Here is a 45,299-nt window from a genome sequence, read left to right on the forward strand (position 1 = left end):
CAGCGGCGGCAGCGCATGATAGGCGCGGAAGATAAAGGCGGACCCGTCGATCAGGTGCAGATGGCATCCCTTGCCGAATTGCGTCTTGGTCACGTTGGCCCCCTTTGGTCGGTCATTGGCCGAGTTATCCCGTATCCGCGCGCGAGGGGCAATCGCTGATCTTGCGCATTTCGACGGCTTGCCGGGGGTGTTCGCGACACACGCTAGCTGGACCCTTGCCTTGGGGGCTTGCGCCGGGCCGCGGGACGCGGTCACTTGGCAGGGTAAGACAACGCGCGGGATGCAAAGATGGAAGCGGTGGACAAGACCCGGATCATGAAGGCGGTGGATGCGCTTTTCGACGAGGAGGTCGCGTTTCTGGCGGAGCTGACCTCGCACCCGTCGACGCGGGGCAATGAGCAGAGCGCACAGGATTTCATCGCGGGAGAGTTGGAAACGCGCGGCTACGAGGTCGACCGCTGGCAGGTGAAGGTCGAGGATATCCGCGACATGCCGGGGTTTTCGCCGGTGATCGGGAATTACGAGGATGCGGTGAACGTCGTGGGCACACGGCGGGCCAGTTCGGGCGGTGCCTCGCTGATTCTGAACGGGCATGTGGATGTGGTGCCCGAGGGGCCTCTCGACATGTGGGATACGCCGCCTTTCGAGCCACGCATCGACGACGGATGGATGTATGGGCGCGGCGCCGGGGACATGAAGGCGGGGATCGCGTCGAACCTTTTCGCGCTTGATGCGCTGCGTGATTGCGGAATGGGCCCGGCGGGGGACGTTTTCTTTCAATCGGTGGTCGAAGAGGAATGTACCGGAAACGGGGCGCTGGCCTGCCTGCAACGGGGCTATCGGGCGGATGCGGCGCTTATCCCGGAACCATTCGATGAAATGCTGGCCTGTGCGCAGCTTGGGGTGATCTGGTTTCAGGTGCATCTGAGGGGCATGCCGACCCATGCGGCTTATGCGGGCGAGGGGGCCAATGCCATCGAAGCGGCGATTCCGATCATCGCCGCCCTGCGCGAGATGGAGGAACGCTGGAACGGGGCCGAGCACCGGCATGGCGCCTACGAACATGTCCACCATCCGCTGAACCTGAATATCGGCAAGATCCAAGGCGGCGACTGGGCGAGTTCGGTGCCCGCTTGGTGCGTGCTGGACCTGCGGATGGGAATCTTTCCCGGTCAGGATATCGAGAGTTGCAAGGCCGAGATCGAGACGGTCATTCGTGAGGCCGCGCAGAAAAACGCATTTCTTCGCAACAGCTTGCCGGATGTGATTTATCACGGCTTCCATGCCGAGGGCTATGCGCTGGGCGACGATGGCAGCGAGAGGGCGAAACGCGCGATCAGCGCGCTTGAGGCCGCGCATGACGGGGTGAATGGGACGGCATTGAAACAGGTGCCGCTGACCGCAACGACCGATGCCCGGTTCTTTGGTCTTTACGCGGATACGCCTGCGTTGGTCTACGGTCCGGCTTCCGAGGCGATCCACGGTTTCAACGAGCGCGTCGACCTGGAAAGTCTGCGGCGTGTGACCCAGGCCACCGCGCTCTTCATCGCGAACTGGTGCGGGCTGGAGCGCCTTTAAAAAGCCTTTAGCGTGCGATGGGAATGTCACACTGATGGGGGAAAGGATTTTGCGTCTTCACCCTAGGAGTGGGGTTTATATAACGAAGATTAAGTCCTTTTCCCGGCGTTATTTTCCCGGATTTCGAGGTTGTTCAGTTTGAGATTCGATACACGAACGGCGAATGTCGGCATCCTGATCGTCTGTGTTCTGACGACGCTTGGGGTTTATCGCTTTGTGTCGGATCAGCGTACCTTTGGAGCGAGGGAAGATTTCGCCGCGATTACGGCCTATCATCGGGATGCATTGCAGAACCGGATGAATTCGTGTCGCTCGGCTCTTGCCGGGCTTGCAGGGTTGTTTTCCGGCTCACAAACGGTCGAACGGGATGACCTGCGACGCTTTATGTCCGAGATGGCGATCCGGAACTACCTGCCGGGTATTCTTGGCCTTGGGTATATCGAACAGGTAGCGCGCGAAGATCTCGATGCATTCATCGCCGAGGCGGCAGCGCATGGGCAGCCGAACCTGCAGGTCCATCCGGACACGGGGGCCGATCCGCTTTTCATCGTCAAGTATATCGAACCGCAGGACGAGAATTCGGATGCCATCGGACTTGATCTGAATTTCGACGAAACCCGCAGCAAAACGGCGGTGATCGCCCGCGATACAGGGACGCCCCTGCTGACGCCGAGCCTGCAACTGGTGCAGGATGGGATCGGCAAGCCGGGTTTCCTGTTGCTGATGCCGTTATACTGGCCGGATCTGGAGACGAACACGCAGGACCAGCGGCGTGCCGCGTTTCGTGGCTGGGTTTATATGCCGTTCATCGGGGAGAATTTTCTTTCCGGTTTGACGAGCCTTGAACATCACGAGTTCGAGTTCCGCGTTTTCGAGAGTTCTGTCGTGGCGCCGGAGCATCTGATCTATGACTCGGCCCCCGAGGGGTTCGACCGGGAGGCGGCAAGGTTCCGGGAGGTCGAGCTGATCGAGGCCTTTGGCCGGACATGGACGATCGAATGGTCGAGCAGCCAGAACTACGAGGCGACCCAGACCGACCATTTCGATCTGATCATCCTGTTGGCGGGGCTGGTGCTTACTTCGCTTATCGGCTTCCTCCTGTGGACGATCTCGCGGCGGGAACAGGTGATTACGCAGCAAGTCATCGAGAAGACCCATGCGCTGAAGACCCGCGAAGAGGAAAACCGGGCGATCATCGAGAACGCTGTTGTCGGCTTTGTTACCATCGATGGCGACCATCGGGTGATCCGCTGCAACGAGATCGCTTGCAAGATCATGAGTAAATCCCGGACCGAAGTGTCCGGTGCCAAGATTGTGGATGTCGTCCCCGAACTCGAAACCGTGCCGGAAGCGGACGAGATCCAGAATGTTCCGGTCGAAAACGGCGCGCGGATACTGGGCGTTGGCAAGAGTCATTGGAAAACCGCCGAAGGCGCAGATCGCACGACATTCATCCTGCGCGACATCACCGCGCTTGAACGCGCGCATGAACAGGTGGCGGAAACCGAACGGCGCTGGGATCTGGCGCTGCGTGGGGCTGAAATCGGGGTTTTCGACATTAATCTCGAAACCGGTAAATCCGCTGTCTCGGCAAGCTGGCGACGGCTGATGCAGATTGATGATGGAATCCCAAACGAATCCCTGCAGGAGCATTTCATGTCCAGGGTTCATCCCGACGATCTGCCCGCGCTGCTCGCCTCTGATCAAGCCTGTATCAAGGGTGAGACTGACCGGTCGCTGTCACTTTACCGGCTGAAGCCCCCTGAGGGGAGCTGGCGTTGGATGCGGTCGGACGCGGCCGTGGTTGATCGCGATGTCAAAGGACGGGCGATGCGGCTTGTCGGGGCGCAGACCGATGTGACCGAGGAGCTTCTTGCGCAGGCATCGCTACGCAGCAGCGAGGAAAGGTTCCGGCTGATCTTTTCCAGCGCGCCTATCGGCAACGCGGTGATCGACGTGAATGGCCATTTCACGATGGTGAACGAAGCGCTCTGTCAGATGGTCGGCTACAAGAAGGACGAGATGGAGGGCGGGCGCAATTTCGTCCACCTGATCTCGCGCGAGGATTCCGAGCGGATCATTCCGGAGGTCGCGCGTCTGAAGGCCAGCGGGGCGCATTCCTTTGAAACGGAATGCCAGATCATCCGTAAGGACGGGTCGAGGTTCTGGGGGATGGTCGATGTTGGCTGGACCCATGACGACCAGATCGACGAGGACATCTATATCATGCAGATTGGTGACATCACCGAGAAGAAGCATGTGGAAAAGATCAAGAGCGAGTTCGTTGCGACGGTGAGCCACGAGCTGCGCACACCGCTGACGGCAATCCGCGGGGCCTTGGGATTGCTTGAGGCATCGACCGCGGACTACATCGCCCCGCCAGCCAAACGACTTTTGGACATGGCGCAGTCCAACGCGGAACGGCTGATCGGGCTCGTCAGCGATATTCTTGACATGGAGCAGATTGAATCCGGTCGGATGACTTTCAATTTTTCCGAAGAAATGGTTTCGGAGGTCATGAAGGATGCCGAAAGCCAGATGCTTTGCTACGCGGACAATCTGGGCGTTACCCTGCAATTCGACCCGCCGGAAGAGGACTGCACCATCTGGACCGATACCGCGCGGATCGCGCAGGTCTTTGATAACCTCATTTCAAATGCGTGCAAGTTTTCGGAGAGCAAAGGCACGGTTTACGTCAAGGGCGAGGTCCGGGGCGAAGACGTGCTGTTTTCAGTGCGCAACCGGGGCCGCGGCGTGCCGGATTCCTTCCGTACCAAGATCTTCCAGCCGTTTTCGCAGGTCGATAGCACAGACACCCGTGAAAAGGGGGGGACGGGTCTTGGGTTGAGTATCTGCAAGCGGATGATCAACCACATGGGCGGCGAGATCGGCTATGACAGCGAGCTTGGCGAAGAGACGGTTTTCTGGTTCACAATGCCACGCTATCTGAGAGATTCTCAAAATGATAACGGTGCGCTTGCCTCTACGGCAGCGAATGGTTAGGAAATATTTGAGTAAGGGAGCGCAACTTTTGTAATCTCCGGCCGTCAGGTTTTATTGGATTGTTTTTGAACATTTCCAATTTTTGACATTATCTGGACCCCAAATTGCGCTCTTGGTCGGGTAGTCCGGCTCAAAGACAATTGATCGGTTATATTTGGTTTGTTGGTCTCCGAGCATAAGAAAGTGACGGTGAAGAAATCACCGGCCGCCGCAGAGGACAGGGGCAGGAATCACATGAACTTTTCCAAGTTCGTCCCCGGACAAGGCGCCGCCATTCTGGCTGCTGCCCTGTCTATCCTTGCAGGCAGCGGCGCATTTGCACCGGAGGCTAAATTTTGGAGCAAACAAACGGGTAGCGTGTTTACGGCTATCTTTTTAGTGAGCATATGAAGCGCATGCATGCGAATCACGAAAACTCATCGTACACATCAAAAATGTTGATGGATATTGCGGCTTTGGACCAGCATGCGATGATCCAGATCACCGATTTGCAAGCGAAGATCATCGAAGTAAATGACTGCCTCCTATCGGCTACCGGGTTTTCGAGTTCAGACCTGATCGGCCAATCGGCAAGCTCGCTTTATCATGAGCGTGACAGGCCGAAGGCCTTTGAGATTCGCGACAAGATCAATGACGGTCAGGCCTGGACGGGCGAGATGCGTCTGTTGCGCAAGGACGGATCGGTGATGTGGACGCAGGCTACTATCGTGCCGCGCCGCGACTCCGAGGGCGCGCTGGTTGGCGCGATTTCGATCCGGAGCGATATCTCGGAAAGCAAGTTCGCGGATCATCATAACGATCTGACGACAACGCTGCACAAGCTGTCTGATGAAGTCTACATGATCGATTCAGATACGTTTTCGTTCACCTATATGAACGAAGCAGCAATGCGGCGTGCCAAGACGAACGAGTCGGGCTATGAAAACTGGAACCTGCGCAAGGTGTTCAGTGAGAAGGATTTCGATGGTTTTGTGCAACGCATTGCGCCGCTGCTCGACGGCAAGACGGACCAGGTCCATTACGATGCCGTCCTGTTTAAAGTTCCCTATGAGCTGAGGCTACAATTATACAAGGCGCCCGCCGGGAAACGCATTATCGTCGCCATTCTTCGGGACAAGACCGAACAGGCCGAGATTGAGCGCGTGCGTGCAGAATTGCTCGCCACGATCAGCCACGAGCTGCGCACGCCGATGACGTCGATCAAGGGCGCCATGGGGCTTTTGCTGTCGAACGCGGCTGGTGAGTTGCCGGAGAAAGCGCGCGGCATGCTGAGCATCGCCTATCGCAACGCGGACCGGCTGGTGATGATCATCAACGACATCCTCGATATCGAGAAGATCGCCGCTGGCCAGATGGATTTCGACATGCAGGTCATGCCGCTGGTCGTGGTGGTCGAGGAAGCGATCGCCGCGAATGAACAATTTGCCAACCGTTTCGATGTATCGGTTTCCTTGATGGAAGCGGACCGCGATGCGACGGCCAGTTTTGATTTCGGGCGGACGCTGCAGGTTCTGACGAACCTCTTGTCCAACGCGGCCAAGTTCTCGCCTCCGGGCGGCCGTGTCGAAGTGGCGATGAAGCGGGTCAATGACCGGATGCGGATCAGCGTACGCGATTTTGGCGAAGGGATCGACGAGGCCGCGCAGGCCAGTATTTTCGAGCGGTTCACGCAGGCGGCCTCGGGGTCACGCCGCGGAGTTGCGAGCACGGGGCTTGGGCTAAACATTGCCCGTGCGATCATGGACGAGCAAAACGGGTCGATCGATTTCGTCAGCCGACTGGGCGAAGGCTCGACGTTTTTTGTTGAGTTCCCGCTGGTCGAAGTCGGGTCGATTTACGACGCCGATGAACGGGACGGGGATAAGCAGGTGGAAGGCGCTTAACGATGCTTAGATTAATGCATGTCGAAGACGACGAGGATATCCGGGAAGTTGCCAAGATGGCGCTGGAGTTTTCGGGACAATTCGAGATCATTCAATGCCCGTCGGGGGAGGAAGCCATCGAACGGGCACCCGAGTTCAAACCCGAAGTGCTTCTTCTGGACGTGATGATGCCGGGCATGAGTGGTCCGACGACCTTGCAGCATCTGCGTAAGATCGAGGGCTTGCAGGACACGCCTGCCATCTTCATGACCGCGCGGGCGCAACCTTCGGAGATCGAGGAATTGAAGGCGCAGTCGGCTTTGACGGTCGTGGTGAAACCCTTTGATCCGATCACCCTTGGCGATCAGATCATGGCGGCGCTTCGCGGCTGACGGGATTTCAGTCCAACGAAAAAGGCGCGCCGTTTAACTGGCGCGCCTTTTTCGTTTGGGGGCGGGATCAGGCGTATTTCGCCTGCGCCACCGGCCAATCTTCGAGCGCTTCTTCGGCTATAGCGAAAAAGCGGCCCAGGTCGATGAACACCTGCTCAAGATCGGGTGTCCCTTTTTTCATCAGTCCGACGATATTGTTTTCACAGGTGCGGGCCATGTCGCCCAATTCCTGAAGGCCGAGCGTTCCGGCCGTACCCGCGATCTTGTGCAGGATGCCCTGGCTCTGGTCGAGCGCTTCCATGTCGAGCGAGTCTTCGTCCATCTCGGCAAAGAATTCCTCAAGCTCGTTGAGGCGGTCGGGAAGCATGTCGAGGAAACGTGCGCGGATGCGGCCGATTCCCGGGATCATCTGTTCATCCATCATTTCAGCCTGCCCGTTCAGCCAGCCAGTAGCTTTCTTGTGCTTTCTCGCGGCGCAGCGCTTCTTCCTCGGCGCTGGCATGGGCATCGATAACCGCGTCGATCGCATTGCGACCGGCACGCCAGATCAGGCGGTGCGCCTCACCCGGGCAGACACGGAAATCAAGCTTTCGGCCATCGCAGAAATGCAAATCCATCTGGTGGATCTGAAGGTTGATCGCATCGGTCAGATTGTTCAGATCCGGGCGGTAACCGTTTTCGACAACGCAGACAAAAGTGCCATTCCCGGCATAAGCGATCAGGAATTGCTGCGGCTTGAGGCAATCCGAGATCGCCTCGGACGTATCAGTGATCAGGCATTCAAACCCGAAAGGTGTGCTTTCGCGATAGAGTTGCTCGATCCGGCGGATAGAGAAGGCAAAGACGGTCGAGCCGAAAAGCGAGCCACGCGAGAGCTGCGTGATGTAGTTTTCAAATGCGAAATAGTCGATGACCCCGTCCACATCCATGATCGTGACAGGTTCGTTCAGGGAGACCTTGACCGGTTCCTGCGGGATGTCGTTGCGGCTGACGGCAAAGATCTTCTTAGCCGCGCCGTCGGTGGTGATCAGCCTGTCTTCGGCGCTTTTGATGCGGAATTTCAGTTCCGTGATGTCGAAAGGCTTGGTGACATAGTCGGTGGCGCCGGCGGTGAAGGCATTGTCAATATAGGCCTTGTCCGACATGGCGGTGATCATGAGGATCGGCGTGGCGACGTAGCGATCCATAAGACGAAGCCGCGAACAGAGCTGGATACCGTCCATTTCGGGCATCTGGATGTCGAGCAGGAAACAGTCGAAAGGTTCGCAAGCAGGATCTTTGACGATTTCCAGCGCCGCCAGAGCAGAGTCTGCGGTCGTTATGTCGTGATCGCCAAAAGTAGCGAGAAGCTCGGCGAGCAGTTCGAGGATGATCGGATCGTCATCTACTGCCAGTACACGCATTTTTAGCCTCGTTCCCTTGCCTTGAAAGCAAATTCTGATTTCTGGACAGTAGCTTCTGCCCGTTTGTCACCCGCGATTCTCTTTTCTGAATACAGGCCGTTGCTTTATTTCTACAAAACATTGAGGCGCGAATGTGGCGGGCGATTGGGCTTTTAAAGAAGCAATTCAGCTAAAAGTGACGAATCACTTCACCTGCTTTGATTCGCGTCGGATTCGATGAACCAGAATTTCAAAGTAAATTGACTGGAGAAACTGGCGCGCCTTAAAATTTAGGGTTTTCAGCTAGTTACAAAAAGAGACGAGGCGCCGGATAATCCATCCGATCGCAATGCCCGCAATACAACCAAGGCAATCAATTGCGAAGTCGCCGAATTCGCGATCGCGTCCGACAAAGGGCTGGATCAATTCAATTGCCCCGCCAAAAGCAACGATCATCGGGACTATCCACACCATCCGTCGTGGTGCAAGAATCGCTGTTGGCAGGGTCAGAACCAGGAAGGCCTGAAAGTGGTTGGCCTTGTCGTTGCCGGGCAAGCTCGGGATTTCGGGTGCGGGGCTGAGGGTGCCATAGGCGATCCCCAGCGCCAGGATCAACGTCATGGCCATCGCCGCAGGTTCGATAAGGCTGGAAACACCCGTTCTGGCAATATTTTTGGGCGGCACAGCAGGCGTTGTCCTTTGGTCTTGAATTCGTTGCGATAACAACGCGGCCTTTATCGGAAATGCAAGGTGCGGAAAATGCGCGACGCGAATTTTCAGGAGTGGCGGCCTGCGCTGACGGGTTTTGCGGCAGAACCCCGCCACGCGTGGTAGATCCGCGAAAGATGTGTCCGGACGTGGGTGGCCAAGGCGAGGACCAGCAATGTGCCTGAGCCGGCTCCCATATAGAAAAGAAGTGCTGTAACCAGTCCATATCCGCTGAGCAGGGCCCAGCCTGCTGACAGAAATGCGGCTGCCATGGCGGCTATGATCATACCTAAGACCACTCGAACGTCTCCCGACGCGAAGCTGATTTCAACGACGCGAAGCTGATTTCAACACGGCCCGTTTCGCGTTGGACAAGTGAGCCCCAAGTTCGTTACCGACGCGTTAACGATAAATTTTTAGTATTTGGTTTGGCGGAAAATGGCTGATTCGCTGCGAGTGGATTGACATGCATGCATATAGTAAGTATGCACCTTAATTAAGATTCGAGGAGGGGATCATGTCCGAACAATTGGGAACGCTCGAAGAGCTGCCGGAGGATTACCGCAACGATATGGCAAGCGCGGGCGTCGCGCCGCTGTGGCCGATGATGCGGAACGTGCTGCCGCATGGCGCACCGAAACCAGTAACGCGCCCGGGTCACTGGACGTATGACTCGTTACGTCCTCTTCTGCTGCGCGCCGGTGAATTGACCCCGGTCGAAAAGGCCGAGCGCCGCGTGCTGGTCCTGTCGGACCCCGGTCGCGGAACAGGCGCGATGCAGGCGACGTCTTCGATCTACCTTGGCATGCAGCTCTTGCTGCCCGGAGAGACCGCCCCAGCGCACCGCCACACTCCGTCGGCTGCGCGCATAATTGTCGAGGGCGAGGGTGGCTTTACCGTGGTCGATGGCGAAAAGCTTCCCATGGAAAACGGTGATCTGGTGCTGACACCCGGTGGTGACTGGCACGATCATGGTCATGAAGGCAGCGAGCCGGTGGTCTGGCTCGACGCGCTTGATCTGCCGCTTTTCGTATATCTCGAAGGGTCTTACGCCGAGGAAGCCCCCTTGCAGGCGCAGCGCAACCGGCCCGATGCCAGCGAGGTTGAATATCGCGCCGCAGGTCTGGCTCCATCGCGGCGGCTGGACAGCACGGTGCGACGCTATCCGATGATGCGTTACCCCTGGGCGCGGACAGAAGCGGCGCTTCGCGAAATGGCACGGTGGGGTGACGATGGCATTGCCGAGGTCGATTACATCAATCCCGAAACCGGGCAGGACGTTTTGCCGACGATGGGGTTCACCGCGATGATGCTGGAGGCCGGGCAGAGTGATGCGCCGCCGCTGCGGTCCACCTCGGCTGCCTTCCACGTGATCAAGGGGTCGGGGAAAACGGTGGTAAACGGTGAAGAAATCAGCTGGGGTCCCAAGGACACCTTTACGGCGCCAGTCTTTGCGGACATCACCCATCATGCCGACAGCGAGGCGTTTCTGGTTCGTATCCACGACCGTCCGCTGCAGGAGAAACTTGGATACTATGAGGAGCGCGCCAAATGAGTGAGCTTTTGTTCGACCTGCCAAAACCCGTGACCATTCCGGTCAAAGGCGAAACGGCAGAATACCCTATTGGCCGGATTTTTTGCGTCGGGCGTAACTATGCCGCCCATGCTGCGGAAATGGGGTTCGAGGTCGACCGCGAGGCGCCGTTCTATTTCACCAAGTCGCCGGCCAACGCGGTGCTGACCGGGGCGACCATGCCTTACCCGCCGGGCACGAAGAACTTTCATTATGAAATGGAACTGGTGATGGCAATCGGCGCGCCGGTGTTCCGGGCCAGCAAGGAAGAGGCCGAGGCGGCGATCTATGCCTTTGGCTGCGGGCTCGACATGACGCGGCGGGATCTTCAGATTGCATCGCGCGAAAAGCAGCGGCCTTGGGATCTGGGCAAGGATGTCGAGGACAGTGCCGTTTTCTCGCCGCTGACCAAGGCCGGTGACCTGTCCGAAATGGACAGCAAGCGTATCCATCTTGAGGTGAACGGCGAGGTCAAGCAGGACGCGACGCTGGCCGAGCTGATCTGGAAGCTGGACGAGATCATCATGGATCTTTCCAAATTCTATCACCTGCGCCCCGGCGACGTGATCATGACGGGCACGCCTGCGGGTGTTGGTCCGGTTGTGGCGGGCGACAAGATCACCGGCGGTATCGACGGTCTGGACACGATCAGCCTGACGCTGAGCGACGCGGAATAACGGCGACCCGCCGCTGGGCGGGTCATTTCAACGTGAGTTACTGACCCCGATGCCCGGGGAAAGCGTTCGTCCGTGAAAAAGGGCGAGGGAGGAAGTCATGTCCAACGATCAGATCCTTGTGGCCGGTGGTGGTATTGGCGGTTTGGCGACGGCGATTGGCCTTGCCCAGAAAGGCTTTTCGGTGCTGGTGCTGGAAAAGGCCGCGCAGCTTGGCGAGATCGGTGCGGGCATCCAGCTTGGGCCGAACGCCTTTCATGCTTTCGACTACCTTGGTGTCGGGGAAACCGCCCGCGAGATGGCGGTTTATATCGACAATCTTCGCCTTATGGATGCGCTGAGTGGTGAGGAGATCACCCGCATTCCGCTGGATGAGGCGTTTCGCAAACGGATGGGCAACCCATATGCAGTTGTGCATCGGGGCGACCTGCACGGGGTGTTCCTGCGGGCCTGTGAAAATCATCCCAAGGTCGAGCTGCGCACGAACAGCGGCGTCGAGTCCTATGATCAGGACGGCAATCAGGTGACGGCGATCCTGTCGGACGGGAGCCGTGTGACCGGCTGCATGCTGATCGGGGCCGACGGGCTTTGGTCGAACATCCGCAAGCAGATGCTGAATGACGGCGCGCCGCGTGTGTCGGGCCACACCACCTATCGCTCGGTCATTCCTACTGAACAAATGCCGGAGGATCTGCGCTGGAATGCGGCGACGCTCTGGGCCGGGCCGAAATGCCATATCGTGCACTACCCGCTCAAGGGCTGGAAGATGTTCAATCTTGTCGTGACCTATCACAATGACGCGCCCGAACCGGTCGCGGGCAAACCGGTGAGCCATGACGAGGTGCGGCGTGGGTTTGAGCACGTGGCGCCGATTGCCAAGCAAATCATCGACAAGGGCAACGACTGGAAGCTGTGGGTTCTTTGCGACCGCGATCCGGTGATGAACTGGGTCGACGGGCGCGTGGCGCTGCTGGGGGATGCGGCTCATCCAATGTTGCAATATTTTGCGCAAGGGGCCTGCATGGCGATGGAGGATGCTGTCTGCCTGTCACACCTGATGAGCGAGGGTGACGGAAATATCGAAGCCACTCTGGCGGCCTATCAGGATAAACGTCGCTTGCGCACCGCGCGGGTGCAGCTACAGTCGCGGGAGATTGGGCAGCATGTCTACCATCCAGCAGGTGCCCATGCAGAGCTGCGAAATGCTGTCATGAACGCGCGTTCGCCCGATGAATGGTACGATCAGATCGATTGGCTGTATGGCAGTACGGGGCTTGAAGGTGCCATTTCCGCAGAAACCCGGACCCAAAGATAGATATACGACATAACAAACTTGCCGAATCAGCGGTTTTTATGCCAAGCCGTTGGTAAGGCCTGCTTGCAATATATCTCCGTTACGGCAGTATATTGCATAAGTACAGGTCTAAAGGGAGGAAATTTATGACAAAACGTAGAACGCTTTTGGGCGCGATGGGCGGCGTAGCACTTGCAGCTCTGGCGACCGGTTTCATGGGCACGGCGGCGCTGGCTCAGGAAGTTACCTTGAAAATGCACCACTTCCTGCCGCAGCAGGCAAACGTCCCTAAGGACGTTCTGGAAGTCTGGGCGAAGAATGTCGAAGAAGGTTCGGACGGCCGGATCAAGGTTGACATCTACCCGTCCATGCAGCTGGGCGGCAAGCCGCCAGAGCTGATGGACCAGGTGATCGACGGCGTTGCTGACGTGGTGTGGACCGTGGTCGGCTACACGCCGGGCCGCTTCCCCAGCACCGAGGTGTTCGAGTTGCCCTTTATGATGACCAACGCGCGGGCGATGAGCCAAGCCTATTGGGAAATCTTCGAGGAAGACCTGAAGGACACCGAATTTCAGGATGTTCATATCCTCGGCACATGGGTGCACGGGCCGGGCATGATCCACTCCAAGGATCCGGTGAATTCGCCCGAGGATCTGCAGGGCATGAAGATCCGCGGCGGTTCGCGCTCGGTCAACATGCTGCTCACCGAACTGGGCGCAACGCCGGTCGGGATGCCGGTTCCGGCCGTTTCCGAGGGGCTGTCCAAGGGTGTGATCGACGGTACCACCATTCCGTGGGAAGTGACGCCGGCGCTGAAGGTGTCGGAGCTGGTGCACAACCACACCGAATTCGACGGCAAGGCGCTCTATGTTCTGACCTTTGTTCTGGCGATGAACAAGCAGAAGTACGAAAGCCTGCCCGACGATCTGAAAAAGGTCATCGACGACAATTCCGGCGTTGAATTCTCGATCTTTGCTGGTGGCACGCAGGCGGATGCCGATGGCCCCGCACGCCAGATCGCTGTCGATCTTGGCAACAACATCATCACCGTATCCGAAGAAGATGCGGCGGCCTGGGAAGAAGCGGCCCAGCCCGTGTACGATGCATGGCTGTCCGACATGGAAAGCAAGGGCAAGGATGGGCAGGCGCTGCTCGAGAAAGCCCGGATGCTGATCGACAAATACACTGACTAAATACATCTGAGAGGGCGCGGCGAGATCAGCCGCGCCCTTTCTGTCATTGGGACGGGGATGGGACATGAAGACCTTGATGACGGGACTTTCCCGCTTCATGGCGATTCTGGGCGGCATCGTCCTGAGTTTGCTGATCATTCTTACATGCGTATCGATTGCCGGGCGCCTGCTAAACGGGTTCTTCCACGGTAACTTCATGCAATCGGTGGCACCGGGTTTTGCCGACTGGGCCATTGGCGCCGGGGTCGGCCCGATCACCGGGGATTTCGAACTGGTCGAGGCCGGGGTGGCTTTTGCGATCTTTGCCTTTATCCCGCTGTGCCAAATTACCGCGAGCCATGCATCGGTCGATATCTTTGCCAACATGATGGGCCCCCGGGTCAACCGTTTCCTGCGGGCGGTTATCGAGGTGGTCTTTGCCGCGACGCTCGTGCTGATCGCCTGGCGGCTTTACGAAGGCATGCTGTCTAAGATGAGCTATGGGGAAACCAGCTTTCTTTTGCAGTTCAAGGTCTGGTGGGCCTATGCGGCGAGCCTGTTCGGCGCGGTCGTGTCGGCCCTCGTCAGCATCTACGTCGCCTTCGTGCGTATCTATGAATTTCTGACCGGCAACATCGTCATCCGGGAAGGTGTGGAGGTTGCTGATGAGCACACTTGAAATCGGAATCTATTCCTTTCCGGCGCTGATGGTCCTGATCTTTCTGCGCGTGCCGATCGGGCTTGCAATGTTCCTTGTCGGGCTTGTCGGCCTGACCATCGTGACCGATGGCACCAATATGGCGTTCTCGCGCCTCAAGAACGAAACCTACACCACTTTCTCCAGCTATTCGCTGACCATCGTGCCCATGTTCCTGCTGATGGGGCATTTCGCGACTTTGGGCGGCATGAGCACGGCCCTGTTCAAAGCGGCCGAAGGGTTTCTTGGCCACCGCCGCGGCGGCGTCGCGATGGCGGCGATCGGTGCCTGCGCGGGCTTCGGTGCGATCTGCGGGTCTTCGCTTGCCACGGCGGCGACGATGGGCCGGGTCGCTCTGCCCGAGCTGAAAAAATACGGCTATGAGGGCGGGTTTTCGACCGCTACACTGGCCGCTGGCGGGACACTGGGTATCCTGATCCCGCCCTCGGTTGTACTCGTCATCTATGCGATCCTGACCGAGCAGAACATCGCCAAGCTTTTCCTTGCGGCCTTTATCCCGGGTATTCTTGCAGCGATCGGCTATGTCATCGCAATTTCAATCTACGTTCGACTAAACCCGGAATCCGCGGGTACGCGTCCGCCGGTCCCAATGGCCGACCGGTTCCGCGGGCTGGTCGATGTCTGGCCGGTTCTGCTTGTCTTTGGCCTCGTCGTCGGCGGGATCTACCTTGGCTGGTTCACTCCAACCGAAGGAGCTGCCGTGGGGGCTGCCGGGACCGGGGTGATCGCCCTGCTGAACGGCGGGTTGACGTGGAAGACCCTGATCGAGAGCTTCTTTGTCACCGGGAAATCCACCGCGATGATCTTTTTCATCGTGCTGGGCGCCGGGTTTTATAACGGCTTCCTCGCTTTGACGCAGGTGCCGCAGGAACTGTCGAACTACGTGGTCAGCCAGGGGTTCAGCCCGCTGACGGTCCTCTCGCTGATCCTTGTCTTTTACCTTGTCTTCGGGTGCCTGATGGACAGCCTGTCGATGATCCTGCTGACGGTCCCGATCTTTTTCCCGGTGATCTCGGTGCTGGATTTCGGCATGTCGGCCGAGCATGTGGCGATCTGGTTCGGCATTCTGGTGCTGATCGTTGTCGAGGTGGGGCTGATAACGCCGCCGGTGGGGATGAACCTGTTCATCATCAACTCGATGGATCCGAAGACTCCGATCCTCGAGACCTACAAGGCGGTGATCTTCTTTGTCGGGTCGGATCTTGTTCGGGTGGTCCTGCTGGTCGCATTTCCGGCGATCACATTGTTCTTGATCCCGTAGAAATAAATCTTTCCGGCATAACTGTTACTAGATATAACAGTTATGCCTTATAACGGATTTGCAGTTGGGGAGGCCGCAATGACACAACCATTCCTGAAGGTCGAAGTGGACGGGGGCATCGCGACCCTCACAATGGACCGCCCGGCCAAGCGCAATGCCATGTCCGACGGGCTGCTGGCCGAGCTCGACGCATTCTTCAGCAATCCGCCCGAAGGTGTGCGTTGCGTGGTGCTGACCGGAAGCGGCGGGCACTATTGCTCGGGCCTCGATCTGAGCGAGCATGTGGCGCGCGATGCCGAGCAAACCATGCGCCATTCACGCAACTGGCATCAGGTGATGGATCGTATCCAGTACGGGGGCCTGCCTATTGTGTCGGCGATGACGGGCGCGGTGATTGGCGGCGGGCTTGAGCTGGCCACGGCGACCCATGTGCGCATTGCCGAGCCTTCTTGCATTTTTCAGCTTCCCGAAGGGCGGCGCGGCATTTTTGTGGGCGGCGGCGCGACGGTTCGCGTCGGCCGCATCCTTGGCGCCGACCGGATGATCGAGATGATGCTGACCGGGCGCAAATACGGTGCCGACGAGGGCAAGGCGCTGGGTCTGGCGCATTATTCGGTGGGAGAGGGTGAGTCCCTGCCGCTGGCTTATGAGCTTGCCAACAAGATCGCAGAGAATGCCTCGCTGTCGAATTACATCATGGTTCAGGGTATTTCCCGGATCGAGGACATGGCCAAGGCGGACGGGTTCTTTGCCGAAAGCCTGTGCGCGGCCATCGCGCAGACCAGCCCGGATGCGGTCGAGGGGCTTGCGGCATTCCTGGAAAAACGCCAGCCGAGTTTCCGCTAGGATCATGGCGAACAGGGCGGATCCTGCGCTCAAGGCGGGCTCTGGTCACGAGCCCTCCCGGGACGCAACCCTGCGCAGTTTCACGGGCTATTCGATGAAACGCGCCTTTCACGCTATTCAGGCGGACCTCAAGGACGTGCTTGAACCTTTCGGCCTTAGGATGCTCACGTTCTCGGCGCTTGTCGTGATCGTGGACAATCCGGGTCTGCGGCAGGCTGAGCTTGCCGATGCGCTGGTGATCGAACGTCCCAACATGGTGCTGATCGTGGATCAGCTGGTTGCGGCCGGGCTGATCAGCCGGGCCCCCGCCGAGGGAGACAGGCGGGCCTATGCGTTGCGGCCGACAGAGGAAGGCTGTGCGCTTTACCAGCGAGCGACGGCGGCGGTGCGGGCGCATGATGATCGCATGACAAAGAATTTGGATGAGGAGAAACGGCAGCTTCTGGTCTCGGCCCTTGGCCTGATCGAAGCTGTTCAGTGGGAGGAAGACGACAATGGAGAACGGTCCTGAATACCGGCACCATAAAGTAAATCGCACGGACCAGCCCGACGGGAGCATCCTGCTGACCTCTGGCTATGAAATGTCGCCCGTGGTCGAGACCACCGGCGACTGGCTGCACCATTGGGCAGAGAAAAGCCCGGATCACGTGTTCCTCGCGGAAAGAAGCGGCCCCGGCTGGCGCGAGGTTTCCTATCAGTCGGCGCTTGAGCAGGTGCGTGCGCTTGGCGCGGCGCTGATTGCGCGGGGACTGAACAAGGATACGCCGATCCTTATCCTTTCAGGCAACGGTGTCGATCACGGGTTGCTGGCCCTTGCCGCGCAATACGTGGGTATTCCCGCGGTTCCGGTGGCCGAGCAGTATTCGCTCATTCCCGGGGCGCAGGCGCAGCTGTTGCACATTCTCGAGGTGATCGACCCGGCGATGATCTATGCAGTGGATGGCCAGAAATTCGCCGGTTCGCTTGGCATGGATGAAATGGCAGGCCGGTCCGTCGTTGTCAGCCGCAATGCGGGTGCGGGTCAGACACTGTTGGACGATCTACTGCGGGCCGACAGCTCGGACGTGGATGCCGCCCATGCCGGGGTTGGTCCGGACAGTGTTGTCAAGATCCTGATGACCTCTGGTTCGACTTCGAGTCCCAAGGGGGTGATGACGACCCATCGGATGATGTGTGCGAACCAGACCCAGCTTGCCGATGCGCTGCCATTCCTGCGGGAACGTCCGCCCCGGATCGTAGACTGGCTGCCGTGGAACCATGTTTTTGGAGGGTCTCATAATTTCAACATGATGCTGGCAAATGGCGGCAGCCTCTATATCGACGAAGGCAAACCGGCGAAGGGTCTGATCGACCGGACAATCGAGAACCTTGGCCTGATGAGCAGCACACTGGCATTCAACGTGCCGGTCGGGTTCGCAATGCTGCGCGACGCGATGAAGCAGGACAAGGCGCTGCGCGAGACCTATTTCCGCGAGCTGGACATGATCTTTTACGCGGGCGCCTCGCTGCCGCAGGATGTCTGGCGCGATCTTGAGGATATGGCGCGCGAGGTGCGGGGTCAGGTGCCACTTATGAATACCTCGTGGGGGCTGACCGAAACCGGTCCTGCCTCGCTTATCCAGCACGAACCGACGGATCGTTCCGGCATCGTTGGCGTGCCGCTGACCGGCGTGACGATCAAGCTGCTGCCGAACGAGGAAAACCGTTACGAGGTGCGCGTCAAGGGGCCGAATGTGATGGCGGGCTATCACAACGCCCAAGACAAGACGCAGGAAGCCTTTGATGAAGAAGGCTTTTTCCGGACCGGCGACGCGATGGGTTTTGTCGACCCCGAAGATATGAGCAAGGGGATGCGCTTTGATGGGCGGATTTCCGAGGACTTCAAGTTGTTGACCGGCACATGGGTGCGGGCGGCGCAATTGCGGATGGATGCGTTGGCAGCGCTGACACCGCTGGCCGCTGATCTCGTGGTAACCGGCGAGGGCCGTGGGCAGGTGGGCGTCATGATCGTGCCAGGGGCGGAACTGGCGGCGTCTGGTGCGCTGCGTGACGACAATGGCGTTTTTACCGGAGATATATTGCACACTCAGATCGGAGAGAGGCTTGCCGAATTGGCCAAAACCGCAGCGGGTCAGTCGAACCGCATAAGCCGGGCCGTGGTCCTGTCCGAGCCACCCTCGATTGCCGACGGAGAGATTACGGCAAAGGGCAACCTCAACTTCCGCAAGATCATGATGCGCCGCAAGGCCTTGCTGGACCGGCTTTATGATGACGAGGATCAGGCGGTCATCCGGGTATAGACGTCATTTGTCCCGGTGAACCGTCGCAAAGCTCCAAGAAAGTTTATGCAGTATATTGCCAAATATAGGCATTATGTTGCATAAGCGCTGAGAGGAGATATTGTTCCGCATATCCGAGTCGCGCAGGACGCGTTGCGAGGAAAGCGGTGCGCAGAGCGGGGAGGTTCCTATGTCACCATCGGGCAATGCGGCGGTCTATTTCGTGGATCGTCATCTGGACGAAGGCCGCGCCGAAAAGGTCGCCTTTCGCGAGGCGGACGGCGCACAGCGCAGCCTGACCTACGGCGACCTCGCGCGGGAAACTTCGCTTTTTGCCGGGGCTCTGGGCAAGCATGGCGTGCGACGCGAAGAGCGTGTCGCCATGATCGTGCGGGACCAGATCGAATTCCCCGTTGTTTTCTGGGGTTCGATCAAGGCCGGGGCCATCCCGGTACCGTTGAACACGCTCTTGTCGAGCGGCATCTACGAAGAGATTCTGAACGACAGCCGCGCTACGGTGCTTGTGGTGTCGGAACAGCTTTGGGAGGTTGTTGCACCAGCTGTCGCAGACAACAAGTTTCTGCGCGCGGTGGTCGTGATAGGCGACGCGCCCGAAGGAACGATTAGCTTTGACGATTTCACGACGGACGCCGAACCCGTCGAAGCGGTCGAGGCCAACGAGGACGAATTGGCTTTCTGGCTGTATTCTTCGGGGTCGACCGGGTCGCCCAAAGGGGTGCGCCACGTTCATTCCTCGCTGAAAGCCACGGTTGATACATTCGGCGCGCAGATTCTGGGCATTACCGAGCAGGACACGGTGTTCTCTGTCGCCAAGATGTTCTTTGCCTATGGTCTGGGCAACGCGATTTCCTTCCCGATGTCCGTCGGCGCGACCACGGTTATCTTCGGCGGACGTCCGACGCCCGACGCAGTTTTCGAGGTGATGGCAAAGGAACGGCCCACCATTTTTTGCGGCGTCCCAACGCTTTACGCTGCCCTCGTCGCGGCACAGGAAAAGGCGGGTGGGCAGCCGGATCATTGCGTGCGGCTGTGCACCTCGGCCGGTGAGGCGCTACCGCGTGAGATTGGCGAGCGCTGGGAAAAGCTTTGGGCGGCGCCGATTGTCGATGGTGTCGGGTCTACCGAGATGCTGCACATCTTCCTGTCAAATTCGCCCGGTGACATCGTTTATGGCACCTCTGGCAAAGCCGTGCCGGGCTATGAGGTGCGTCTTGTCGATGAGCATGACGAAGATGTCGGCGTGGGCGAAGTCGGTGAATTGCTGGTGCGTGGGCCGTCCTCGGCGGACGGGTACTGGAACCGCCGTCACAAGTCGCGTTCCACCTTTGAAGGGCACTGGACACGGACAGGTGACAAGTACGAGCTGACCGAAGGCGGGCGCTATGTCTACTGCGGTCGGACGGATGACATGTTCAAGGTGTCCGGCATCTGGGTATCCCCGTTCGAGGTCGAGCAGGCGTTGGTGGAACACCCCGCTGTGCTGGAGGCCGCCGTCGTGCCATGGTCTGACGAGAAGGGGCTGGAAAAACCGAAAGCCTACGTGGTGCTAAAGGACAGCAGCGCGGAATTGGGTGATCTGAAAGAGTTCGTGAAGGAAAAGATCGGCATGTGGAAGTATCCGCGCTGGGTCGATATCGTTGACGAACTTCCCAAGACGGCGACCGGCAAGATCCAGCGATTCAAATTGAGGGAGCCCGCGTGATGACACTCGAATGGTCCGAAAACCCCAAGACGCCGCTGACCGTTGACGGCAAGCAGCTTGAGTATTTCGCGCTGGGTCCCTCGCCGGATAAGGCGCCAACCATCGTCTTGTTGCACGAAGGTCTGGGCTGCGCCGCGCTATGGCGCGATTTTCCGGCGAAACTGGCCCAGGCAACGGGCATGGGCGTTTTCGTCTATTCACGTCTTGGCTATGGCCAGTCGGATGCTGCGGAGCTGCCTAAGCCACTGGATTTCATGACGCGCGAGGCAGTTGAAGTGCTGCCGCAGGTGCTTGATCAGATGGGGTTCGAGCGCGGCATCCTGATGGGCCATAGCGACGGGGCGACCATTGCCGCGATCTATGCGGGGAGCGTTGCGGACCTGCGGGTGCGTGGTCTGGTCCTGATGGCACCGCATTTCTTTACCGAACCGGCGGGGCTCGAGTCGATCCGCGAGACGAAGAAAACGTTCGAGACGACCGATATGGCCCAGAAAATGGCCAAGTATCACAAGAACCCCGAGATCGCGTTCAAAGGGTGGAACGATGTCTGGCTCGATCCAAAGTTCGAGAGCTGGAACGTTGCTGAGGTGATCGACTACCTCCGTATTCCGACGCTGGCGATACAGGGGCGTGACGATCAGTACGGAACGCTTGCCCAGATCGAAGAGATCGAAAACCGGGCCTATTCGCCTGTTGATACGGTCGTTCTGGACGGTTGCCAGCATGCGCCGCATCTGGAGCAGACCGAAGCGGTTTTGGCCGCAGTGAGCGAATTCGCGACGCGGCTTGAGCGGATCGAGGCGGCCGAGGTTGAAACGGCCTGAGGATATTCCGTTTCCGCCCCATGCTTACGTGCCGGGGCGGAACGAGCGCCACGATGAATCGCTGTTCGAGGCGTTTCATGCGTCGGTTCAGCCCGGGATGAGCCCTGAGGAACTGGAGCAAACTCTGGCCTGGCGCGCGGGATGGCTTTTTGTGCGGCATGGCTATTTCTGGGAAGCGCACGAAGTTCTCGAGCCGGTCTGGATGACATTGGAGGACGGGCCGGAGCGGCAGTTCGTTCAGGGCGTTATTCAGACGGCGAATGCCGCGCTGAAGCTGGAGATGGACCGCCCGAACGCTGTCAGGCGGCTTTGTGATATCGCAGACGGACATCTGGATGCTTGCGGTGAAGTAGGTGCCATCATGGGTGTGCCGCTTTCCGAGGTGCGGCGGTTTATCAAAGAGACGCGCGGGAAAGCGAATCTCTCAGACGGGAAGTGTGCACTATAACGCACAATTCCGTACTAGGAAATTTGTCAGTGAACCGCTAACTAGCTGTAAAAAATGAAAACTTAGTCTGCACTATTTTGCATATATGGGGTTTACCTGAACTCTTGAACGCATTAAGTTGCATAACAACCAGATCCTTAAAGGGAGCGTGAAATGTCCAAGGTCATCGACTTTCAAACCGATCCGTCCAAGTACCGCCACTGGCGGGTGGAATATGACGGCGAGGTCGCGAACCTGTTCATGGATGTCGATGAAACCGGTGGGCTTTTTGACGGCTATGAACTCAAGCTGAATTCCTACGACCTTGGTGTCGATATCGAACTGGCGGATGTGGTTCAGCGGATGCGGTTCGAACATCCTGAGGTCAAGGTTGTTGTAATGCAGTCGGGCAAAGAAAAAGTGTTCTGCGCCGGCGCGAACATTCGTATGCTGGGTGGCGCGAGCCATGCGCATAAGGTGAACTTCTGTAAGTTCACGAATGAGACGCGCAACACCTTTGAAGCAGCCGAGGAAGATTCCGGTCAGAAGTACATTGCCGCTGTGAAGGGTGCATGTGCCGGTGGTGGCTATGAGCTTGCGCTGGCCTGCAACTATATCATGCTGACCAATGACTCGACGTCGTCGGTTGCTCTGCCCGAGGTGCCGCTGCTGGCCGTTCTGCCGGGCACCGGTGGCCTGACCCGCGTCACTGACAAGCGTAAGGTCCGCCGTGACCGCGCCGATGTGTTCTGCTCGATCGAGGAAGGTATCCGGGGTGAGCGCGCCAAGGAATGGCGCTTGGTTGATGAGGTCGTCGCGAATTCGAAGTTCGACGACACGGTGAAGGAGCGTGCAGCCGAGTTTGCGTCGGCTTCGAAGAAGCCTTCGGGCCTGAAGGGGATCGAGCTGAAGCCGCTGGATCGCAAGTTTGGCGAGGATGGGTCCGTCACCTATTCGCTGGTCGAAGTCGATCTGGACCGTGATAACGGCAAGGCGACCATTCTGCTGAAAGGCCCCGACGCCGATGCGCCTGCGGATATGGATGCGATGCAGGCACAGGGGTCTGATGCCTATATCCTGCGCCTGGCCCGTGAGTTGGATGACGCAATTCTGCACCTGCGTTTGAATGAGCGTGAGCTTGGCCTGGTCGTATTCACCACGCAGGGCGACCCGGAGCTTCTCGCAGCTCATGAAAAGCTGCTGCACGACAATGCCGATCACTGGTTGGCCAACGAGACGCTGAAATACTGGAAGCGTGTGCTTAAGCGTGTGGATATGACCTCGCGCAGCCTCGTGGCGCTGGTGGAACATGGTTCCTGCTATACCGGCGTACTGGCCGAGCTGCTTTGGGCCGTTGACCGTTCTTACATGATGCTCGACGAGTTCGAAGGCGACAACCGTCCGACCGCCGCGATCACGCTTTCCGAAAGCAATTTCGGCACTTACCCGATGGGCAACGACTTGACCCGGCTTGAGACCCGTTTCTTGGGTGAGCCTGAACAAGTCGACGCGCTGAAAGCCAAGATCGGTGAGCCGTTGGAGGCGGACGATGCGGATGAGTTGGGTCTGGTGACCTACATCCTCGACGATATCGACTGGGAAGACGAAGTGCGGATCTTTATGGAAGAGCGCGCGAGCTTTAGCCCGGATGCAATGACCGGCATGGAAGCCAACCTGCGCTTTGCGGGGCCGGAAACGATGGAGACCCGGATCTTTGGTCGCCTGACCGCGTGGCAGAACTGGATTTTCCAGCGTCCCAACGCGGTGGGGGCCGAAGGTGCCTTGCAGCGTTATGGCACCGGCCAGCGCGGCGAATACAATATGGAACGTGTATGACGACAGGGGGACGGGCGTGATGCCCGTCCCGCATCTAATTGTTTGGGTGGGTAGGATCCCGCCACGCCTAGGGAGAGACAAATGCTTGATTTGATCAACGTCAGCTATGACACCCAGATCCCCAACAACGTGGGGCTGTCGAACGATAAGAAAGTGCTGAAGGCGCTTGAAAAATGGCACCCCGGCTATATCAACTGGTGGAACGACCTGATCCCGCAGAATTTTCAGGAATCGATGGTTTACCTGCGGACCGCCGTTTCGGTTGACCCCAAGGGCTGGGCCAAGTTCGACTATGTGAAGATGCCCGAATATCGCTGGGGCGTTCTACTGGCACCGCAGGTCGAGGATCGTAAGATCCCGATGGGCGAACACCTTGGCGAACCTGCATGGCAGGAAGTGCCGGGCGAATATCGCAACATGCTTAAGCGCCTGATCGTGATTCAGGGCGACACCGAGCCGGGATCGGTCGAACAGCAGCGGTTCCTTGGCCTGACGGCGCCGTCGCTTTACGACATGCGCAACTTGTTTCAGGTCAATGTGGAAGAGGGCCGTCACCTCTGGGCGATGGTGTATCTGCTGCAGAAATATTTTGGCCGCGACGGTCGCGAAGAAGCCGATGACCTGCTGGTCCGGTCCTCGGGTTCCGAGGAGGCGCCGCGTATGCTGGGAGCCTTCAACGAAGAAACGCCGGACTGGCTGTCCTTCTTCATGTTCACCTACTTTACCGACCGTGACGGCAAAATGCAGCTGGAGTCGCTGGCGCAGTCCGGTTTCGATCCGCTGTCGCGTACCTGCCGCTTTATGCTGACGGAAGAAGCGCACCATATGTTCGTGGGCGAAACCGGCGTGGGCCGCACCATCCAGGCCACCGTCGAGGCGATGAACAAGGCCGGGATCACCGACCCCTATGACATCAACAAGATCCGTGATCTGGGTGTCATCGATCTGCCGACGATCCAGAAAAAGCTGAACCTGCATTATACGCTCAGCCTTGACCTCTTTGGTCAGGAAGTGTCGACCAACGCAGCGAATGCTTTCAACTCGGGCATCAAGGGTCGCTATATGGAGAGCCGGATCGACGACGATCACCAGCTCAAGGACGCGACCTACAAGGTGAGCACCATCAGGGATGGCAAGATCATCACTGAAGATGCACCTGCGCTGACGGCGATCAACATGCGCCTGCGCGACGACTACGTCCGCGACGCGGCTGGCGGTGTGAACCGCTGGAACAAGATCATCGAAAAGGCCGGTGTCGATTTCCAGCTCAAGCTGCCGCATGAAGGTTTCCACCGTCAGATCGGTGTCTTCAGCGCAGTGGCCGTGGACCCGGATGGCAACATCATCTCCTCCGACGAGTGGAACAAGCGCAAGGACGAATGGCTGCCGACCAAGGCAGATGGCGATTTCATCCAGTCGCTGATGAAGCCGGTGCATGAGCCGGGTAAATTCGCAAGCTGGATCGCGCCGCCGAAAGTTGGCATCGACAACAAGCCGGGCGATTTTGAATACGTCAAACTTCACATGGCCTGAGCCTTACGGCTCGGCCTTCACCCCGCGCCTGATGACAACGGGAGAGGGGCCGCGATGGCCCTTCTGCAAGCAGAGACCAGGGGAAGTGCCTGAAATTTCCTCCGGTCATGAGCCAGCCGTAGCGTGAGTCGCCCGTCCAGATGGATCGGAGCCGGCATTCTTCGCTAAACTGCCTGCAACACCCTTGTGCATATCGGAGTTACAGCCATGATCATTTCGCGTTCCAAGCCCGGTTCTTCCCGCATCGCCACGGTGGTACAGGCTTTTCCCGACGTTCAGGGAAACTGCGTTGGCTGCGAAAACTGTTCTGGCCGTTGCGCGGAATTGATTGATGTCCTGACCGTTCCGGATATCGTTCTTTCCAAGAAACGCGAGACACAATGAACAAGCCACTCAAGCAGCATCTGATCGACCCGGAAATCTGCATCCGTTGCTATACATGCGAGATGACCTGCCCGGTGCAGGCGATTGAACATGACGATAACAACGTGGTCGTCGACGCGTCGAAGTGCAATTTCTGCATGGATTGCATCCCCGTCTGTCCGACGGGTTCCATTGATGAATGGCGCGTGGTGAACGAGCCCTATTCGCTGGAAGAACAGTACGAATGGATGGAGCTTCCGGAACAGGAAGAGATCGAAGTCGGTCCCGAGGGCGACGCGGATACCGAAGCGCTTGATGGCGCTATGGCTGCACTGCTTGCCGAGGCGCACAAGGGCGCGGGCGGTAAGGCGAAAGCCCCGGCAACGGCATCGAAGCCGACCGTCAACATGTACAACCTTGGCAAGCCTGCCGAGGCCAAGGTTCAGGGTAACTATCGCCTGACCGATGCCAGTAGCGACAGCGATGTGCGCCATATCATCCTCGATTTTGGGGGGCAGCCGTTTCCGGTGCTTGAAGGGCAGTCCATCGGGATCATCCCGCCCGGGACCGATGACGAGGGCAAGCCGCACCTGCCGCGCCTTTATTCGGTGTCCTCGCCTCGCGACGGGGAGCGGCCCGGCTACAACAACGTTTCATTGACGGTGAAGCGCGAAGATCTGGGTCTGTGTTCGAATTATGTCTGCGATCTCGGCAAGGGCGATACGGTCAAAGTCACTGGTCCTTTTGGTGCGACCTTCCTGCTGCCGTCGGACCCAGAGGCGCATCTGATGATGATCTGCACCGGCACCGGTTCGGCGCCTTTCCGCGGGTTTACCATGCGCCGCCAGCGGGAGACGCCTTCGGTCAAGGACTCCCTGACACTGATCTTCGGGGCGCGCCGTCAGGGCGAATTGCCCTATTTCGGGCCGCTCAAGAAAGTGCCGGACACATTCATGAAAAAGGTCTTTGCCTTTTCGCGTGAGGCCGAGGGTGGCAAGCATTACGTGCAGGACAAGCTGCGCGAGGAATCGGAACAGGTCGCCAAGCTGCTCAGCGATCCCAAGGGCCACATTTATATCTGCGGGCTAAAGGCGATGGAGCAAGGCGTGGAAGAAGCGCTCTCCGACATCGCGCGCAAGCAGGGTCTGGTCTGGACAGAAGTCCGCGATGCGATGCGCGAAGATGGCCGCTATCACGTCGAGACCTACTGATGAAGGATGCCGAGCAGAAGAGCTTTGTGCATGAAATCCGCGTCGGCTGGGGCGATTGCGACCCGGCCAAGATCGCCTATACCGGTCGCCTTCCGGTATTCGCACTCGAAGCGATCGACGCATGGTGGGAAGACACGCTGGGCGGCGACGGGTGGTATCAGCTCGAGATGGACCGTGGTTTCGGTACACCATTTGTACACCTCGAATGCGACTTTCGTTCTCCTGTAACGCCGCGCCATCGATTGCTTTGCGAGGTTTTCCCGACAAAGCTTGGGACCAAGTCCATATCTTTCAAGGTGATAGGCCGTCAGAACGGCGTTCTGTGCTTTGAGGGCAGCTTTACTTGTGTCTTCACAAAAGCGGCGACAGTCAGCACCATTCCGGCACCCGATGATATCCGGGCTATCGTTGAGCCATTGATCCGAGGCTAAAGTATTTCGGTATTGTCCGACGCTTAGAGTCGGGTAATTCCGAAACAGATTGCCAGAAATCTGCGCACGTCGTAGGTGTTGCAATATAGTACACACAGCGGCGAGACATGAGCGAAATCACCAACTTTCGGGGCGAAACCAAGCCCGGCGGGACGCAAACTCCGGTCGATGACGCGGTTGCGTCGCTCATTCGCCGTGTCGGTGAACGCGTGCGCAAGGCGCGCGAACGCAAGGGTATTCCGCGCCGCGTGTTGTCTGAGATTTCCGGCGTGTCTCCGCGTTATCTTGCCCAGCTTGAAGCGGGTGAAGGTAATATCTCGATCGGGTTGCTGCTGCGCGTTGCCATCGCGCTTGACCATCGCATCGAATGGCTGATCAGCGAGGAGGACCCGTGGACGTCCGAAGTGACTCGGGTTGCCGACCTTTATCGTCTCGCCAGTAAATCAATCCAGCAGGATGTGCTGGACGTGCTCAACGCGGAAAATCAAGATACCCGTCGCGCCAGTCGGCTTTGCCTGATCGGTCTGCGCGGGGCGGGGAAATCGACTCTTGGCGCGATGGTTGGCAAGGCGATGGGCGTACCTTTCGTCGAGTTGAACCGTGAGATCGAAGAGCACAGCGGGATGCCCGTGGAAGAGGTTCTCGCGCTTTATGGTCAGGAAGGCTATCGCAGCCTCGAAGCGCAGGCTATCGACCGGGTTATCGCGACCTATGACACCGTTGTGCTGGCGGTGGCGGGCGGTATCGTCGTTGAGCCCGAAACTTACAATACGCTGCTCAGCCGGTTCCACACCGTGTGGCTGCGTACTTCGCCGGACGAACACATGATGCGGGTCCGCGCGCAAGGGGACGAACGCCCGATGGCTGGAAACCCCGAAGCGATGGAACAGCTGAAATCAATCCTGACCAGCCGCGAGCCGCTTTACGCCCGCGCAGAGGCGCAGCTTAACACGTCGGGAGTCGCTGTTGAGACAGCATTATCCCAATTGGTCGAACTTATCCGGGCGCGCGGGTTCCTTGGCTGAAGCAATGCGCCGCATGGTGATTATCGGCAGCGGCGCCGAAGCCATCGCCCTTGCCTCCCTCGGCGCCAAGGGTGGTTACGATGTCGTCGTCTTTGAAGAGGATGCTGCGAGCGCGGAGAGGTTTGCGGTATTTCTCAGACACGTTCGCGGCGAGGCTGTTCAGGTTACAGCAGAGATCGGAGCCCTGAAATCGGCGGAAATCGTTGTTGAAGCTACGGATCTGCCGCGGGCCGCTCGGATAAATTTTCATCGTAACCTCGAGGCGCAGGTTCCGGGCAATGCCTTGATCTGTTGTGTAGATCGCGAGGTCACTATGGAGTCGCCTTTGGGCAACTGCGTCGGCCTTCATCTGGCGGCACCGGCTCATCTGCGCCGCCTTGCCGAGATCACGCCGGACCGGCAGGGCAACTGCGAGGAAGCTGTCGTTCTGGCCAAAGAACTCGGACGAAAAGCTATCATATGCCCTCGTGACAGCATCCTTCTCAGCGCATCGCTGGAGCAGGCGTGGTGGGCGTCGCTGGAATATCTGCAGATGCGTGGAGCCGTCCCGCATGAAATCGATGAGGCACTTGTCGCCGAGGGGTTCGCTATGGGACCCCATGAGGCGCAGGATCTTGTCGGGACGGAGGTTGCCTATGCGGACCGGCGTCGTCGGGGCGATGATTCACAACTGATCGCCGACCGGATGGTCGAAGAGGGCCGGCTGGGCAAGAAGGTTGGCGTCGGCTGGTACCGTTATCCCGGTGGTGGCGGTGCGGTGATCGATCCGCTTGTCGAAGATCTGATCCGGGAAGAGGCGCATTTCGCGCGTGTGGAACAGCGTAGTTTCAGTGAAGCAGAAATAGTGGGATTCCTTCAGCAAGCGCTATTTGAGGCGGGACGGAAAACAGGTGCATCTTCGGAACTGATCGAAACCGTCGGGATTCACGGTCTCGGCCTGCCGCCCGGCTGGATAAATTGGTCAAATCAGAGCGGGTCGCGCAACCAGCCCGGCAAAAATTCGATCTGAGACACGCCTGCCAGCCTTGTGATACGGTTCAGTTCCGCTTCGAGCTTTGCAAGCCTGCCGCCTGACCATTTTACACCGCGTTCCGGCCAGAGAGCAGTGATTTTCAGAACGTCCTGATCCCGGTGCGCTTTCATGTCGATCCGACCGACGATGCGATCGCCTTCAAGAAGTGGAAAGACATAGTAGCCGTACTTGCGCTGCGCTTCGGGCACGAAGATTTCGATACGGTAGTCGAAGCCGAACAGGCGCTCGGCTCTGTTCCTGTCGCGCAAGGCGGGGTCGAACGGGCTTAGAACACGCAACCGACCGGTCGGGGGTTCGATGGGTGCATACGCAATGTTCGGGCGGGCAAAAACCGCCCTCTGAGCGCCGCCATTGCAAGTGATACGAACTGGTATTAGCGCCCCGGTCTGAACCTGACCTTCGACCCAGGCCTTGGCCTCCTGTGGGGTTACCGTCGCCCAGAACGCTGCGATTTCGCCCGAGGTCGCAAAGCCGAGCCTGTCGAGCGCGGCGTTGCATAACCAGTCGATGCTTTCAACGGGATCGGGAGAGCCTTTGGCAACGCAGAGGTTCTCTTCGATCACCCGCTCCGTCAAGTCGTATTGCTTGCGGAAACCATCGCGACGTGTAACGGTCAGCGCACCGCTGCGCCAAAGATACTCAAGCGCGGTCTTGGACGGGTGCCATTCCCACCAGCCCCCGCTCGATTTCTTTTCATCCTTGCCCACATCAGAAGTTCCGACCGGGCCGTGGTCGCGGATATGGCGCAGTACCGGTTCGAATTGCTGGTCGAAGTCGTGCCCTTGCCAGCGTTTCCACCTGGCGCGCAAGGCCTCGGCATCGCGTCTAAAGCGAAGGTGCCAATGACGGTAGAATGGCATCGGTATGACTGCGGCATCATGGGTCCAATGTTCGAACAATGCCCTGTCGACATCATGCAAGCGTTTGAGGTGCCTAGGCCGATAAGCTGGGCGTCGAGCGAACAGGATCAGGTCATGCGCCCGCGCTACGGTGTTGATGCTGTCAAGCTGTACGAAGCCAAGCCGCTGGATCAGCGCGTCCAAATCCGCGCCTTTGCCCGGGCCGCTCGGCGCATCCGACAGGTCGTGGCGTTGCAGGAAGATCCGCCGCGCTGTCCGGTTGTCCAGTTCGAGCGGGGTTACCACCGTTTCAGCGTATCGCCGTAGGTGATTTTTGGCGTGAGCGTAACGATGTTCTCTACCGGTTGCGGCGGATCGCTCATCCGGGCCGAAATAATCTCGGCTGCCTTGCGCCCGATCTCCAACCGGCAGGCATCCATCGTTGCAAGTTTACGCGGCAGACCCTGTAGCAGCTCAACCCCGTTGAAGCCGGCAAGCCCGATTTGACCGGGCACATCGACGCCCTGCTCCAACAAGTAGAGAAGCCCGCCCGCGCCTATCATGTCGTTGGAATAATACAGAAAATCAAGGTCAGGCGAGCGTTCCAGCATCGCCTGTGTCATCTCGCGGCCTTTGGCGAGCGCCGAACCGCCCTGATAAAACGCGCGGTCTTCGATCTCGACGCCGTTCTTGGCGAGCACCTCGGTAAAGCCCTCGAAGCGTTTGCGAGCGCGATGATCCAGCGGCATTTTTGTGCCCATAAAGCCAATGCGGGAAAACCCGGCTTTGAGAATGGCCTGCGCCATTTCGCGTCCTGCGCGCCGGTGCGAGATGCCAACCATCGCATCGACAGGCTTGCCGTCCGTGTCCATGATCTCGACCACGGGGATGCCGGCGGCCTCGAGCATCGTCTGCGAGGCCTCGGAATGTTCCAGCCCTGCGATGATCACACCGGAGGGCCGCCACGACAGCATTTCGTAAAGAACGCGTTCTTCCTTTTCGGGCAGGTAGTCGGTAACGCCCACAACCGGTTGCAGAACCGTATCCTCGAGCACCTGGTTTATGCCGGTCAGCACCTCGGGAAATACCATGTTGGACAGCGAGGGAATGATGACCGCAACAAGGTTCACCCGGTTCGACGCCAGCGCCCCGGCGATCTTGTTAGGCACGTAGCCTAGCTGCTTGGCTGCGGCGAGAACCTTTTCCCGGGTTGCCTGGCTTACGTCACCACGGTTCCGCAATACGCGGCTGACCGTCATTTCGGATACACCCGAGGCTTCGGAGACATCGCGAAGGGTCAGCGGTCGTTTGGCTTCCAGGGACAATGGCGTGACCTTCCAGAAATGCGGCCCCGTAAGGCCATACAGTGAATAATACTCAGACGTTAACTTAAACCGAAACGATTATTCAACAACCTGTTGATACTGGGCGCAAAGGTCATGACAAAGGAGACCTGTCGAGATAAGAGAGACGCGTGGCCCCGTGGCTCAACTGGATAGAGCAGCCCCCTCCTAAGGGGCAGGTTGCAGGTTCGAATCCTGCCGGGGTCACCACTTATCGATAGCAGCGTTTCACGCAAACTTGTGCAGGTGCTTGCGGTGCAGGTGATATTGATGTCGCGAGTGACCGGTTCGTGGGGATTTGCGCGTGGAACCGGAGCGGGATTCATGGTGGGCGATACAAGGTTCGAACTTGTGACCCCTTCGATGTCAACGAAGTGCTCTACCACTGAGCTAATCGCCCATGAATCCCGGTTTAAGCCTTTGCTCCACATAAGTGGAGCGCGGTAATGCCCGCGCCGGTAGCGGGTCTATAAAAGGAGTCGTAGGGGTGATCAAGGGCTTTTGATACGGAATGTTTCCGGGCTATGATCCGGAGCGTCGATAGGGAGAAGAGATGCCCCAGCCTGCATTTCACTTGGTAGAACCGCTGCGGAAACTTTCCAGCGTCGTTTTCGCGTCGCCACATTCATGCAGCGACTATCCCGAAGAATTCCTGAAGCAGAGCCAATTGGACGAACACACGATTCGTTCTTCGGAAGATGCCTTCGTGGATCGGTTGTTCTCATGCGCCCCTGAATTCGGTTCGCCCTTGCTGCTTGCCGGTGTCCCGCGGGCCTATCTCGACATGAATCGAAGCGCCGATGAACTTGATCCGGCCTTGATCGAAGGTGTCAGGCGTCAGGGGCATAATCCGAGAATCGCCAGTGGGTTGGGCGTGATCCCTCGCGTCGTGGCAAATGGCAGGGCCATTTACCGGGGCAAGATTCCCCGCGCAGAAGCAGCGACACGGATCCAAGATTATTGGAAACCGTATCATGCGGTTCTTCAGGATGTTCTGAACCAAGCGCATGCAAAGTTCGGCGAAGCAATCCTGATTGACTGCCATTCTATGCCGCATGAAGCGATGGAGGGCAGTTCCCGGAATCGGGGGGGGATGCCGGAAGTCGTTCTCGGCGATCGTTTCGGTGCTGCCGCCGGCAGGGACGTGGTCGACCGGATAGAGGCGTGTTTTTCCGTCGCCGGTCTTAAAGTGACGCGAAATGCGCCCTTCGCCGGTGCCTATGTGACACAGGCCTATGGTCGACCGTCCCGTCGCCAACATGCCATACAGATTGAAATTGACCGTTCGCTCTATATGAATGAACGGACTATTGAGCCGGCACCGAATTTCGAAGAGGTTGTCGGTCTGTTACGTGGCGTCGTCGGGCAGATCGTTGAAATCGGTCGCGAATGCGTTCCACTGGCGGCAGAATAGTCGGCGAGCCTCCTATTGCTAAGCAATTCGCGCCGCCTGTGGCGGCACGTTGCCTCCGGCGGGGATATTCGGGTACCCAAAGAAGCAAAGGCGTCTTCAACTTCTTTGGGTTTTAAATATCCCGGGGTTTGGGGCAGAGCCCCAATTGTAACGGTCGGCCAGCTTTTGCGCCTCACCGAAGCGCGCGGCCTTTCAGAATGGCATCAGGTCCAAATCTTGCGCGTATTGCATCTGTCGCATGCTCCGAGTTGATGCGCTGGGCATGGTTGGGGGCGAGCAGATCTGACTGTGACTCTGCGCCCGAGTCTTCGCACAACTCGGAAAGGCCACAGCCGATCAATCGGAATGGCCCCAACACAGAGGCATGATCGAGGAGGGCCCGAGCTTCGCTATAGATTGTGTCGGCCATGTGCGTCGGACTGCGCAGCTTATGCCTGCGTGTGATTGAGCTGTGGTCGATACGTTTCAGCTTCAAGGTAACCACGCGCCCTGAGAGATTCCGCGCCTTTGCCCGGTCTGCCACCTGCACAGAGAGGCGCCACAGGTGCCCATCCAGCACCTCCGGATCAGCCGTGTCCTCATTGAAAGTCGTTTCTTTCGAGATGGATTTTACCGGCTCGTTGGCGGAGACCCGTCGATGATCTTCGCCCCGCGCGAGATGCCACAACCTTTCGCCTGTGCTGCCGAAACGCGTGACCAACTCCTCACGATCCCAGCGCAGCAGATCCGAGAAACTTCGGATCCCGACCTTTTCGAGAGATTGCTGCGCCGATGGACCGATACCCCAGATGAGCCGCACGGGTTTGTCTCTCAGAAAATCCGCCGTCTCTTTCTGGCCGATGAGAGAGAAGCCGCGGGGCTTGTCTAGGTCAGAGGCGACTTTCGCAAGAAACTTGTTGTGGGAGAGACCAATCGAACCGGTTACACCCAGCTCTTCCTTCATTCGTTTGACGAGCCGGGCCAGCATGATCGCCGGGGGCGCTCCGTGCAGACGTTGGGTGCCCGTGAGGTCGAGAAAGGCTTCGTCGAGTGACAATGGCTGTACCGCCGGTGTCAGGCTTTCCATCATTTTCCGGATTTCTCGGGAAACTTCGACATAGAGCGACATACGCGGTTTCACGATTACCGCGTCCGGGCAGAGTTTCAGCGCCTGAAACATCGGCATGGCCGATCTGACGCCTCGTATACGAGCGATGTAGCAGGCGGTCGAAACGACTCCCCGTCGACCGCCACCGATGATCACGGGCTTGTCGGCGAGTTCCGGATTTTCACGCTTTTCGACGCTCGCGTAGAATGCATCACAGTCCATATGGGCGATCTTCAGATCGAACAGTTCTTCATGCGTGGTAATGCGCATGCTGCCGCAGTACGGGCAGCGCGCTGCTTTTGTCTGGGAGGGCAATTCCAGTGCCCGGGCGCATTCGCGGCAAAGAGAAGCCATGGGATCGTTTCGTTTCGCAGAGACTGGTCTACATGATATGTCTTCTTCAACACCATCGCCAGTGCGTGAAGGTGCCGATCTTTCAGCCGGGAGTATGGGCATGGAGTTTTCAGGTGCGAAAGTCGCTGTCTTTCTCGGCTCGCAATTGCTTGTCATCCGCAGGGACATGAGGCCTGAGATTCCTTTTCCGGGGTATTGGGATTTGCCGGGTGGCGGCCGGGAAAACGGGGAAACGCCGGAGGAATGCGCCCTGCGTGAGACTTACGAGGAAGTCGGTCTTGAATTGAAAGCAGAACAACTTGTCTGGTCGGCGATTTCGCAACGTCCGGAGGGGCAGAGCTGGTTCTTTGTGGCGCATCTGCCGGTCGTCCGAACGCGGGACATCTGTTTTGGAAATGAAGGTCAGGGATGGGCCGTCATGCGCCCCGAAGATTATTGCCGCGATGCAATGGCGATTCCGCATTTTGCCAAGCATCTGTCAACTTATCTGGGATTGGATGGGGTCGGTGCGGGCTGATGGTTAAGTTCGCCGGCCCCTAACGAAAGACCCCCCGCGCTTTCGCGGGGGGAGGTGACGAACCACAGGAAGATAAGGTTCGTCGGGGGAGTGTCTCGCTGTCATTTTCGATCATAGGTGCATTTCCCGAAAGTAGGGATTGCCTTACCCAGGGTAAGTGAATCGAGATTGTGCCCTAGCGGGAACAAAACGGCGGAAATTCGCGGTCCAAATGCAAAAGGCTGCTTAATTGCTGACCGTTTTCATCTCGTCGAGAATGGCTTCGACAGCAGCGCGGGGCGCGGGCGCACCGTAGACCGGTCGACCGACCACCACGTGATCTGCACCGTTCGCGATGGCTTCTCCGGGGGTGGCGGTGCGTTTCTGGTCACCTTTTGCGCTGCCAGCGGGGCGAACGCCGGGTGTGACGATGAGCCGGTCATGCGCTTCGGGAAGGGCGCGGATCGCGGCGGCTTCCTGCGGGGAGGCGATGACACCGTCCGCCCCGGCGTCAAAAGCGTTTCCGGCTCGATTCAGGACCAGATCTGCGACGTCACCTTCTTTCATGAGCCCCGCGTCCAGATCGGCACGGTCGAGCGACGTCAGGATGGTCACGCCTAGGATCTTGAGCTTGCTTCCTGAGGCGCCTTGCTTCGCTGCGCGTATCACATGTGGGTCACCGTGGACCGTCAGGAAGTCGAGATCAAAGCGCGAAAGGCCGCGTACGGCATTCTCGATGGTATTGGAGATATCGAACAGCTTCATATCCAGGAAAATGCGTTTGCCGTGTTCCTGGATCAACTCGTTGGCGAGAGCGAGACCGCCGGTGGTCAGCATACCAAGGCCGATCTTGTAAAAGCCGACGCTGTCGCCAAGCTGTTCGGTCAGGGCCAGCCCTTGAACGGCGTCTGGTACATCGAGCGCGACTATCAGCCGTTCATCGGTCATGCGGGATCTCCATCCGGGCTTTGGCGTTGATGACGGCCACATAATAGAGTTCTGGAACCGATGCCAGTCCTTCGACGTTCGCCCCTTGTCTGGTCGAAACATTTGGGACGGAGCATTTTTATGTCAGAAGCGGAAGATACCGGAAAATCATCGGGAGACAGCTCGGCGTCGAAATCGCAGAACGCGGCTGGAACGTCCGGGAATGTGGGGGCCAAAACGGCCCATTCGGTTGGTCGAACGAAATCGAAATCGATTGGCGTGTTTCCGATGATTATCGGCCTTGGCGTCGCGGTAGCTGTCGTCATCGGCCTCGTGATGAATTTCTCGGGCAGCTCGACCGAAACTGCGCAGGCGGCTGATCCAGAGGAGACCAGCGCCGCAGAACCCGTGTCTGAGGATGCAGCTTCTGTGAATGATCCTGAGGCTACGCAGGAGGCTGCGGCGGAAACGGAAGCGACCGAGGGTGAGGCCGAAACAGCTTCTTCAGAAGCATCCGATGAACCTGCGGAAACTTCCGGAGAACAAGCACCGTCTGACGCAGAGGGTGCAGCCGATCTAGAAACGGAACAGGCCGACGCGAGCTCTCCCGACGATTCCGAAGCTGGCGATGCAAGCGCTGCATTAGCGGCAGAGGAGTCTGCGGGCGATGAGGACACACGCTCCACCACAGACGAGCCGGCTCCAGTTGCGGCGGAAGAAACCGACTCGGAGACTGCCTCTGCTGAAAGTGATTCCGACGAGACCACCGAGAATGCGACTGTAAATGGTGACAGTGAAGCGGCGGCTTCGGGAGATACCACCGAGCAGGAAGCTGCTTCGTCGTCTGATGATACTGCCGCAGCTGAGGAAGCGGAGACAGCATCCGCATCGGCAGCAAGCCCAGATAATGAAGGCGACACGGAACCGGCCGCACCCGATGCGTCCGACGCCAATTCGGCAGATGAGACGGGTGAAGCGACCGAAACGGCTGCAAATGATGACACCGGTTCCGAAGAGGAATCGGCTGATGCAAGCGAGTCTACTGTGTCTGCGGAAATGATCGGTAGCGATAGTACTGATAACGACGAAGCGGCTAACGGGACGATGGCGGCAACCAGCAATTCTGACGACGCCATGACCAGCGAGCCGGGCGAAGCTACCGAAACCGCTGCTAGCGAAGAGAACAGCACCGAAGTCCAATCCGTCGAAGTCAGCGAGGGCACATCTTCCGAAGAAACGGCCAGTACAGACGGTACGGATAACGATGAAGCGGCCAATGTGACCACAGCTGCCGGGGAAGCGACTTCGGCATCAGATCAGAGTACTACTCAGGAAACCTCCGGGTCCGAAGAAGAAATGGCGATGGAGGAACAGGCCGCGAGCGGTGATGCGGAGCAATCTCAACCCAATACGGAGTCTCAGGATCAATCGTCGTCCATGACGACCGCCCAGATGGAAGCGCTGGAACAGGCAGCGACCTCGGCGCTCGAAGCGTCAAAGGCGGCGGCCAGCGCGGCGCAAGAGGCGGCGAATGCGGCTGCAGCGGCAGTTGAAGCTTTGCAAAAGGCGAATGAAGCGATGCAATCCGGCGAATAACGAGACTGCCAGAATGGATGTCAGGAAAAGGCGGAACGGTTTTAACCCGGTCCGCTTTTTTTCTTTCGAAATTGCCCAAGCCCCTCCGAATCCTCGCGAAAAGTTGCCTAGGATATCTTGAACGGGCGAATGAATTGCCCATCTTTCTATCGAGGCCCATAAAAAGGCGTGCCGCATAGCGGGCGCCGACAAGGCGGGCGCTTTATAAAGGAGAGAACGATGGACTTGAACAAGTTCACGGAGCGGGCACGTGGTTTCGTGCAGGCCGCTCAAACAATCGCGATGCGCGAAGGTCACCAGGGTCTGGTGCCAGAACATCTTCTGAAAGCTTTGATGGATGATGATCAGGGGCTGGCGAGCAACCTGATTTCCCGCGCGGGCGGACAGCCTGCTCGCGTTGTCGAAGCGCTTGATCTTTCGATGGCAAAGCTGCCCAAGGTTAGCGGCGACGCCGGACAGGTCTATCTGGACAGTGCGACCGGCCGGGTTCTGGCCGAGGCTGAAAAGCTTGCGTCAAAGGCCGGGGACAGCTTCGTAACTGTCGAACGCGTGCTCATGGCGCTGTGCATGGTCAAATCGAAAGCCAAGGATGCGCTGGACGCAGGCAAGGTTTCCGCACAGGCGCTGAACGAAGCGATCAACGATATTCGCAAGGGGCGTACGGCGGATTCGGCAACAGCCGAAGAAGGCTATGATGCTCTGAAAAAATATGCCCGCGATCTGACTGAAGCCGCCGAGCAGGGCAAGATTGACCCGATCATCGGACGGGACGAGGAAATTCGTCGTGCGATGCAGGTTCTGAGCCGCCGGACCAAGAATAACCCGGTGCTGATCGGTGAACCCGGTGTGGGTAAGACGGCAATTGCCGAAGGGCTTGCGCTTCGCATCATCAATGGCGATGTGCCTGAGTCCCTGCGTAACAAAAAGCTGCTCGCTCTGGACATGGGTGCGCTGATTGCCGGTGCGAAGTATCGCGGTGAATTTGAGGAACGCCTCAAGTCCATTCTTACCGAGGTTACCGATGCCGCTGGCGAAATCATCCTATTCATTGACGAAATGCATACGCTGGTTGGCGCGGGCAAGGCTGACGGCGCCATGGACGCTGCAAACCTGATCAAACCTGCGCTGGCGCGGGGTGAGCTGCATTGCATCGGTGCGACGACTCTCGACGAATATCGCAAGTACGTGGAAAAGGACGCGGCTCTGGCGCGGCGTTTCCAGCCGGTGATGGTCAGCGAGCCCACGGTTGAGGATACGATCTCGATCCTGCGGGGTATCAAGGAAAAGTACGAGCTGCACCACGGGGTCCGCATTGCGGACGCGGCGCTGGTGGCGGCGGCAACCCTGTCGAACCGCTACATTACTGACCGCTTCCTGCCCGACAAGGCTATTGACCTTGTCGACGAGGCCGCAAGCCGGTTGCGGATGGAGGTCGACTCTAAGCCTGAGGAACTTGACCAGCTTGATCGCCAAATCCTGCAGTTGCAGATCGAGGAAGAGGCTCTGAAACTGGAAGAGGATGCGGCGTCCCGGGATCGTCTCGAAACCCTGCAAAAGGACTTGTCTGAATTGCAGGAGAAGAGTGCCGAGCTGACCGCCGCATGGCAGGCCGAACGCGACAAGCTGGCCGGTGCGCGTGATCTTAAGGAGCAGCTCGACAAGTCACGGGCCGAGTTGGAGATCGCCAAGCGTGAAGGCAATCTGGCCAAGGCCGGTGAGCTTTCATATGGCGTGATCCCGCAACTCGAAAAGCAGCTGGCCGACGCGGAGCAGCGCGAAGACAGCGGGCTGATGGTCGAAGAGGCCGTGCGCCCCGAACAGATCGCGAGCGTGGTCGAGCGCTGGACCGGGATACCGATGTCCAAGATGCTCGAAGGCGAGCGTGAGAAGTTGTTGCGCATGGAAGACGACTTGCACCGTCGTGTCGTCGGGCAAAACGCGGCCGTTCGTGCGGTGGCTAACGCGGTACGTCGTGCCCGTGCCGGGCTGAACGACGAAAACCGTCCGCTGGGTTCGTTCCTGTTCCTCGGGCCGACCGGTGTCGGTAAGACCGAGTTGACGAAGGCCGTTGCCGAATTCCTGTTCGACGACGATCAGGCGATGGTGCGTATCGACATGAGTGAATTCATGGAGAAGCATTCCGTCGCTCGCCTGATTGGTGCGCCTCCGGGTTACGTCGGATATGATGAGGGCGGTGTTCTGACCGAAGCCGTACGCCGGCGTCCCTATCAGGTCGTGCTGTTCGACGAGGTCGAAAAGGCGCATCCGGACGTGTTCAACGTCCTGCTGCAGGTTCTGGACGACGGGATGCTGACCGACGGTCAGGGTCACCACGTCGACTTCAAGCAGACGCTGATCGTGCTGACTTCGAACCTTGGCGCGCAGGCATTGAGCCAGCTTCCCGACGGCGCGGATGCCTCCCAGGCGCGGCGCGATGTGATGGATGCCGTACGGGCCCACTTCCGGCCGGAATTCCTGAACCGTCTGGACGAGACGATCATCTTTGATCGTCTGGCGCGCAAGGATATGGATGCGATTGTCGATATCCAGCTGCGGCGCCTCAGTAAGCGTCTGGCAAGCCGCAAGATCACGCTCGAACTCGACGATGCGGCGAAGACATGGCTTGCGGATGAAGGCTATGACCCGGTGTTTGGGGCGCGCCCGCTCAAGCGGGTGATCCAGAATGCGTTGCAGAACCCGCTGGCGGAAATGCTATTGGCCGGGGATGTGCTTGACGGATCGGTCGTGCCGGTCAGCGCAGGCGCGGATGGCTTGCTTATTGGCGACAGGGTCGGTGCGTCGAACCGACCCAAACCGGATGACGCGGTCGTCCACTGACGGAAAGGGGGCTTCGGCCCCCTTTTTTCTTGGTCATTTAAAAATCAAGTATTTAGAGTGCTACGGTATTCATAGATCCTATTTTGGAAGCCGGCGGGGAGAAAGTTTGCCAATTTTGCGTGACGGCCGGATGACAGGCTGGATATCCTAGGCGCACCCAGCGTGATACAGGATTTCAGCGAAACGCTAGATACGCGGTTTGGATCGATTATTTCAGCGACCGAGACGGCGATCACTGTTCAACCTGACACTGGCGAGATGACCCTGTCCGGCGTGGATTTCGTTTTCGAAGAAACGGACAACAGCGGTGGCACCATCCATGAGATCGACGTTGAGCGACACAACCAATACAGCGAAGTCTTTCAATACAGCGAAGTCTTTTCGATGGAAGAACTCGATCTGGACTGGGCTGACTTGGTTGCGGTCGTGGATGGTCCGGAAAACCTGTTGGATTACTTCAGCTCGATGCACTGGGAAGTTCACGCGGGCAACAAAAAGGACATCGGGGGCGGCTTTTTCTCCCATGCGGACGACTATTTCCACCTGGGTTCGAAGGTCTTTCTCGGCGCCGGCCGGGACGAGTTCTTTGACGGCGTTGCGCGTGATGTCTTGTATGGCGGGAATGGGTTGATCTGCTCTTTGGTCAGAAGGGCAACGACAAGTTTGTCGGTCAGAAAGGAAACGACACATTAAAAGGGGGTGCGCACAGAGATTTACTCAAGGGTGGTGCAAGTGACGATGGGCTTGAGGGCGGCGGCGGAAACGACTGGCTAGTCGGCGGCGAAGGCGCAGATCGATTCATCTTTGGTCCGAAACACGGTTCGGACAAGATCCGCGATTTCGAACTCGAGGTCGATCTGGTCTATCTGAGCCGGAAAAAGGTGGCGTTCACGCTCGATTTCACCGAGGATGGTGCTGTCATGTCCTATGGCGCGACGACCGTTCTGTTTTCGGGGATAGCTGCGGCTGACCTTACCGAGGATCACATCCTCTACTGAACAGGTCCGGCTTCGCAAGATTAGGGTGACCCACGCCAATTTTCTTGGCGTGGATCCGTATCTTAACTCTACGATGCTTTTTTGGAGCGCCGACGTGCAATGTAGATGCCGCCAAGCGCAGTTAAAAGCATTCCGCCTGCCGCCGGAAGCGGTACCGCTGCCGGAGCTTCGGTCAACAGGACGACAGTGACGAGATTACCCGCTCTTCCTGCTTCACCATCGACAAAGAGTTCAAGCGTATCGAGTGCGCTCATGGACAGGTTGAGGCTTGCCGCACCTGTGCCGTTCGTCGGGGTGATAGGAAGTACAACGGAAGGAAGACCATTGAACGAGTAAGAGAGCTCAATGGAGTTGCCGCCGAGCAGAAACGGGTTGACCGTCGCTGTCAGTAGCAGTTCCAGATCGTCCATTGCCGTGATGGTGGCCGACGTACCGGCATAGAGGTCGAATGCTTCGGCATCAGCAAACCCCTTGGCAGTGTCACCGGCAGAGAGCGATACGGGTGTATTGAAGATTCCGCTGGTGGTGACCGCCGCCGACGATATCGTGGCGTAGAGAGAGAAGATCGCCGCTAGGGCGAGTACTATAGGCTTTCGGAACATGACTTTTCTCCTGAACTAGGAAATCCGACTCACTTGTTATTGGACTGTCGGTCCCCAAGCTCAATCTACACAAAGCAAGGATTTAATCAAAGTTAAACCAAGTGATTGTTTACGAAACGCGTCCCATGCGGTCGAAAATGAGGCATTTTTATGACGTGATTGCGCAACCAGATACTGAATTGTTTACCGAAACGCAGTTTTCGCGTTCGCGACACCGGTCTTTTTCAGTTGCCATCGCCGATGGCAGACCGGGCAATCGAATCAAGCAGAGATTGAACTTCCTTCATCGGACCCTCGGGAAAGTTTCGAAAACCTATGATAACGTTTTCCCCTACAGGTTGCGCAACAAAAATATCGTAGGGGCAGAAGCCGATGTTGAGCGGGTCCGCCTCCATCATCTTGCGGGAAAGCACGGCAGAGCAGAAACTGTAGACCTCGGCGTGTTCAAAGATGATCTTGTCGGAACCGACATCTTCGCGTGTCCGAGCCAGCATTTCGCCAACATGATTTTGACCGTCGATAACCAGCCCGCGATCAAGAATGGCGCTTTCCAATCCGAACACGACATCGTCGAAACTTTGGTCGGTTTCATACGAAACAATGTCCTGAGCGGTTGTTGAGATCGGGATCGTTGCGATCAGGGCAGCAAGCAAAAGGCGTAGCATGTTGGAAACCCCACAGTTCAATCTGTCGCCTCATTAACAGACAAGTGCGGAAAATGGCAGAGTATACAAAAGCCAAAAGGTTACAAACCGGTCTCTCCATCGTGAGATGAATTGGTTTGGTCTGCGAAAGGCTCTGTCCTACATATATTTGAATGCTGCTGAGGAGGGAGCTATATGGCTTTTCGCTGGAAGAACGACCTGACTGCAAAAGATGTCACGCCAAAGAACCTGTATGTGAACCGTCGCCAGATCATGGCCGGATTGTCCGGGCTTGGTCTTGCGTCGATCGGGGGCCGGGCGGCGGCCGAGGGGCTTGAGCCGAACAGCTACGAAGAGATCACCAGCTATAACAATTTCTACGAATTCGGCACTGGCAAGGGCGATCCGGCAGAAAACGCGCATATGCTGACGACGTCGCCTTGGAGCGTTGAAATCGACGGGCTTGTCGATAAGCCCGGGACGTACGATTTCCAAGAAATCATGTCGAACATGACAATCGAAGAGCGGATCTATCGTTTTCGCTGTGTCGAGGCTTGGTCGATGGTCATCCCTTGGCAGGGTTTCGAACTCGCCGACCTCTTGGATATGGTCGGCGTCCAGCCGGGCGCGAAATACCTAGCGTTCCAGACGGCCCTCCGTCCTGAGGAGATGCCGGGCGTAAGGTATGCGGTTTTGGACTGGCCTTATGTTGAAGGTTTGCGGCTTGACGAGGCGCGGCATCCGCTGACGATCATGGCCACTGGAATCTATGACCAGCCGATCCCGAACCAGAACGGCGCGCCCCTGCGTCTGGTCGTGCCATGGAAATATGGTTTCAAGTCGATCAAGTCGATCGTCCGGATCACCGCGACCGATCAGGAACCCCCGACAAGCTGGAACAAGGCGAACGCCGGGGAATACGGGTTCTATAGTAATGTGAACCCGAACGTCGATCACCCGCGCTGGAGCCAGGCGACCGAGCGGCGGATCGGTGGAGGTTTGTTCGCCAGCCGGCAGGACACCTTGATGTTCAATGGCTATGACGAAGTTGCCAGCCTTTACGAAGGTATGGATCTGGCCAAGAATTTCTGATCCGAAGATGAACCACCTCAACACCCTGTTGCGCAAACTGCCCGTCTGGGCCGTTTATCTCGTGCTTGCGCTGCCCCCGTTCTGGTATCTTTATCTTGGCCTGACCGGGGGGCTTGGGGTCGAGCCGATCAAGGCGCTCGAGCATGAACTGGGTGAACTGGCCTTGATCTTTCTGATCATAGGGTTGGCGGTCACGCCACTTCGACGTTTCCTCGGGCTGAACCTGATGAGGTTTCGTCGCGCCATTGGGGTGATGACTTTCTATTATGTTGCCTGCCATCTGCTGGTATGGCTGGTGCTAGATGTGCAGGATCCGGCGCGGATCTGGGCGGACATCGTAAAGCGTCCGTATATTACTGTGGGAATGGCCGCGTTCGTGTTGCTTGTTCCTCTGGTGGCAACGTCAAACAATCTCTCTGTTCGGAAACTGGGTGCCAAATGGCGGAAGTTGCATAAGCTCGTTTATCCTGCGGCCATCCTCGGGGCCGTGCATTTCGTGATGCTCGCCAAGGGATTCCAGATCGAACCCCTGATCTATCTAGCTGTAATCATGGTTCTGCTGGCTCTTCGATTGATGCCGCGCGCGGCGGCACAGTATGTACAGCGAAAGCTTTCCTGAGACTTGAAACAATTGGATCATTCCTGCGGGCATCTTCTTGCATATAGCTGAAGAGATCCATGCGTTCGGGGGCCGATGTCCTGCGACAGAGGAAGACTCGGGCGGTGTAGGGCACATTGAAGTCGGTCAGCGTGGCCGCCGTTGCCATGATCGCCACCTCTTCTGCGCCGGCTTCAACCCTCGACATGACTGATGGAAATGTCGTTCCCGGATCTGTAGCCTATAGCATTGTCATTCCCTTCAACGGTTTTGCCGAACCGTTCAAAGGCGTAGCTTACACTTTCGCTACCTCTCGGCAGTTCCCTCGCATCGGAACTTGAAGCACCGTTATTACTCATCCGGCCAAACCTGTGCTGGCAATCGAAGGGCGCTAGTCACGCCGTCCTGTTCCATGTCAGTCGATCAGGACGTGACGCTGGAAGCCCGTACAGGCTTTGACGCACGTTACTTAGTAAATGCACATTCGATGTCACGGCGTCCGGCGTGAATTCATTCGGCAGTGGCATCTCTACCGTGGAAAGCCTGTCGAACAATACGCCGGTGTCGGAGTCTTTGGTCGGCGGGCCGCTCAACTTGTACGCAGCCGCGAGCTAAACCTTCTTCGCCGCCAATCGCGGCGCTACGGCCTAGAGCTTTATCTTTGGTTTCGAGTTCACGAGGACCTTGGTGAATTGTTGCCTACGCTTTCGGTCCTGTCGTTCATGCTAGGTGTACTCGTACTGTTCGGGCTGGAAGCTGCAGAGCCGCTGCCTGAGGCGGTACCCCTTCCCGTTTACCTGCCGCTCCCATCTCTGGTGCGAGCGGCATTCGTTTTGGGCAGGTGAATCGGATGACTCGCTGGGTGAATCGGGTGACGCTGGGTCAGATTCACGCGGATTCCCGCATCCCTTGGGGATAAGCGGGTGGATAAGTCGAAATCGAACCCGGATTCGGATTTCGAACGAACCCGGCGAGGGACCCCTTACAGCTTTTTCTCAAAAATTTCCGGAGTTAAGCGTTTGATAATATGAAATAATATACTTTCTTGAAAAAAAGATGACGTCTTTCTCAAAAAAGCCCTTGCGGATATCCGGGGTCATCCGTAAATACCCCCTCACCGGCGGCGCTGAGGCGCTAACGGGGCGCCAGACGGGCGGTACGGACGGAAACGAACGGGCCGGCAGCGAGACGCAAAGAAGAACATCTGAGGTATTACAGGCGGGGCGCGCCGATAAGTTTAGGGCGCATCCTGTGAGTTTTGTCTCTACGCTATTTGACATTGATGACAAACTGAAGAGATATGTGGGCGGTTTGGTCTATTTC

The 45,299-nt window shown here is 58.0% G+C and carries 42 protein-coding genes, 2 tRNA genes and 1 pseudogene (1 of these 45 only partly in view); 34 read left to right on the plus strand and 11 right to left on the minus strand.

What is annotated here, in order from left to right; translation table 11 throughout:
- Positions 1-93, minus strand: partial view of a DNA polymerase I gene (gene polA, locus ACU0FH_RS16165; protein ID WP_446195681.1) — the start only. Its footprint begins 2,712 nt before the window's first position; the window shows 93 of its 2,805 coding nt (coding positions 1-93); the start codon lies at positions 91-93; its stop codon lies beyond the left edge, outside the window.
- Positions 94-288: 195 nt separating this feature from the next.
- Here polA and ACU0FH_RS16170 point away from each other — a divergent pair, with 195 nt between their 5' ends.
- The 5 genes from ACU0FH_RS16170 (at position 289) to ACU0FH_RS16190 (ending at position 6,835) form a co-directional block, all read left to right on the plus strand.
- The gene (locus ACU0FH_RS16170) at positions 289-1,578 is read left to right on the plus strand and encodes an ArgE/DapE family deacylase (RefSeq protein ID WP_446195682.1); all 1,290 of its coding nucleotides are present in this window, start codon (positions 289-291) and stop codon (positions 1,576-1,578) included.
- A 138-nt stretch (positions 1,579-1,716) separates the two neighbouring features.
- Positions 1,717-4,581 carry a CHASE domain-containing protein gene (locus ACU0FH_RS16175; protein WP_446195683.1) on the plus strand — a complete coding sequence of 955 codons (2,865 nt, stop codon included), beginning with the start codon at positions 1,717-1,719 and terminating at the stop codon, positions 4,579-4,581.
- A 234-nt stretch (positions 4,582-4,815) separates the two neighbouring features.
- Complete coding sequence (locus ACU0FH_RS16180; RefSeq protein ID WP_446195684.1) at positions 4,816-4,971, plus strand: hypothetical protein; 156 nt, start codon at positions 4,816-4,818, stop codon at positions 4,969-4,971.
- Positions 4,972-5,015: 44 nt separating this feature from the next.
- Positions 5,016-6,464: a PAS domain-containing sensor histidine kinase gene (locus ACU0FH_RS16185; protein WP_446195685.1), complete on the plus strand. Its 1,449-nt coding sequence runs from the start codon at positions 5,016-5,018 to the stop codon at positions 6,462-6,464.
- Between the two features lie 2 nt (positions 6,465-6,466).
- Positions 6,467-6,835: a response regulator gene (locus tag ACU0FH_RS16190; RefSeq protein ID WP_446195686.1), complete on the plus strand. Its 369-nt coding sequence runs from the start codon at positions 6,467-6,469 to the stop codon at positions 6,833-6,835.
- A 67-nt stretch (positions 6,836-6,902) separates the two neighbouring features.
- Here the strand turns inward: ACU0FH_RS16190 and ACU0FH_RS16195 are convergent, their stop codons facing one another.
- The 3 genes from ACU0FH_RS16195 to ACU0FH_RS16205 all read right to left on the minus strand — a co-directional run bounded on the left by ACU0FH_RS16195 (position 6,903) and on the right by ACU0FH_RS16205 (position 9,042).
- Positions 6,903-7,259: an Hpt domain-containing protein gene (locus tag ACU0FH_RS16195; protein WP_446195687.1), complete on the minus strand. Its 357-nt coding sequence runs from the start codon at positions 7,257-7,259 to the stop codon at positions 6,903-6,905.
- A gap of 1 nt (position 7,260) precedes the next feature.
- On the minus strand, positions 7,261-8,238 hold the full coding sequence (locus ACU0FH_RS16200) for a response regulator (RefSeq protein ID WP_446195688.1): 978 nt from the start codon (positions 8,236-8,238) through the stop codon (positions 7,261-7,263).
- A gap of 282 nt (positions 8,239-8,520) precedes the next feature.
- Positions 8,521-9,042 (minus strand): hypothetical protein, encoded by a 522-nt coding sequence (locus ACU0FH_RS16205; protein WP_446195689.1) that lies wholly within the window; start codon positions 9,040-9,042, stop codon positions 8,521-8,523.
- Positions 9,043-9,442: 400 nt separating this feature from the next.
- On the opposite strand from ACU0FH_RS16205, the gene ACU0FH_RS16210 reads away from it, so the two are divergent.
- The 19 genes from ACU0FH_RS16210 to ACU0FH_RS16300 all read left to right on the plus strand — a co-directional run bounded on the left by ACU0FH_RS16210 (position 9,443) and on the right by ACU0FH_RS16300 (position 29,124).
- Complete coding sequence (locus ACU0FH_RS16210; RefSeq protein WP_446195690.1) at positions 9,443-10,480, plus strand: cupin domain-containing protein; 1,038 nt, start codon at positions 9,443-9,445, stop codon at positions 10,478-10,480.
- Positions 10,477-11,175, plus strand: coding sequence for a fumarylacetoacetate hydrolase family protein (locus tag ACU0FH_RS16215; protein WP_446195691.1), 699 nt, complete (start codon positions 10,477-10,479; stop codon positions 11,173-11,175). Before ACU0FH_RS16210 ends, ACU0FH_RS16215 begins: the two co-directional genes overlap by 4 nt.
- A 97-nt stretch (positions 11,176-11,272) precedes the next feature.
- Positions 11,273-12,487: a 3-hydroxybenzoate 6-monooxygenase gene (locus ACU0FH_RS16220; protein ID WP_446195692.1), complete on the plus strand. Its 1,215-nt coding sequence runs from the start codon at positions 11,273-11,275 to the stop codon at positions 12,485-12,487.
- Between the two features lie 125 nt (positions 12,488-12,612).
- Positions 12,613-13,659 (plus strand): TRAP transporter substrate-binding protein, encoded by a 1,047-nt coding sequence (locus tag ACU0FH_RS16225; protein ID WP_446195693.1) that lies wholly within the window; start codon positions 12,613-12,615, stop codon positions 13,657-13,659.
- Between the two features lie 64 nt (positions 13,660-13,723).
- Entirely contained in the window at positions 13,724-14,317 is a 594-nt protein-coding gene (locus ACU0FH_RS16230; protein ID WP_446195694.1) for a TRAP transporter small permease, read from the plus strand.
- On the plus strand, positions 14,304-15,617 hold the full coding sequence (locus ACU0FH_RS16235) for a TRAP transporter large permease (protein WP_446195695.1): 1,314 nt from the start codon (positions 14,304-14,306) through the stop codon (positions 15,615-15,617). Before ACU0FH_RS16230 ends, ACU0FH_RS16235 begins: the two co-directional genes overlap by 14 nt.
- Positions 15,618-15,695: 78 nt before the next feature.
- Positions 15,696-16,463 carry a crotonase/enoyl-CoA hydratase family protein gene (locus ACU0FH_RS16240; protein WP_446195696.1) on the plus strand — a complete coding sequence of 256 codons (768 nt, stop codon included), beginning with the start codon at positions 15,696-15,698 and terminating at the stop codon, positions 16,461-16,463.
- Positions 16,464-16,467: 4 nt separating this feature from the next.
- Positions 16,468-16,974, plus strand: coding sequence for a MarR family winged helix-turn-helix transcriptional regulator (locus ACU0FH_RS16245; RefSeq protein ID WP_446195697.1), 507 nt, complete (start codon positions 16,468-16,470; stop codon positions 16,972-16,974).
- Positions 16,958-18,763, plus strand: a complete 1,806-nt coding sequence (locus tag ACU0FH_RS16250; protein WP_446195698.1) for a feruloyl-CoA synthase — start codon at positions 16,958-16,960, stop codon at positions 18,761-18,763. The genes ACU0FH_RS16245 and ACU0FH_RS16250 overlap by 17 nt, the downstream gene beginning before the upstream one ends.
- 169 nt (positions 18,764-18,932) lie before the next feature.
- On the plus strand, positions 18,933-20,465 hold the full coding sequence (locus tag ACU0FH_RS16255) for a benzoate-CoA ligase family protein (RefSeq protein WP_446195699.1): 1,533 nt from the start codon (positions 18,933-18,935) through the stop codon (positions 20,463-20,465).
- On the plus strand, positions 20,465-21,289 hold the full coding sequence (locus ACU0FH_RS16260) for an alpha/beta fold hydrolase (protein WP_446195700.1): 825 nt from the start codon (positions 20,465-20,467) through the stop codon (positions 21,287-21,289). Before ACU0FH_RS16255 ends, ACU0FH_RS16260 begins: the two co-directional genes overlap by 1 nt.
- Positions 21,276-21,737 carry a DUF309 domain-containing protein gene (locus ACU0FH_RS16265; RefSeq protein WP_446195701.1) on the plus strand — a complete coding sequence of 154 codons (462 nt, stop codon included), beginning with the start codon at positions 21,276-21,278 and terminating at the stop codon, positions 21,735-21,737. The genes ACU0FH_RS16260 and ACU0FH_RS16265 overlap by 14 nt, the downstream gene beginning before the upstream one ends.
- Positions 21,738-21,890: 153 nt before the next feature.
- Complete coding sequence (gene boxC, locus ACU0FH_RS16270; RefSeq protein WP_446195703.1) at positions 21,891-23,552, plus strand: 2,3-epoxybenzoyl-CoA dihydrolase; 1,662 nt, start codon at positions 21,891-21,893, stop codon at positions 23,550-23,552.
- A gap of 81 nt (positions 23,553-23,633) precedes the next feature.
- On the plus strand, positions 23,634-25,085 hold the full coding sequence (gene boxB / locus ACU0FH_RS16275; protein WP_446195704.1) for a benzoyl-CoA 2,3-epoxidase subunit BoxB: 1,452 nt from the start codon (positions 23,634-23,636) through the stop codon (positions 25,083-25,085).
- Positions 25,086-25,292: 207 nt separating this feature from the next.
- Entirely contained in the window at positions 25,293-25,469 is a 177-nt protein-coding gene (locus tag ACU0FH_RS16280; protein ID WP_446195705.1) for a hypothetical protein, read from the plus strand.
- Positions 25,466-26,659 (plus strand): benzoyl-CoA 2,3-epoxidase subunit BoxA, encoded by a 1,194-nt coding sequence (gene boxA / locus ACU0FH_RS16285; RefSeq protein WP_446195706.1) that lies wholly within the window; start codon positions 25,466-25,468, stop codon positions 26,657-26,659. The genes ACU0FH_RS16280 and boxA overlap by 4 nt, the downstream gene beginning before the upstream one ends.
- On the plus strand, positions 26,659-27,090 hold the full coding sequence (locus tag ACU0FH_RS16290) for an acyl-CoA thioesterase (RefSeq protein ID WP_238372937.1): 432 nt from the start codon (positions 26,659-26,661) through the stop codon (positions 27,088-27,090). The genes boxA and ACU0FH_RS16290 overlap by 1 nt, the downstream gene beginning before the upstream one ends.
- A gap of 107 nt (positions 27,091-27,197) precedes the next feature.
- Positions 27,198-28,115 (plus strand): helix-turn-helix transcriptional regulator, encoded by a 918-nt coding sequence (locus ACU0FH_RS16295; protein ID WP_446195707.1) that lies wholly within the window; start codon positions 27,198-27,200, stop codon positions 28,113-28,115.
- On the plus strand, positions 28,108-29,124 hold the full coding sequence (locus tag ACU0FH_RS16300; protein WP_446195709.1) for a 3-hydroxyacyl-CoA dehydrogenase family protein: 1,017 nt from the start codon (positions 28,108-28,110) through the stop codon (positions 29,122-29,124). The genes ACU0FH_RS16295 and ACU0FH_RS16300 overlap by 8 nt, the downstream gene beginning before the upstream one ends.
- On the opposite strand, the gene ACU0FH_RS16305 is transcribed toward ACU0FH_RS16300, so the two are convergent.
- Together ACU0FH_RS16305 and ACU0FH_RS16310 are read right to left on the minus strand one after the other, a co-directional pair.
- Positions 29,082-30,293 carry a winged helix-turn-helix domain-containing protein gene (locus ACU0FH_RS16305; protein ID WP_446195710.1) on the minus strand — a complete coding sequence of 404 codons (1,212 nt, stop codon included), beginning with the start codon at positions 30,291-30,293 and terminating at the stop codon, positions 29,082-29,084. The genes ACU0FH_RS16300 and ACU0FH_RS16305 overlap by 43 nt on opposite strands.
- Positions 30,287-31,312, minus strand: a complete 1,026-nt coding sequence (locus tag ACU0FH_RS16310) for a LacI family DNA-binding transcriptional regulator (RefSeq protein ID WP_088631930.1) — start codon at positions 31,310-31,312, stop codon at positions 30,287-30,289. The genes ACU0FH_RS16305 and ACU0FH_RS16310 overlap by 7 nt, the downstream gene beginning before the upstream one ends.
- A 151-nt stretch (positions 31,313-31,463) precedes the next feature.
- Here ACU0FH_RS16310 and ACU0FH_RS16315 point away from each other — a divergent pair.
- A tRNA-Arg gene (locus tag ACU0FH_RS16315) sits at positions 31,464-31,540 on the plus strand.
- Between the two features lie 115 nt (positions 31,541-31,655).
- Here ACU0FH_RS16315 and ACU0FH_RS16320 read toward each other — a convergent pair.
- Positions 31,656-31,730: transfer RNA gene (locus ACU0FH_RS16320), tRNA-Val, on the minus strand.
- Positions 31,731-31,883: 153 nt separating this feature from the next.
- Between ACU0FH_RS16320 and ACU0FH_RS16325 the strand changes: the two genes are divergently transcribed.
- Entirely contained in the window at positions 31,884-32,744 is an 861-nt protein-coding gene (locus ACU0FH_RS16325; protein ID WP_446195712.1) for an N-formylglutamate amidohydrolase, read from the plus strand.
- Positions 32,745-32,916: 172 nt separating this feature from the next.
- On the opposite strand, the gene ACU0FH_RS16330 is transcribed toward ACU0FH_RS16325, so the two are convergent.
- Positions 32,917-34,185 (minus strand): DNA polymerase IV, encoded by a 1,269-nt coding sequence (locus ACU0FH_RS16330; protein WP_446195713.1) that lies wholly within the window; start codon positions 34,183-34,185, stop codon positions 32,917-32,919.
- A 100-nt stretch (positions 34,186-34,285) separates the two neighbouring features.
- On the opposite strand from ACU0FH_RS16330, the gene ACU0FH_RS16335 reads away from it, so the two are divergent.
- A complete protein-coding gene (locus tag ACU0FH_RS16335; RefSeq protein WP_446195715.1) occupies positions 34,286-34,702 on the plus strand; it encodes an NUDIX hydrolase in 417 nt (138 codons plus the stop codon).
- 225 nt (positions 34,703-34,927) lie between these two features.
- On the opposite strand, the gene pyrF is transcribed toward ACU0FH_RS16335, so the two are convergent.
- The gene (gene pyrF / locus ACU0FH_RS16340; RefSeq protein ID WP_238372943.1) at positions 34,928-35,629 is read right to left on the minus strand and encodes an orotidine-5'-phosphate decarboxylase; all 702 of its coding nucleotides are present in this window, start codon (positions 35,627-35,629) and stop codon (positions 34,928-34,930) included.
- A 267-nt stretch (positions 35,630-35,896) separates the two neighbouring features.
- On the opposite strand from pyrF, the gene ACU0FH_RS16345 reads away from it, so the two are divergent.
- The 4 genes and pseudogenes from ACU0FH_RS16345 to ACU0FH_RS16360 form a co-directional block, all read left to right on the plus strand.
- A complete protein-coding gene (locus ACU0FH_RS16345) occupies positions 35,897-37,204 on the plus strand; it encodes a hypothetical protein (RefSeq protein WP_446195716.1) in 1,308 nt (435 codons plus the stop codon).
- A gap of 219 nt (positions 37,205-37,423) precedes the next feature.
- Positions 37,424-40,042 carry an ATP-dependent chaperone ClpB gene (gene clpB, locus ACU0FH_RS16350; protein WP_446195718.1) on the plus strand — a complete coding sequence of 873 codons (2,619 nt, stop codon included), beginning with the start codon at positions 37,424-37,426 and terminating at the stop codon, positions 40,040-40,042.
- A 162-nt stretch (positions 40,043-40,204) separates the two neighbouring features.
- The gene (locus ACU0FH_RS16355) at positions 40,205-40,735 is read left to right on the plus strand and encodes a hypothetical protein (protein WP_446195719.1); all 531 of its coding nucleotides are present in this window, start codon (positions 40,205-40,207) and stop codon (positions 40,733-40,735) included.
- A pseudogene (locus ACU0FH_RS16360) lies at positions 40,675-40,827 on the plus strand (hypothetical protein); the annotation flags it as partial. The gene ACU0FH_RS16355 and the pseudogene ACU0FH_RS16360, both read left to right, overlap by 61 nt.
- Before the next feature lie 281 nt (positions 40,828-41,108).
- Here ACU0FH_RS16360 and ACU0FH_RS16365 read toward each other — a convergent pair.
- Positions 41,109-41,642 carry a VPLPA-CTERM sorting domain-containing protein gene (locus ACU0FH_RS16365; protein WP_446195720.1) on the minus strand — a complete coding sequence of 178 codons (534 nt, stop codon included), beginning with the start codon at positions 41,640-41,642 and terminating at the stop codon, positions 41,109-41,111.
- A gap of 224 nt (positions 41,643-41,866) precedes the next feature.
- Entirely contained in the window at positions 41,867-42,307 is a 441-nt protein-coding gene (locus ACU0FH_RS16370) for a DUF302 domain-containing protein (RefSeq protein WP_446195721.1), read from the minus strand.
- A 174-nt stretch (positions 42,308-42,481) separates the two neighbouring features.
- On the opposite strand from ACU0FH_RS16370, the gene msrP reads away from it, so the two are divergent.
- From msrP to ACU0FH_RS16385, 3 genes are all read left to right on the plus strand, one after another.
- A complete protein-coding gene (msrP, locus tag ACU0FH_RS16375) occupies positions 42,482-43,378 on the plus strand; it encodes a protein-methionine-sulfoxide reductase catalytic subunit MsrP (protein WP_446195722.1) in 897 nt (298 codons plus the stop codon).
- A 7-nt stretch (positions 43,379-43,385) separates the two neighbouring features.
- Positions 43,386-43,997 carry a protein-methionine-sulfoxide reductase heme-binding subunit MsrQ gene (gene msrQ, locus ACU0FH_RS16380; RefSeq protein ID WP_446195723.1) on the plus strand — a complete coding sequence of 204 codons (612 nt, stop codon included), beginning with the start codon at positions 43,386-43,388 and terminating at the stop codon, positions 43,995-43,997.
- A gap of 1,035 nt (positions 43,998-45,032) precedes the next feature.
- The coding region (locus tag ACU0FH_RS16385) for a hypothetical protein (RefSeq protein ID WP_446195724.1) at positions 45,033-45,299 on the plus strand (267 nt) is incomplete at its 3' end.

The organism is Heliomarina sp. (genome assembly GCF_052826185.1).

Coding starts and splice junctions, on each gene's coding strand:
- ACU0FH_RS16170 (WP_446195682.1), top strand. CDS start 289: ATGGAAGCGGTGGACAAGACCCGGATCATGAAGGCGGTGGATGCGCTT.
- ACU0FH_RS16180 (WP_446195684.1), top strand. CDS start 4,816: ATGAACTTTTCCAAGTTCGTCCCCGGACAAGGCGCCGCCATTCTGGCT.
- ACU0FH_RS16185 (WP_446195685.1), top strand. CDS start 5,016: ATGTTGATGGATATTGCGGCTTTGGACCAGCATGCGATGATCCAGATC.
- ACU0FH_RS16190 (WP_446195686.1), top strand. CDS start 6,467: ATGCTTAGATTAATGCATGTCGAAGACGACGAGGATATCCGGGAAGTT.
- ACU0FH_RS16195 (WP_446195687.1), bottom strand. CDS start 7,259: ATGATGGATGAACAGATGATCCCGGGAATCGGCCGCATCCGCGCACGT.
- ACU0FH_RS16200 (WP_446195688.1), bottom strand. CDS start 8,238: ATGCGTGTACTGGCAGTAGATGACGATCCGATCATCCTCGAACTGCTC.
- ACU0FH_RS16210 (WP_446195690.1), top strand. CDS start 9,443: ATGTCCGAACAATTGGGAACGCTCGAAGAGCTGCCGGAGGATTACCGC.
- ACU0FH_RS16215 (WP_446195691.1), top strand. CDS start 10,477: ATGAGTGAGCTTTTGTTCGACCTGCCAAAACCCGTGACCATTCCGGTC.
- ACU0FH_RS16220 (WP_446195692.1), top strand. CDS start 11,273: ATGTCCAACGATCAGATCCTTGTGGCCGGTGGTGGTATTGGCGGTTTG.
- ACU0FH_RS16225 (WP_446195693.1), top strand. CDS start 12,613: ATGACAAAACGTAGAACGCTTTTGGGCGCGATGGGCGGCGTAGCACTT.
- ACU0FH_RS16230 (WP_446195694.1), top strand. CDS start 13,724: ATGAAGACCTTGATGACGGGACTTTCCCGCTTCATGGCGATTCTGGGC.
- ACU0FH_RS16235 (WP_446195695.1), top strand. CDS start 14,304: ATGAGCACACTTGAAATCGGAATCTATTCCTTTCCGGCGCTGATGGTC.
- ACU0FH_RS16240 (WP_446195696.1), top strand. CDS start 15,696: ATGACACAACCATTCCTGAAGGTCGAAGTGGACGGGGGCATCGCGACC.
- ACU0FH_RS16245 (WP_446195697.1), top strand. CDS start 16,468: ATGGCGAACAGGGCGGATCCTGCGCTCAAGGCGGGCTCTGGTCACGAG.
- ACU0FH_RS16250 (WP_446195698.1), top strand. CDS start 16,958: ATGGAGAACGGTCCTGAATACCGGCACCATAAAGTAAATCGCACGGAC.
- ACU0FH_RS16255 (WP_446195699.1), top strand. CDS start 18,933: ATGTCACCATCGGGCAATGCGGCGGTCTATTTCGTGGATCGTCATCTG.
- ACU0FH_RS16260 (WP_446195700.1), top strand. CDS start 20,465: ATGACACTCGAATGGTCCGAAAACCCCAAGACGCCGCTGACCGTTGAC.
- boxC (WP_446195703.1), top strand. CDS start 21,891: ATGTCCAAGGTCATCGACTTTCAAACCGATCCGTCCAAGTACCGCCAC.
- boxB (WP_446195704.1), top strand. CDS start 23,634: ATGCTTGATTTGATCAACGTCAGCTATGACACCCAGATCCCCAACAAC.
- ACU0FH_RS16280 (WP_446195705.1), top strand. CDS start 25,293: ATGATCATTTCGCGTTCCAAGCCCGGTTCTTCCCGCATCGCCACGGTG.
- boxA (WP_446195706.1), top strand. CDS start 25,466: ATGAACAAGCCACTCAAGCAGCATCTGATCGACCCGGAAATCTGCATC.
- ACU0FH_RS16290 (WP_238372937.1), top strand. CDS start 26,659: ATGAAGGATGCCGAGCAGAAGAGCTTTGTGCATGAAATCCGCGTCGGC.
- ACU0FH_RS16295 (WP_446195707.1), top strand. CDS start 27,198: ATGAGCGAAATCACCAACTTTCGGGGCGAAACCAAGCCCGGCGGGACG.
- ACU0FH_RS16325 (WP_446195712.1), top strand. CDS start 31,884: ATGCCCCAGCCTGCATTTCACTTGGTAGAACCGCTGCGGAAACTTTCC.
- ACU0FH_RS16330 (WP_446195713.1), bottom strand. CDS start 34,185: ATGGCTTCTCTTTGCCGCGAATGCGCCCGGGCACTGGAATTGCCCTCC.
- ACU0FH_RS16335 (WP_446195715.1), top strand. CDS start 34,286: ATGGAGTTTTCAGGTGCGAAAGTCGCTGTCTTTCTCGGCTCGCAATTG.
- pyrF (WP_238372943.1), bottom strand. CDS start 35,629: ATGACCGATGAACGGCTGATAGTCGCGCTCGATGTACCAGACGCCGTT.
- ACU0FH_RS16345 (WP_446195716.1), top strand. CDS start 35,897: ATGATTATCGGCCTTGGCGTCGCGGTAGCTGTCGTCATCGGCCTCGTG.
- clpB (WP_446195718.1), top strand. CDS start 37,424: ATGGACTTGAACAAGTTCACGGAGCGGGCACGTGGTTTCGTGCAGGCC.
- ACU0FH_RS16365 (WP_446195720.1), bottom strand. CDS start 41,642: ATGTTCCGAAAGCCTATAGTACTCGCCCTAGCGGCGATCTTCTCTCTC.
- ACU0FH_RS16370 (WP_446195721.1), bottom strand. CDS start 42,307: ATGCTACGCCTTTTGCTTGCTGCCCTGATCGCAACGATCCCGATCTCA.
- msrP (WP_446195722.1), top strand. CDS start 42,482: ATGGCTTTTCGCTGGAAGAACGACCTGACTGCAAAAGATGTCACGCCA.
- msrQ (WP_446195723.1), top strand. CDS start 43,386: ATGAACCACCTCAACACCCTGTTGCGCAAACTGCCCGTCTGGGCCGTT.